A 57,671-nucleotide genomic window follows, 5' to 3' on the forward strand; every position below is an offset into this window, starting at 1 on the left:
GCTGAAAATGTGCATGCCACAAGCACCGATGCTATCCAGGCTCAAGAAGATTCTAAGCCGACCCGAACCCACACAACCTGGCAACCCAAGCAATCTAGAGTGCAGCAAGGTGAAATGGTAAAAAAGCTACGCAAGCTAATTCAGGAACACCCGAACCTGCCCCAAAAAGTGTATGCCGAGATGCTAGATATTTCCCAAGGCCGGGTGTCCCAGTTGAAAAAGCTACTCTAAACCTTCTAAAAAACTATATCCCAAAATCATACACAATGTCCGACGACCCTGTTCATTTTTTTGTCACAACTTCGATTGCCAGGTATAGAGTAAGGCGCATATCTGCGGATGTGTCCCTTACTCTATACCTGGCTTTTTCGTGTCGGCCACCCCTGCCAATGTGACAATAGTCACATACTCTCAATGTATACGTATATACAATATATAGATCTAAACAATTGGTTAACACAAGATATCATCAATATGTTGTTTTTGTGAAAAATATATATATTTTACTATATGGAGGGTTTTTACGATGAAGGTGCTGGAGGAACATCAATTATACGACATCGGCGAGCGGGTCATTGGGGCACAAGATCTGGACATGTTGCGGGAGAATGCAAATTTGAATGGAGAATCGTTCAGCGGCAAAATGAGTAAGCTTGGCTCCGAGTATGCCAAATGGTATGCGCGCCTGCGGGTACTTCCGCCTGAACTGACGAACGCGATTGACCACGGATATGTATATGTTCACGATTTGGACCAATATGCGCTCGGAACTACGAATTGTATCTTTATCCCTTTTGGTCGTTTACTGCAAGACGGCTTTAATACAGGCAACGGCTCTGTGCGCACACCGCAAACGATTATGTCCGCTATGGCACTAGTCGCCATTATTTTTCAGTCTCAGCAAAATAGCCAATTCGGAGGTGTCTCTGCCAATAAAATAGATTGGGATCTTGCCCCATACGTTGCCCGGTCCTTCCGCAAACATTTGCGCAAGGGACTCCGGTTGTTCGAGGAAGAAATAGAATCCAATCTGTCTGACCACGAACTACATATGGCCAATCCCCATTTGCAAGAAGTCTGCCCTCGTTCCTACGCATTCGCACGCGAAGAAACGGAGACGGAAACCCGGCAGGCTGCTGAATCGCTCATTCATAACCTGAACACCATGAGCAGTCGGGCGGGTGGACAGATTCCATTCACTTCACTGAATTACGGAATGTGCACGTCTGCTGAGGGACGGCTTGTTACTCAATCGCTACTGGAGGCCACTATCCGCGGCTTGGGCAGCGGGGAAACTCCTATTTTCCCGCAGCATATTTTCCAATGCAAAGAGGGAATCAACCAAGCAGAAGGCGACATCAATTATGATTTGTTCTTACGGGCGGTAGAATGCTCTAGCAGACGGATGTATCCCAATTTTGTGAATGTGGATGCCACCTTCAACCTGCCTTTTTACCGTGCTGATGACCCGGATACCATTATAGCGACAATGGGTTGCCGTACCCGCACCATTTCTGACCGTTTCGGTAGAAACCGTCAGAGCGGCAAGGGGAATCTCTCCTTCAATACTATTAATCTGGTGCGGCTCGGGATTGAATATGGTATTTGCACAGGCAAACGCCTGACACCTGACCGTGATCGCTTTGATGCGAGACTGGAAGAAGTTATGCGCATTGCGGTAGATGGCCTAATTCATCGCTATCAAATCCAGACCAGCCAACCGGCCAAAGCCTCGGACTTTATGATGCGCGAAGGGGTATGGGAAGGTGGAGAACAACTGGCACCAGATGATAAGGTGGGAAGCGTACTAAAACACGGTACGCTTTCGATCGGGTTCATCGGGCTGGCTGAGTGCATGAAGGCACTATACGGGAAACACCACGGGGAGGATGATTTCGTATACCGCGAGGCACAGCGAATCATCACTTCCATGCGCGTGTATTGTGATCGAATGAGTGAATATCACAATTTAAATATTACATTGTTCGCTACGCCTGCCGAAGGTCTATCGGGTAAGTTCACCTTGCTGGATCAACGTGATTTCGGGATTATTCCTGAGGTAAATGATCGAGAATATTACACGAATTCTTTTCATATTCCCGTGTATTATACGCTCCCGGCTGCTCGTAAAATCAGCTTAGAAGCTCCGTTCCATAACCTATGCAACGCTGGTGCGATTTCATACATCGAGCTGGATGGTAATGCGCGGAATAACCCGGATGCGTTTCTTAAAATTGTTCAGTACGCGCTGCATCAGAACATCGGCTACTTCTCCATCAACCATCCGGTGGATCGTTGTACGGAATGTGGTTATGAAGGGATTATCGGAACAAGCTGCCCCCAATGTGGCACAGATGAGGAGCACACACACTTTCAGCGCTTACGTCGGGTAACCGGATATCTGACAGGAGATTATACCGTTCGCTTTAATGCTGCAAAACAGGCAGAAGTTCGAGACCGGGTGAAACATAAGTGAATTTGTGTGGCTACATTCCGGAATCTCTGAACGAAGGATACGGCCTGCGCACCGTCGTGTTCATTAGCGGTTGCCGTCATGCCTGTCCCGGATGCTTTAATCCAGCGTCGTGGAGCTTCCGTGCAGGTGAGCCATTCACCCCCCAACGACAACAGGAGGTCATTCGTGACATCATGGAAAATCCGTTGTTGGACGGACTGACTCTCTGCGGAGGAGACCCGTTTTTCTCAGCAGCAGAATGCTCGCAATTTGTGCGTGATTTCCGCGAGGCCTGTCCCGACCGAACCGTGTGGGCTTATACTGGCTTTGTCTATGAAGATTTACTCACAGATCAGGAGCGACAGGAGCTAGCGCTTTTGTGCGATGTGATTGTGGATGGTCGTTTTGTAGAACAGCAAAAGGACCTGACCCTTCCCTTCCGGGGCAGTCGCAACCAGCGTCTGGTAGATGTAAAAGCCAGCATTCAGGCAGGCTATACCGTTTCATTGACATAAGGCGATGCTTACCCAGCAAGCAAGAGGCTATATCTAATCTAAGACAAGTCCCCATCATGGGTAAGGCTTGTCTTTTTTTCATATAGCTAACAGATTCCATTGGGGTTTCTATTGCGCATCCTGTAAGTTTCACTTATGATGGTGAACAAGTATACGAGTGCATAATTATTCGTCATACCTTAACCGCATAGCTTGGAGATAGGTGTCTGTTCTATTCAGATCAGACTTAAAAGGGAAGCCGGTGCAAATCCGGCACGGTCCCGCCACTGTAAACGGGGAACTTTCAGCTGTTCATATATCCACTGGTCCACAGACCGGGAAGGAATGCTGAGCGTCATGATCCGTAAGTCAGGAGACCTGCCTATTTTAACAACATCGCAAGTACCTACGGAAGATAGGGAGGTGTTAAGAGCAGTCGCCGTATTTTTGATTTTTTAATCACGGAGGCATTCTTTCCCTTACTTATTTTTAACTATGGGGGGAAGAATGCCTTTTTTGGTACGTAAAAATAAAACAGCTACCCGCTAGGAGGAAAGTACATGTCCGTTATTGAATGGCCTGAATTGTCCGGCTTAATTAGCAGTAATCTGGGATATCCGCGTATCGGCGAAAATCGGGAATGGAAGAAAGCACTGGAACGCTTCTGGAACGGCAGCATTAACGAAGGCGAACTGCAGACGGAAATGAAAAAATTACGGTTGGAGCATCTGAGCAAGCAGCGTGACAAGGGGATTGATCGCATTCCTGTCGGAGACTTCTCCTATTACGATCACATGCTGGATACATCTGTGATGTTCGGTCTGGTACCCGAACGGTTCAACTATCGTCCTGCGGGTCCGGTTCCTCTGTCCGTGTATTTCGGGATCGCTCGTGGACAGAAGGGAGCAACCGCCAGTGAAATGACCAAATGGATGAATACCAATTATCACTACATCGTTCCTGAATTGGCAAACGCAGTCCCGGTGTTCACTGAGAATAAACCTTTACAGGCTTATCGTGAAGCAAAACAAGAACTAGGCATTGATGGGAAACCAGTCCTCATCGGCCCCTATTCATTCGTTACCCTATCCAAAGGCTATGATCGTAAGGAGCTTGCCTCTATTATAAGAACCTTCCTGCCTTTATACACCCGTGTCCTGTCTGAACTAGCAGCAGAAGGTGTCCAGTGGGTCCAAATCGATGAACCTGTCCTGACCACCTCATTCCCAGCAGAGGATCTGGACATGATTCAGGAAGTCTATGAAGTTTTGAACCAAGCTGCGCCCTCCTTAAATATAATGCTGCAAACCTACTTTGGCAGCCTGGACCATTATGAGCGTCTGTCCGCACTTCCTGTACAAGGGCTGGGTCTTGATTTTGTGTATGATGATGGCGAAAATCTTCAGCATATATTGCAGCATGGCTTCCCTAAAGAGAAAACGCTGGGCGCTGGGGTCATTGACGGACGCAATATATGGCGCAGCGACCTGAACGCTGTGGCTGCCCTGTTGGGTCAGTTAGCAGAACAAACCACTGCCGCACAGCTTATCGTACAGCCATCATGCAGTCTGCTGCATGTGCCAGTCAGTCTGGAGGCAGAGCAAAAGCTGGACAAGGAGCTGGTGCAAGCGCTGGCCTTTGCCGATGAAAAGCTGGAGGAAATCGCCGTCCTGACGGCTGCACTTGGCAAACACGATCCTTCCGCACTCGCCAAGCTTGAGCAAAGTGCGGACGCGGTAGCCCGTTTCAACAGTTCAGCGGCACGCGTACAGACAGCTGCCGATCTGGCCGACCTGTTGGCCAAAGAGCCTCTGTCACGCAGCGTTCCTTTCGCCGAGCGTCGTGAGATTCAGCAAAATAAGCTGAAGTTGCCTCCACTGCCTACGACGACCATTGGTAGCTTCCCGCAAACCGCCGAGATCCGCAAGGCCCGCCTGCACTATCGCAAAGGAGAATGGTCTGCCGAGCAATACCGGGCGTTCATCCAACAGCAAATCAAGGAATGGATTGATATTCAAGAGGACATTGGCATTGACGTGCTTGTACATGGGGAATTTGAGCGGACCGATATGGTTGAATTTTTTGGCGAGAAGCTGAACGGCTTTGCTTTTACGCAAAACGGATGGGTGCAGTCCTACGGCTCCCGCTGTGTCAAACCGCCGATTATATACGGAGACGTTTCCTTCGATCAGCCCATGACCGTGGAAGAAACGGCATTCGCCCAATCGTTAACCTCCAAGCCTGTTAAGGGAATGCTTACAGGCCCTGTGACCATTTTGAACTGGTCTTTTGAACGTAATGATATTCCACGCAGTCAAGTTGCTTTACAGTTGGCTCTGGCATTAAGGGCAGAGGTAGAGGCACTGGAACAAGCCGGCATAGGCATGATTCAAGTCGATGAGCCTGCAATTCGTGAAGGGCTTCCGCTGAAAAAAGAACAACAGCAAGCCTATCTGGATTGGGCGGTTCAAGCCTTCCTTGTGACCACGGCCACCGTAGAGCCAGCGACTCAAATCCATACGCACATGTGCTATTCCGAATTTCAGCATATGATCCAGTCCATCTCCGATATGGATGCTGACGTTATATCTATTGAAACTTCGCGAAGCCACGGAGAACTGATTGTCAGCTTTGAAGATCAGGTATACGACAAAGGCATCGGTCTAGGTGTGTACGATATCCACAGTCCTCGCATCCCCGATGTATCTGAAATGCTAAGCATGATCCAGCGTGCCCTGCGCGTACTGCCATCAGATCTGTTCTGGGTTAATCCGGACTGTGGTCTGAAAACCCGCACCAAGGAGGAATCTGTCGCCGCCTTGCGGCAAATGGTACAAGCGGCTCAAGCAGCCCGGGCTGCATTGGCTGTATCCAATTAATTTTTTATCGTATCAAATCGCGCCATCATTTTCACCTTATCCTATCCCCTTTCCGGCCCTTTTTACTAAAAGCCAGGAAGGGGGATTTATTCTAGATCATATAATGTATATACGCCTTGAATATGCTCCGTTTTCATCTGCTTCATATGTACGCCCAAGCCATGTTCTCGATCCCAGGAACAACTAAAATTCAAATATAGCTCATCCTTTGCCGATGAGTCGGAAATCAGTATGGACATAAGCTGTATTCGATCCAACAATTGTTCCGGCCGTTCCACATAAGGCGCATATTCATCTGGGTCCTCTCCCCATGTACTGTAAGCATTCCGGTACTTTTCCACGATGCCAGCATAATGATGGTGTATGGACTCCAACACTTGAGGATGAATAGCTGACGAATATTCCATATACTGCTCCCATGTCTTTTTTTGTAACTGTGTAGGTTCTTCTATCGTCTGTGCCTGTTCTTCGGAGTCGGCTCCCACGATAAATTCGACTTCTACTTCCGAGGGCTGCCCGCAAAAATTAAGATGTACTACACCACGCAGAACAATCTCCTCAGATACATCCCAAGACTCATCATCCTGTTCCAGTTCCATATACCAGTGTTTCCAATCCATCCTTTACCCACCTCTTCATAAAAAGTAATCTTTAACCGTATTGAATACTTTACAATCTATCATTTTAATGAATGAAATTAAAGCGGCATCCTATTTGAGCTTCCAGCCAGATTTCGAGGAATTTCTAAATAAAACTACCTTTTTCTACAACATTCGCTATTCAATAAAGCCTTCAAGAAAGAAAATCTGCCCATTTCGGCACAAATATTTTATTATTAAAAATTTAGTACCTTGCATTAATCAGTACATGATGTTAAATTATACCTGACTACTGTTCTATAATTAGTACCCGTGACAAATTATGCACAAACACACGTTTCTTCCCCTTATTCCGAACGACACCTATGAATCATTGATAACATCCAGGAAGGGAGCACCGCTCGTGAATGTGAACATCCAATTCAAAAAAGGGGTACTGGAACTGTGCGTTCTCGTTCTAATTGGACGCAAAGACCGTTATGGCTACGAGTTGGCTCAAGCCGTCTCCCGTCATATTGAAGTAGCTGAGGGAGCCCTATATCCACTGCTTCGCCGTCTGGTATCAGAAGGATACTGCACAACGTATTTACAGGAATCGACCGAGGGCCCTCCCCGCAAATATTATCGGCTGACTGATACTGGAAGCCATTATACAAAAATACTTACGCGGGAATGGAATGATTTTGTCCATCATGTCGCAAACCTACTGGAGGAAGGAAATTCCGATGAATAGAAAACAGTTTCTTACAGAGGTGGAGCAGCGTCTTTCTCCTCTCCCTGCAGAGGTGCGCAATGAACTGCTTAGTGATTTGAGCCAGCATTTTGACTACGGGTTGGTCAATGGCAAAAGCGAAAGTGAGATTGCCAATGAGCTGGGTAACCCAGAGGATATTGCCCGAGAAGCGTTGGATGATGCCAATGCAGCCTGGAATGCTTCTCCTCCGCTTCGCCAGGGAAGCTTCGCACGCAATCTTTTTACTTTCTTAGGACTGCTGTTTCTTAACTTGCTGATCTCCATCCCGATTATGGCTACCCTATGGGTAGTATGGGTTTCATTGACCGTGGTAGCGGCCAGCTTCATTGCAGCCCCCCTTCTCGCCGTTACTGATTATGCGCTAAACAGCACCTTTTACCCAGCCAAATTCTTTTTCTCTATCACGTTGACGGGTATAGGTCTATTGCTGCTGCCTGGTGTACGTTATCTCTTACTCCTTATGGTCAAAGGCACAGTACGATACTGGAAATGGAATCAGACTACCCTGAGGGGAGCTTACTAACAACATGAATAAAAAATGGTTTATTGGAGCAGGTCTGTGCATTGTGATCGGAGTAGCCGGAATGGTGGCTTACGGTGCCCCGTGGAGTCAACAAGTCATGAAGGAAACAACTGCGATTAACAAAAAATGGACATTCACACGTGGTCAGCTACAGAAGCTGAAAGTGGACAGCTCTGATGATGTCTCTATTTTGTTTACTCCTGGCTCTGGCGACCAAGGTACGATACGCATTAGTGGAGAAGTTCAGACAAAGGTAGCCGACCAAATTCATAATGCCCGAATTGAGAACGGTAAGCTTACGATTCAATCGGAGCCGGCCGCTTCCTTGTCATTCCTTTCGATCACCCCTGATTTGGATCAAACGATTACCGTAGAGATGCCCTCCGGCGAAACACTAACTGACCTACAGGTAGATGCACATTCAGGGAATGTAAAACTTCAAGATGCCTCCGTGCAGAATACTTCCATCACCGCTACTTCAGGCACTGCCGAGATTACAAACCTCCAAAGTACCCACCTGATCGCAAATTTAACATCCGGCAATTTTACAGCCAGTCAGCTTGCAGCAGATCTGGAGTTGAAGCTTACTTCAGGCGATGTTACTATCCGCGATTATAGCGGTAATGGCCTTATTTCCCTAACCTCAGGGGAGACAAATATTACGCAACGTGCCGTAGGCAACTTGGAAGTGAATGCTGATTCTGGTGACGTGAAGATTAAGCAAGCTCCCGATTTTAAAGGTGTTTATAATGTCCACTCTGACTCTGGGAATATAGATACTCCCGAATCTGTTCCCGGTAGTGTGAACGTGATAAAGGTAGAAACCACCTCAGGGGATATTAATATTTCCAAATAGGAGACCTCTAGTTGAATACCTTATCAGAGGCGAAGTTTGGTTCAATGAGTTTAACCTTGTATAATGTAACCATGTGCTCACATGCACAACCACGTTATGGAGTGAAAAGGAGGAGACTGGATGGAACTTAAGAATAAAACAGCCATTATTACAGGAGCCAGCAAAGGAATCGGTAAAGCAATTGCCGAAACTTTAGCCAAGGAAGGCGTTAACCTGGGATTAATCTCACGAACATTGACTGACCTGCAAAAGCTGCAGGATTCGCTGGGGAGTACATACGGTGTGAAAGTGGTGAGTGCTGTTGCAGATATATCGGATCGCGCACAGGCCGCTGCCGCTGTAGCTTCACTGGAACACGAGTTGGGCGCTGTCGATATTTTGATCAACAATGCAGGCATTGCTACCTTTGGTACAGTCGCAGATATGGACCCCGAAGAGTGGGAACGTATTATTCGCGTAAACCTGATGGGAACCTATTATGTTACACATGCTGTGCTTCCAAGCATGCTGGCACAAAAGAGCGGAAACATTATTAATATCTCCTCGACGGCAGGAGAACGAGGTTTTGCAACAGGCTCGGCATATTGCGCATCCAAATTTGCTTTGATGGGCTTTACGGAAGCACTGATGCAGGAAGTTCGCAAATCTAACATTCGCGTCACCGCGCTGACTCCAAGCACTGTCAATACAGAGCTGGCAGCAAACGCAGGATTGCCTATTGGTGATGAGGATCGCATGCTTCAACCGCAGGATTTGGCCGATCTGACATTAGCCGCATTGAAACTGCCTTCACGGGTTCAATTAAAAGTAGCCGGTATTTGGACAACCAACCCACAGTAATTCGACATGACATCTTAGATTCATTGGCTGTACAATGCTCCGGCAGACGTAATTGTTCGTCATGCCGGAGCTTTTTTTCAGCATAGCTATACCAAAACAAACTGTAATATAAGCGCTTTGTACTTCCAGCATATATACATACAATTCCTACAACTATAAGCGCATTTCAGGAAAGGGGAAAAATGATGAAGAACACAGGAATGACACGGCCATTAGACCATTTGGGCCGCATTGTGCTGCCCAAGGAGCTGCGCAATTCTATGAATATTAATATTGGAGATGCCCTCGATTTTTTTATTACCCCAGAGGGACTGATGATTCGCAAGTATACAGGGGTTTCTTGCTATTTTTGTGGTGCCGTAGATCATTTGAGCTATTTTAGGGATCATCTGATATGTAAAAGTTGTATTGAAAATCTGAAGAGCGATAATCCTTCCAGTCATTTGAATGAAACACGATCTGTCCAGCCCAAGAAAAGAAGGAGTTACAGAAATCAGAATGATCTCCTGAATAAACTAAAACAGCTCATGCAGGAGCATCCTAATGTATCTCAAAAAGAATTAGCCGAAATGCTCGAACTATCCCAGGGACGCGTGTCGCAGCTTAAAAAGCTACTTCTTTAAATCATCCGACTCGATCTCGTCTGTTCTAATCAACAAAAAAAGAGCCTGACGGCTCTTGGATCATCATCGTTACGCAATGTCAGACTGCTCTATAATTGGGACTCGATAGGCCAGCAAGGACTCGTCTATTACTGCAGAAATAAACGTTGCTTCTATTTCAGGCACCAGTCTAAGCGCATAATTCCATGCGTTTTCTTCAATTTGCAGCGCAAGTCGTTGCCGGGTCCCTATCCCGTTTTCTTGCTCCAACGCATCAGAGAGGTCCACTAATTCCGTATCGGCGGCGTGCCCGATCTCATGTGCAAGCACAACCGTAAAATACTCCTCAACTCGATCAACGCTGCCGAACATCTGTAAACACTGTGTTTCAATAACGTCCGTATACATGGTAATGGCGTGAGCATTCATGGCATATTTGCCCCCAATCAACCTTCCACCAGGAAAACGCTTCTCCAGCTTAACCGTCACACCTATAGCAGCCCGTTCCAAAAGCTCAGCGACAATGCGCTCTGCCTGATATCTTTCCAACTTAGCTTCGCTCCTCAAACCAGGATATATAAAGTTATATTTACTCTAAACTCATGAAATCATGGATGTGTTCATACCATACACAGTACGATATTATACCTTTTTACAAAGGAGAATACCATGTCAGAAGATTATTATATAGGCTGGGGAACGCTTGCCCTGATTAATGCCGGCTTGGCACAATCCAAACATCGGAGCGGGCTAAATTGGTTTCTGCTCTCCCTATTAATAGGGCCACTAGCTACCCTTTTTATCGTTGCATGGGATAAGCTGGAGTCCTAATCCAGCCATTAGGTCATTCCCATCGTTACCCGGAATGAAACGGGCAGCCTTGGCGCTTCTGCTGAAGCACTGTATCTGATGCTGTATTAGCCTGTCTCGACATATACGGCTTCTCTTGAACTCCGAAATTCGGCTTCACAAGCCGATTATCATAGGAGCTATGAAAAATATGCGTTGTCGCCGGGGATAGCGGGGGAATCAGCCATGTCCAATTGCCTGTCAGCGCGCGCCCAGCCTTGGCTTCTCGTTCCTCAAACAGCTTGAATTGTGCCGCTGCGGTATGGTGGTCGACAATGCTGACTCCCTCCTTTTTAAAAGAATGCAGCACAGCAATATTCAATTCCACCAACGCCCGATCACGCCAAAGCGTTGTTTCACTCGTCGTATCGAGTCCCATCAGCTTAGCCACCTGTGGCAACATATTATAGCGAAAGGTATCCGCAAAATTGCGGGCGCCGATTTCTGTTCCCATATACCACCCGTTAAAGGGAGCCGCTGTATAGATGATACCGCCAATCTCCAGCGTCATGTCGGCAATCATAGGCACGGCATACCAACGTAATCCCAAGGAAGCGAAACCCGAAAGTTCTGGATGCTCAATGGCTACCTCCATCACTAAATGTTCAGGAATATCAAATAGCTCGGGAGGCCGCCCGCCTGCTTCCACAACCAGTGGCAATATATCAAAAGGAGTCATCGCCCCTTGCCAGCCCATATCTTTACAAGCATTGGTAAAATCCATCGAGATCGGGTCTCCGATAATCCCTTGATCGGTTTCATATCCAGCGTAACGAATGAGTTGATGGTTCCAGATGCGGATATTCGGCTGTCCCGGCTTGGAGGCGCGAAATACAGTAAGCGTTGGCTTAATTTTACCGCCATTCGTTCCTATGCGTATATGCTCCAAGAGCTCGCTGACCACCTCCGTCGCATCTGATGCGCCCCGCGCATCCCTGACTAAAAGCTTGTCCCAAAATAAGCGCCCGATGCAACGATTGCTATTGCGCCAAGCCATGAGCGCTCCGTGCTCCAGCTCTTCGTAAGTATGATCATACGTTCCCGTAGCCTCTATGTCGTAACGAATATGAAGAAGCCGGGCTTCCGCTTCATCGCGGCTTCGGCCCAGCTCCTCATAACATGTATATATAAACTGCTCCGCTTCATGCAAAAGCTGTTGTTTTACTTCCATAACATACACCCCATCCCGGCAGCTCCATGACTCAAGAGCCCGTGGTTTTCCACGCCTTCTCGTCATTATACTCCAGTGGCAGACTGGAACCAACGGGATGTGTATCTTGTTCACCTGATCTCCATATACATGGAAATATACACCAATTAATTATCCCAAATACGCACTCAGCATCCAGATATGTTTATCCATTGCTTCTCTCAAGCCGTTAAGAAGATCCTCTGTCGCTTTATCCTGTGCTGCTTCCGCTGCTTCCATCCCATTAGCCAGTTCAACAGTGATGGTTTTAAAATCAGCAACAACGGACTTCACCATATCTTCAGCTGTCTGTTCACCTGCGGACTCCTGAATAGCTGAAAGTTGCAAATGCTCCTTCAAGGTCGCAGCCGGACGGCCACCAATAGCCAACAAACGTTCAGCAATCGTATCTAGATTAGCTGTTGCTTCATTGTAAAGCTCTTCAAATTTAGCATGCAGTGTGAAGAATTTAGGGCCTTTCACATACCAGTGGAAATAATGCAGTTTCGTATACAATACCGACCAGGTAGCTACCTGACGATTCAATGCCTTGTGCAATTCTTGAATAGCCTCTTGTGTAGGTGCGTTCGTATGATTTAATGTACTCATGTTAAAATCCCCTCTCGTTTTCATTCAAAATATAGTTGGTGTAAAGCTTGGATACTCGTTAACAGTAGTGTCTGATTTTCTTCAAAATCCCATGCGTGAATCCAATAAATATTCAACAATTAATTTAGACTTAATCTAAATCCTGTTTTAATTATAACACTGTGTCGATGTTTTTCAAGTCTTTATTCGGTTTTAATCATGAAGATTACGTGAATTAATTGTAAATCAAACTCTATATGCAATAGGATATCCAGAACCAAGACTTATTTATCTTCTATACATAGGTTACATCAATAGGAGTAAAGAAGATGTTAATTTTGTCTGCTAAAGTATCTGTATTGTAGGCAAAGTCCATAACTTACTACCTCATACCTAGCCACGACAAAAAAAGAGCCGACCCGTAAGAGGGTCGGCTCTTTTATTATTCTTGCATCTCTGAAGGTTCCACGATTAAGGATACAACCTTGCCAGCATTTACATCAATCAGGCCGTGATCGGTAATTTTCAAGGCCGGGCTGACCGGCAAAGAATGCGTACTCAGCGACATGATTGGATTGTAATGGCGGTAGCCCAGCGACAGCAAGGCTGAACGAAGCTCCTTCACATGGGCCGCAACCATTTCCAGCGGTCCTTCTGTTAAAATCCCGCCTACGGTTAACGGCAAATGGGACAGCACCTTGCCATTTTCAACTACACAAAAGCCGCCTTGGCTGGATAGAACCGTATTCGCAGCCAGTATCATATCTTGCTTGTTATGCCCTACGACCAGCAAGTTATGGTTATCGTGCGAATAGGTGGTTGCCACTGCTCCACGTTCAATCGTATCTCCCCCGATCAAACCGTAAGCACGGTTGCCATTCTTTCCATACCGTTCAAACGTAGCAATAAGTCCATGTTCACCATGTTCCCATACCAGTTCCCCCTGCTCTACTTGAGCAGGGGCAATCCGTTCGCTTGTAAAAGTTGAGCCGTCCTTGACCATCATAATACGACATTGATGTGTGCCATCAGCTACATCCATCTTTACCGTAAAATCCTGCTCCGTGAGCGGATTGAGCTTCACACTTTGATAAAAATGGGCGGGGAAGCGGCTTTTTATCGGTGCTTGATGGTATTCCTCGAACTTATCGAATACCTTGAGTCCGTCCTTATAGACTTGCTCCACATCAAATTGACCAAGATCGGACAGCAGTACAAAGTCAGCTATTTTTCCCGGCGCAATTGTTCCGCGGTCATGCATTCGCATCCGTGCAGCAGGAGTAAACGTAGCTGCATAAATGGCATCCTCAGGCTTCATGCCCATTCCGATTGCTTTACTTACAATATGGTTTAGATGTCCTCGCTCTACGAAGGAGTCTGGCATCACATCATCCGTTACGAAGCAAAAATGTTGTGCCACATCTTCCTGAATAAGATAGTCCATCACTTCAGGAGTCATGGATTTTTCCTGGATTTCAATAAACATCCCGGCGGACATCCGCGCCTTCATACCTTCAATACTTTGGTGAGTATGGTCTGAGCCTATCCCCGCATAGATCAACTGATGCAGGTCCAAATCAAGCAATTGCGGCGTATGGCCTTCAATGATCAGCTCCGGGTAATGCTCACGAACATGGCGTAAGATGCGATTCGTCTTGCTCTCCGGATCACGAATGACATCCACATAGTTCATAATTTCACCTAGGCAGATCATTTCACCGGTTTGCAGCAGCGCATCAATCTCGGGAATACCGATCTCGCCTCCTGAGGTTTCGAGCGGTGTTGCCGGGACGGAGCTTGGGATGCCGTAGAACATATCAGCCACGCAATCCTTGCTGGCTTCCATCATTTCCTGGATGCCTTCCAATCCGAAAACATTCGCCATTTCGTGCGGTTCTGGTACAATCGTCGTTACCCCATTGCGAATCAGCCCATAGGAAAAGGTTGCCGGTGTCACCATTGTGCTTTCGATATGCAAATGGATGTCGATCAGGCCGGGAATCATATATTTCCCGTGCCCTTCGACAATTTCAGCAGCCTCGAAAGACTCCAGACCACGCTGACCGATATACATAAACTTACCGTCAAGTATAGCTACATTACCTTCTTCGAACGTTTTGTAGTAACTGTTATACACCTTAACTTGTAAAATCATTTTGTCTGCACGCATGATGTATCTCCTTCATCGAACCCGCTGATTATTGGACCAGCACCATTTTATCTGCCGGAAAATGCAGGGTAACCCGCTGACCACTCAGGTAAGGCGTATCCATTTCCTGATTAGCCGTAAAGTTGCCTTTCGCCGTTTCTACCACATACTGATAGCTACGCCCCAGGTAAGTACTTACCTTAATAATACCGGGAAGCTCATTTTCCCCTGTCTCGTTGCCTTCTGTTCGAATGACCAAATCATCCGGGCGAATAGCGCCCTGACGAGCACCCGGCTGGGCAGTACCCTGATTACGCGCTACGCCGAACGAAAGATCGCCTGTATTCAGTCGAATACGATCCCCTTCTTCAGTACGCTCGTCAAAGCTTAGAAAATTATTAAACCCAATAAAACGGGCGACAAATTCGGTCGTCGGATATTTAAAAATGGTCGATGGAGCATCTAATTGTTCGATGTTCCCCTTATTCATAATCGCAACCTGGTCAGAAATCGAAAAACATTCCTCCTGATCATGCGATACATACACAGTAGTGATGCCCAGTTCCTGTTGAATACGGCGGATTTCCACACGCATATTTACACGCAGGTTAGCATCCAAGTTACTCAGAGGTTCATCAAACAACAGCAGATCGGGTTCAATCACAAGCGCTCGCGCAATCGCAACACGTTGACGCTGTCCGCCTGACAATTCACCGGGGAAACGTTTTTCAAATCCCCCCAGGCTAACCGTATCCAGCATGGTCATAACGCGGCGCTTTACATCATCTTCCTTTACCTTGCGTAACCGCAGACCAAAGGCAACATTATCAAAAACGGACAAATGCGGGAAGAGTGCATAACTTTGGAATACAAAGCCGAAGTTCCGTTTATTCACCGGAACCCGAGTATAATCCTTATCGCCAAACAAAAATGTTCCTTGTTTAGCTTCGAGAAATCCTGCAATGAGACGAAGTGTGGTCGTTTTGCCACAACCACTCGGTCCGAGCAACGAGAGCAATTGCCCCCGTTCGAGCTGCAAATCGAAATCCTGCAAGATCAGTTGGTTGTCATAAGCGACCGATACGCGATCCAGAGTAAGCAGTGCCATAAGGTTGAAGCCTCCATTACCTTTTAGTGAAGTAAGACAATCCCATCAGTCGTTCAATCAAGAACATCAGGATACCGGTCAAAATCATCAGCATAACCGAAATCGCTGCAATCGTCGGGTCAAAATAATTTTCGACGTAAGTCAGCATTTGAATGGGCAGGGTGCTGAAGCCCGGTCCTGTCATGAAGACGGAGATGTCGACATTGTTGAATGATTCCAGAAAGGCAATCAGGATAGCCGCAATAATACCTGAGCGGATGTTGGGCAGAACCACCTTGAAAAAGGTTTCCAGCCGTCCAGCCCCCAAACTAAGCGCTGCTTCCTCAATCGCAAAATCAAAGTTAGACAAACTGGATGCAATGACTCTAATAATGAACGGCAACATAATCACCGTATGTCCGATCAATAGCCCAGCATATACTGGTAAATGGTAAACAATGATCAAATAGCGCAGCAGTGTAAAACCAAGAACGATACCCGGTATAAGCAACGGGGAAAGGAACAAAGCATTCAGCGCATCCTTCCCGCGAAACGAAAAGCGACTAAGTGCATAGGCGGCAGGCATACCGATCAGCAGTGCCAAGATGTTGCCTAGCAGAGAGACGACAATGGACGTTTTGAACGTGGACATAAACAAATCCACTTCAAAAATATTTTCATACCAGCGCAAAGAAAAGCCCTGCGGAGGAAATTTTAATACCGTGCCCGGCTCGAAAGAAGTGACCGATATGATCAACAGCGGACCGAGCAGAAAGATGAAGACCAGCAGGCTAAAGAAGCCTAGTCCGTAATGTTTCTCCCGCATATCCACCTACCCCTTCGGATTGAGTTTATGGGCCGCCTTATTTAAGAGACCGACCACGATAAATGTAATAACAATCATAATTGTTGCAATAACAGAAGCTAAAAACCAGTCGTTTAGCGTCATCGCGTTCTGATACAAAAATGTAGCGATAACCCGCTGTTTTCCTCCAAGTAGTGCTGGTGTCGTATATGCAGTCAGGCTGCCTACGAAAACGAGAATGCTTCCAATGATCAGGCCCGGCACAGACAGCGGAAATACGATTTTACGAAATGCGCTGAATCTGGAGGCCCCGAGGCTCTGAGCAGCATGAACAAGATCACCGTCAATATTTTCGAGCACACCAATCAGTGAAATAATCATCAGTGGTAAAAACAAATGAACCAGACCAATAATCATCGCTGCCGGGGTGTACAAAATATTCAGCGGTTCATCTACAAGTCCTAAACCGATGAGCACGTTATTTAACAGCCCCTTGCGACCCAGAATGACCATCCAGCTGAATGACCGCACCACCGGACTCGTCAATAAGGGAAAGATAGCCAGCGCAAGCAAAATACCTTTACGACGCGGGGCCTTTTGCGAAATATAATAAGCCGTCGGGAAGCCGAGTAATACGCACACGAGTGTCGTTACGACACTGACTTCCAGCGTAGTCAGCAATATTTTCAGAAAGTAAGGGTCCTTGAAGAAATGGAGATAGCCTTCTAGGGTGAATGAGCTGTTCTGTACGAAGGTCGAACCGATCGTCAACACAATCGGAATGACCATGAACACCGCCAGAAAGAGCAGACCTGGCAGCAGCAGCCAATACAAGTATGTTTTCTTCATGGGTAGCTCCTTGCGGTTATCAAAATGTTATTCCTTATTCAGCACCTGGATAAACAGCTCCAGAAAAGCTTCGCTGTCCACCTGTTCGCACACATTCATATTGGGGCTATGATTGAGTCGATTCTGCACATCGCCCACCGTTTGTCCGTCACATATACGACTGGAGGTTTCCACGTCGACATACAACGACGAGGTACCTACTAACCTCGAATTCAATGCGACACCCACGGCAAGCGGGTCATGAAGCGCACACGCTTTTACCCCGTTGCGTTCTTCATAACGCTTGGTATAAACAGCCGTACTTTCAGCTACATAATTACGAATTGCAGGATGGGACAGACGAGCAATATGATCGGCAGTCAGCAGAGCCTTCCGTGTTACATCCAGTCCCACCTGTATCAACCGACCAAATCCTGCATGAAATACGATCCGTGCGGCTTCAGGGTCAGCATACATGTTGTACTCCGCTACAGGAGTAATATTGCCGCACCCGTGAATAACACCGCCCATAAAAATGACCTCATCGACGTGATCCGTCAGTTCGGGACACTTCAGCAGCGCCAGGGCCAAATTGGTGAGCGGCCCGGTGCAAATGAGCGTCACTTCCCCCCGGTGAGCCATCACGGTATCAATGATAATATCCGGCGCAAAACCTTCGGACGCAGACATCGCTGGGACTACTCCACTCAATGCACCTCCAATGCCGTCTTCTCCATGGACACGGTGCTCGTGCAGTCCTTTACGTATTAAGGGAGCCTCCGCCCCCCGATAAACCGGAATATCCGGTCTATCCAGAAGGTCGAGGATTTTGCATGTGTTCAATGTTGCTTGTTTAAGTGAAACATTACCGCATACCGTAGTAATCGCTTGAATATCCAGCTGACCACTCTTGGCGGCCAGTAAAATACCCAACGCATCATCAATACCTGTATCTACATCTAATATGACCTTTTTCATTATTGTGCAACTTCCCGGTTCCAGCGATCGGTCCATGCCTTGATATGATCGTTAACGAACTTCATATCCAGCTTAGTCAGCTTGTTCACTACATCTGTACCGTACGTAATTCCTTCTGTATCCGCACCGGACAGTACCACCTGCGTGTTCACCGGAGAATCAACCTTCGCCTTGGCGGATTTTTCTTGAACTTCCTTGCTCAGCTGCCAGTTGATAAATTCCTCAGCCAGCTCTTTCTGGTCGGAGCCCTTCACTACATTAATCGTGTTCATTACTGCGTAAGCACCTTCACTAGGAGCTACAAATTTCGCTCCTGGCACAGCCGCCTGCAAATCTTTGAAGTACATTTCCATGATCGGACCGCCCGCAATTTCCTGTTGACTAAACATGTTCACGAACTCGGACGTTTTGCTATAAAACTTAACGATATTCGGACTCAGCTCTTTCAGTTTTCCGAAGGCTTGGTCTTCATTAAACTCCTTACTACCCGCTACCTTGGAGGCTGCATCTACCATCATCGGTCCGGCAGTCGCCGTAATATTCGGCAAAGTCACGTTTCCTTTGAACTCAGTTCCCCACAGGTCAGCCCAAGAGGTCACATTCTTTTTCACCAGCTCCGGATTATAGGCAATACCGAGACGCCCGACCGTATAAGCAGGACCATACTCCTCACCCAGCGGCGCTTTGGCAATATCATAAATTTGGTTCAGGTTCGGCACCTTGCTGCGATCCAGCTTCTCAAACAATCCCTGTTGGATTCCCTGTTGAGCATAATAATCAGACAGATAAATCAGATCGACATCTGTGCTGCCTTGACTGATTTTGTTCAACCGTTCCGCGTTATTTCCAATTTCGACCACGATGTCAACGTTATGTTCTTTTTCAAAAGGCTCGTACACTTCTTTGTTAAAAAAGTCCTCGGAAAAGCCCCATGTGGAAATAACGAGTTTCTTTTTCCCATCAGCTGAGCCATCTTTTCCATCTGTCTGACCGCCAGTAGCATTGCTGCCGCAACCTGCCAGTACCACGGATGCCAAGGTCACAGCCATAAACCCTTTAAACCATTTTTTCATATGAAACTCCCCCTGTTTTTTTATTATGCACAGCTTATGACACAAAAAAGAAAAGTACTCTTGTAAAACAAGAATACTTTTCTTCGTAAACAAAGAATAAGTTGATCCCGCTGCGCGTTATAACAGGTTCTCCCCTCAGATAGATCCGAAGCGAAAAGCCGAATATCCAATTTTATTAGGATTCTTTCAGTATGATGTTCGTAATTGCCCACTGCGTTGCTGCATCATAATCGCGCAGTAAGGCTTCTATATCGAGCTCCATATCCTCAATCAGCTTCTCGCGAAGTCTCTTCTTGTACAGCATGGACATTCGGAAATCCACTTCCAGCTTCAAGCCGGGGGCTTCCACTTCCAATGCTGCCGAGCGTGGAGAACGCCGGTGCTTCGCCACAAAGGTAACAATGTTGTTCTCAACGGTGGCCCGCAGCAGCGTGGTCCCGAAGCCGAACAGTTCCTTTGAAACTTCATTGTAAATCTGGCACATCCGCTTCTTGCTTTCGTTACTGTCGAGCAGCGTCATGAACCCACCCTCATCAGCATATTACGTACAATCAATCTTTCAACACGATAGATTATACATAAATATACGATAAATAGCAAACAAAAATCCCTAATCTAATAACATATGATGCGAAAAAGCGAACAATATGTCGAACTTTGTAGCTTTTCAACATTTTTACACTTTTTTCGTCTAACCCTTAAGTTTTCGAACACTGCTATATTCCCCGCAGGAAAATTAAAGTAGACTACAAAGTCGTTATCGTCACCACTCTGGGAGAATATTTTTTTCTTCTACTATATATGTAGTTTTTATTTAAACGCATTTAACCGTACCCCGCGGGAGACCCCAAGCGATTGTACGGTTTTTTTGTTATGTAGCTGACTGGCCAGATGAGAACCCCTTCAAGAAAAAGCCGATTGAATCCACGAGGACACTACGAGAGTAGCTGGCCACAACAGCATAAAGTTAGCTATGATATACGCCTTCTTAAAAGCATAACGATGATAAAAATACCAACAGCTCCATGAAATAAATATTCCTATCGGGTAGCTCATTATGACATAGGCAAAAATATAATTGATGAGATAATCTCCAGCTGTTGGTGCATCGAAAGAAAATGCGACCACCATCAGCATGGCCGGATAGGCAAATAACGTTAAGCCATAAACGATATTCAATATAAGTAAAATGACAAATGCAATTTGATCTTTCATGATGTTCTCCTAACTATTGCAGTCTGCCTGTATCACCATTGTGCAGCCCGTTTACGTCTCTCCTCACGCCGATCAGCTTCTTCCATTTTGCGAATATAACGTTTCAACTGCTCTTTATGATCGTCCAATTCCTGTATTCGTACAGTTGTGCCTTGGAGAAACGTCTCCATTTTACGTGTTAATTCAGCAGCCGATTCGCCCCGCCAGTCTTGCAGACGACCATATATATTTCTCATCTGCTGCTCCTGATGCTGAAGTCTTTGCTTTAGCTGTTCGCATTGCTGTACAGCCCTCCGCAGATCCCCCAGGCTCAAAGATATTCTGCCCATCTCTTTTGCCCCCTGTTGTGTTCTTACAGCTGATCTATTATTGATCCACCATCGTGAATTCCTGACCCTTGCGATCTATATATTCTGCTATCTCTGTAATCGATTCCTGATACCAGCGATTAATCCGATCTAACGTTGCCGTTGCACTATGCGCAATTGGGGTCAAAGACTGACTTTCACTTGTCCCGATATGAGCCTGAAATAACTGAATGGACGCACGGGTATCACTGGAAAATCCATGCAAGCTAGAACGCATCTGATTAGCAGCATGCTTTAGCTCCTCAGGTGTTAATTGAATTGTGCCTCCATTTTTGTTGCCCACAAAATATGCCCCACCATTAGCGCGACCATCTTGTTGTCCTGCTCCCATCAGATTCACTCCCAGTGCAGTAGCAGCAAACTGCCCGAAGGCACCCATTTGTCCCCCGTAGCGTTCGACCAAATCGCCCATGACTTCCTTGAGCTCTGCTCGCGCGGCCAGCATCTGCCCGTATGCCTGCACCCGTGGGTTACCTTCCACCAATTGACCGTCCATGGTGTACAGTGGATTGCTGATATTGCCGTTTTCATCAAATGTGAAATGATCCATGCTATGCGTCGCTTCTCCAAATACCGAATTATAGAACTTTGTAATCGGATCTTGCTGCATCATAGGCAACGTAATCGGGACATACACAATGGGAGACCATTTGGGCCCCAAAAAAAAGTTAGCCCACTTATTTTCTCTTTCGACTGGTAATGAAACAGGAATAGTGATTTTGGCTTTATTAGCCGTCTTATAATCATTGTCTATAAAATAGGTTGTACCCACATGTGGCTGTGCATCATTAGCTCCCGAACCGATAGTATCTTTCGGATTGACATAAGCGACATTCGTCTTTCGAAAATCGCCATTTTCCACCTTCTTTTGAAGATCATCCGGTAATAGATGTACAATGCTTGGTGGATTATAAGCGACTGATGACAGTCCGTTTCGCACCGCCACATATTCTGCCTCCGCTCCTCCCAGAGAATGGCCTGTGGTCGTTATTTCAGCAGAGGGATACTCTTTTTTTACAACATCATATAGATTCTGAGCTTGTGTAAATTGATTATTCTGGTACTTATCCTCATATTGAAGAAATGCACTTTGCACTTGTGGTGGGAGTTTAGCCACCTCTGCCTTATTATTTTCATAATATTGATGGACTTCTTCCAACGTTTTCGCGCGTCCTCCGACGACATCGCTGAAATCCGTTCCCCAGTCCATCGCCACGCTCCACTTGGGTCGATTCGGAGGTTCTGTCCCCCTATAACCGATGATCACCTGATTGGTCTTCTCGTTAAGGAATACAGTCGCATCGAATCCAGAACCGTTCGTATCATGCAGCATAGCTCCTTCAGGTTCAACAATCTTCCAGTCAGGAAGAATTCTGCTTTTAGAATCTTTAGCAGTCAACTCCCGGTCATAAACTCTATCCGCAATGGTCCAGTATGTTTTATCGTTAGTGTAGGTCAAGTTATTCCCACCTTGTCTATTGTGTAAATATATTATAGAGTTATGAAAAAAGGTGATTACCAGAAAAGGAGAATTGTAACTTGAACAGAAAAATCCAACTGATTCTGGCACTTATTTTAATTATTATGTATTTAGGAGGTTGTTCCAGCTTGTCCGACAAAGAGAAAAAAGAATTAGTAGACGTCGCCACTCCCATCGGTGTGGAGTTTATTAAAGAACACTATAATGCCGATTTCATATTAAAGGATTATGCTGTGGATGATCCCGCTGTCCACTCCAGGCTCTATCTATATGGGTACATTAAAGGCCACGAAGACAACAAAATTACCATCTACTATAATTATACAACCAAAGAAGTGATCGACGTCTCCGGGCCAGATTGGTTTATCGACAGTGAAGTCCCCAAATACAAGACCCCTTCTTCCTGAGAAGGGATACTCATCGAGCATCTCACTCTCAACATATTTGTAATCTATATTAAAGTCTAATTTTTCCAAAATTAAGAAGTAGTATAATTATAGTGCATCCTTTTTGCGAGCGATATAGCCGAGAGGAAAAATAAGTATAAAGTCATTGGATACAGTATATCTGGTCACAGTACATAGTTTATGTAGAATAGGTCTTTGTAACTGTATGTTAGGGGAAAATTGCATAGATGAACACCATTTTTAATTTGTACTATTATGAAGAGTATGCAATGACAAATGTAGTTAATAAAATTCACCTTTACGGCTACATAACAGTGCTAAAAGGGTATAGATCATCAAACTCAAATAAGGCTCCTTAGGAGCCTTATTTACTTGTTGCTAAACATATTTAACGCTCGTCACCTTTGGTACTATGCTGAGTTACATGAATAAAAGGATATTCGCCTTTGCTTATTTTACGTTTCCATTCTTGAATCATATCTTCTTGGGTCGGCGGTTGCTCATTCACGATTGCTCCTGTGGTTTCTTTAGCCATACTCTTTATCCTCTCATGATGGATTAGTTATTGCGTCTTAATCTTTTCTCCAGTCATTTTGATGTTACCATCCATTTCTACCAGACTCGTTTTACATTTTAAACCGATAGCATCCTTCGCGGTGACCTGTATTGTGTTACCCGCATTGAACACCAGGTTCCCGTCGGCTTTTACACGGATATCCTTTTTGCTTCGCAGTTCAATTCCATGGTCATCCAGCAGTCGAATCACCACTTCATCGTCGTTCCCCGTAATTAAAATTTCATTTTTCTCAAAAATAATAGCTTTGCGGTACTTGGTCATAAAGATCTTCGTCGACGGGTCCTTAATAAAGTCACCGCCTTTGGATCTCTTTCGGATCGAATGGGTCACAATAGCGTCTTTTTCTTTAGAGGTCGGAAAGTAGATATCTACAAAATCAAACAGCTCCGGCATGCAGTACCATCCCGTATTCCCTTCCGATGTATAAAATGTAGCCGTTGGAAAAGCGCAGGTTTCCTTGACGTTAGGCTTGACCTTATCCATTTCATAAAAGAAAACCTTCACATGATCCTGCTCGATTCCAATGACCTTGGATTTCAATGACATGCCCCGAATGTCCTCATTTACAATCAAATCCTGTTTCATTCCATCCGCTGTAGTCAGCACATATTCATGCCACAAAGCACTATGTCGTATAAACGCAACAGACTGCAGGACGTATAAAGCTTTCCCTTTAAATTTAACCTCCGCCCCAATTTGCAGCAGGACATCTCTAGCCCCTGTCGTTTGTATTTTGTAATACAAAAGATTGTCTTCCTTGCTGGCCCCTGGCTTGGTTTTTCTGGTCATCGAGTAGTTATACTGTTTGAGCTCACCTTGATTGACACCATCCGGTAATCCAAAATAAAACTGCGGTTTGTCTCCAATCGGATCAGGTATCATTCCCCAACCAATCCGAGACGCTATACGTTTTAAAAATGACCAGTCCGTTTCGTCGAATTGCATCGTAAATTCCTGTAGAAGCTGATCTTTTAAGCGGCTCGTACAATTCGCTTTGGGATATGATTTGAGTACATGTTCAAGCAATGCCTGCACCTTCATCTTCACATTTTGAAAAGATTGTCTATGAAGCACTTCATCCAACTGGCTTGTATAGGATAGGGCTTCGACGACCAAATAGGCTACATTGGACACCAACTTGATTCTGAACTGCGTGACTAATCCCCTAAATAATACAATCTGCTTCTGATCATCATTCACATAAGAAACGACTAACTTCGCCCCTGCCTCCATATGATCTGTGTACTCTTCCATTTGGGCACCCGTTAACACACCCGTCAAAAAGACTTTCACATGCTCATTCATTTTCTGTACAACTTTAACTTTCGGATTTTTAAGAGATAAAACCGTTCCATTATACTTGATGATTGGATATCCCATGTTACCGCTCCCTTTTGTCGGTTAGTTTACGTTTATCCGTTGTTTGCTTACGTATTGAATGACATCTTTAATGGTTTGATTATGTCCTTGATCGTTGAGAGCCTCATCTAATTCAGGGAGCGTGATAAAGGTTTTATTTTTCTTTTGAAAATATATGTCCGCTATAGGGAATGGCTTTGCACCATCTGGTCCAGAGCCCGTTTCATAATAAGCAATAATGATAACGTCTTTTAATCCATCCTTATTTACATCCTTGAAGGCCACTGCTTCTACGCCTTCATCAGCATACCACCATTCATTCCCATATAAATCTGGAAATGAATATATAACTCGCTCTCGATCATCTAATAGAAAAAAGTAGTTTTTGGGAATTTCATCTTTCTTTGCTTGAGTCGATACAAACCTTACTTTCCCAAAGCCTTCAAGAGTAGTTTGAAAAGACTGTGACTCTTCAACTTCATACTGGTTGGTATCCAATCTCTCTTCATTTACAACGGTAGCTGGCTGATCAACGACAGAACTTAGCTCAGTCCATAGTTCCTCATTCTGCCTGATATTCTCTGGAATTTGTGCAAGACGAATTTCATATTCCGCATGGTCCCCTACTGCATGAGCCACAGGGATACTAATACCTAATGAATCACTTGTGAGGTAACTAAACGATTCCATTTCTGCTTCCGCAGGCGAACCTTTGGTTACATCCGCGTTTGCTAACAATTGAATCAAATCATCTTTTGTGAAATCACTGATTATTCCTTGTTGCTCCGGCTGAACAGCTGTAATCTTCCCGCTTTTTATAAGCTCAATAAAAGGTTTCTCGACCTTTACCAGATCTCTCAATCTTATTCTTGAAGCCTGCTTCATATCCAGATTCGTCGTATAAAACATATGACTAGGATAGGCTGCGTCCTTCACATAATGAATACCCGTATATTGAACACTCAAGAATCGTTCACTTTGTCGTTTGATCTCATAATCAATTTCAACATGGACTCCAGAATTGGAATCCGCATAGTTTTGTAATCCTTCTAAAGCATTAGTCTTAAGAATTTGGTTTAAAGATTTCTGCTTTGCAATATCCTTGAGTTTTGTAATTTGAGGGTATTTAATCACGATCCCATGTTCTGAATATTTCTCTTGAATGAGTTCATAGCTTTGCTGTTCACTAGTATTCGAGGCGGTGCTATACTCAGAATCAATACGGACTTCTCCACTTTTGGAGAACTCAATGATAATGTTCTGTTCAGAATCATCACTGTTTATTAAGAAACCATCGCCGTGGTCTAATACTTCGATACTCATGCTATCATGTTGTCGATTTTCTAAAATAAGCTCATCCACATCCTTGTTTAATTCCCACGAATCCGGGAGCTTCATCTTACCTACATCTATGCTTTTCTCCGTCCATTTTTGTCCAGACAACTCCCACAAATCAACAAATACGGGGTATGGATGATATATGGAGACATGTCCCCCTAACCACAACTGTATTCCTTGGTCTGGATCTCGAACCACAAAGTCTGTAGTCAATTCTGGCCCGCCATCCTCAATCATCTGGGCGTGTACAAGCTGCTTCGTACTCCACCACTGAATAAATGTGTATTTATCTCCGATTGTACCTGTCAGTGTAGTAGGTGCTCTATAATTCACAACTCTAACGTTTAGCTGTCCACTTTTTAACTGGAACGATTTTGTTATCACAGTAAGTTTGTTATCAAACTTTTCTGCAAATTCTCCGTCCTTTATCTCTACACTTTCTGGTTCATTTAGCAACAAATTAAGATCCTGTGTGAAGTCCTGTAGCTTGCTTTCTCTAACATCAGAATTCATATTCTCATCGTTAATTATATGAAGTGTCTCTAGCAACGTATCCAACTTTTTCGAATAGGAAATCGTTTTGGCTTCATTTTGGAGAGAACGCGTATGATTTGTTGCTGCTTTTGAAGAATCATTTCCCTTCGTACATCCGTTCATTACTAAATAGGAAATTAGTAATAACAGCACGTAACAAATTCGCCCATGCCTTAAGAAACTCACGCTGGATATCACACTCTCTACAATTTATCGTTCATCTCTATGCTCGTAATCTTCCACTTGCCTGACTGTTTTTCTAATGTAAATACAAGTCCTTGGTTTGATTCCTCTTCTTCTGAGTTACTCTTTACCAAAAACGCCCGCTGATTAGCCTTATTAGCAATCTCTTTTATATTCAGATCTAATCCCGTATAGTCCATAGCGGAAAAATCTATGATATCTTCAAAATTATTTTTTGGACTTGCTGACAAAGCTGTGAATTCCGCCATCTCAGGCAAGTGTATCAAGAAGCGATTCATAAGATAATGATCTTCCAAATAATTTTGGATAATATCTTTAGGAACCGTAGGGTATACAAATTTTTTATTCTTATTTTCATATAGGACTTTTGTTTTTTCGGGTCCGCTGCTATCGAATTTCTGATATGTCATGATTGTATGTTGTTGAGTATCCTGAAAACGGTAATAACTCACATCCTCAAAAACACCATCTTTATTAATATCCTCCAGCTTCCTGATTCCTTGCCCTGTTGCTTCTGGATAATTGTAATTCAGGTTGCTAATTCGGTTATGGTCTAAAGTAAATATAGAGAAGCCTTCTGCCTCATCCACTTCGCTAGTGGAATATACTACGATGAAATCACGCTTAGTTTGGTCTAAATGCATAACCTTAACGTCCTTATTAATATGCTCTGTAACTATCGGATCATCCAATTCTCCAATTATTTTAAGGTGGTCATCCTTATTTCTTACTACATATATAGATTCTAAATGATCCGATTTTTTCCCAAAAGCAATCACAAATTCTAAAGTACCTTCCTTATCAATATCCTGTTTTATTAATTTTTGTAATTTCATATTAGCGGGTTGAATTTTCTTAATAAACAGATCTAATTTATTCGATTCTTGCACAATAGCTTTGCTTGAATCATACGTTAGCTCATGGCTACTAGCAGTCGATATAGCTGATTTAGAAACTGTGCCCTTTACCTCAACTTCTTTCTTCAGACCACAACCACTAAAAATTAGAACAACTAAAGCAAGCACAAATAGCTTCTTCAATTACACTCCCTCTTCTTTCGAAACATAAATTTTTTATAACCTGATTACCTTGACAAAGGTTGTTTAGGCTCAGGGAAAGCAGTGTCCGGCATATTTTTATAAATCGGGATCCTAAAACTAAGAGGTGCATCAACAGTTTTAAGACCTTTTGAAAAACGGTCAGCTTTCGTATAAGCATCCATAATATTCGTAGCATATTGTTTACTAATAGTTCCGTTCTTCTTGAATGAATTTACATTCCACTTTAAGCTATAGAGAGTATCTTGTCCCTTTTGAATATAATTCTCATTAATCCACTTACCTCCACCAATTATCGCACTATCTACAGAGTTCCAGTTCTCTGACTTGGCTTTTTTCGCACCCTTTATACGTGCATTTCCATCATTCGCACCAATGCCATACATATTGTACCATCCGATATATCCTGGAACCTGTCCTCTTCCTAAAGTTGAAGTCCCACCTCCTGATTCGACCATGGCTTTTGCCGCTAAAAATACTGCACTCGCCTCATTCCCTCCTGCCTTTAGAAATACATCTCCTTTATTAGCTAGACTTTTGCTTAACACTTTATTAACTGCCTCTTTATTTTGGGTGTTCTTATCATACTTTCCAGATAAAAATTGAAATACACGAGATTCAGTCAGAAAGTTACGTGGATCTAAAAAATATGAAACTGCTTTAGGGGAAGCGGCGTTATAATCATTATCATATTTAAGCTTCGAGTCCCTCCAAGGCGGTGAGTATCCATATTTGCTCACTTCGGTACATACCAGTCCATTTTTCATTTCTGCCTTGAGAAAACTATTAAAATCTACATTCGTTTCTTCCGCTATAAAACGCCAAGAAGGATGCTGCTTGTGTAATTTTAACAGCGCAGACCTGTATGATTCTGGGAATTTAGCAAGTTCAGCTTCAAAACTATCATTTCCTGAATTATCAGGAGGTACTTGTACAGGTTTAGAATCATCCTCCTTAGGTACCTCAGGATTTGGATTTGGATCGATCAAATCAAGTTTCTCTCGTATAGCTCGTCCCGCCTTCTCAGCAGCCAGCTTTTCACTGATATCTCCGCTCGCTTCAGCCGTCATCCAGCGGACGGTTTCTTTTTGCATCTGCTCTTGGGCCCACTTGGACATCGTCGCCATTTCACGTAACTTGCTTCGCAGCCCCTCTGCCAGCTTTTGCGCTTTACGCATGCCGACTTCGTCGCCATTTGCTTGAGCAATATACCAATCTTCTTTATATTTACGCAGCCAAGATTGAGCCCAGTCGGGATAATTCAGTTTTTGCTTCTTCTGTTCTGCTGCAAGGTCAAAAGCCTTAGCTTTTCTGTGCGCATTAGCAGTTGTTAAAGCTTTCAACATAGGTGTTGCACCAAACGTTGGTTCTTTCCACTTCATATGCCTTCTCCTTTGTTAGGGATGCTTAGAAGAATCGTATCTCCGACATACAGGTATCGTGATATTTGCTTCCTTTCTCTACTGCCTCAATCGTTATTTTCACAAATGAAGTGTGAACGGCGCCATCAGGAAATTCATTATTTAAAAAATCATTATCTACCATCATGGTCTGTCCATTCGAGAATTCCAGTTTCATTCGTTTAACTCTATTATTTGCTTGGAAAGTATCAGATGACTTTGCCAAGCCATTGATGAGCTCAAACCCCTTCAGTTCTTGCATAGAACCAAAATCAACCTTGACCCACTCTCCAATCCCGTCTCCCTTGACTCCTTCACACCAAGCTGTACTCGCATCTCCATCCATAATGTTTCTAGCAGCATAGGAATTCCCAGCTTGATCTGGAAGTGCAGAAGAAGCAATGATTTTCTGTGCCGGGATGCTTTTTCTATATTTCATTAAATCCGCTGTAGTCTGTACCCATTGTGTAGGGGACACATTATAGCCTATCCTGTGTAATACATTGGAATATTTTATAGGCAGACCTATTTGGATGTTTCGTTGTTGCGTTTCACCCTTGGAGTTCAGAAAAGCAACCCTGTGGTTATCTAAAGTTAAAACAGGAGATTCTGTGGCTTTCATCAGTTGCTTCTTCTCCCCTGTCTGTATATTGAACATATACGACTTATCAATATGGTAAGAAGAGAGCAGCAATTGATCGTTATAAAGCCACTGTTCAATCTGTATTCCCTCTATTCCTAGCTTGATTTGTTGAATTTGCTTTTTCTTAGACAAGTCATAGATCAATACATTATGTTTACGATCTACAAGGGCAAATTGGTTACCGTCAGGTGAAAACACTGGAAGATCGAGATAGTGACCATCATTTAAACGCCCCAATGCTTCAGTTTTCTGTCCTCGGCTCATATAATAAAAACCGGCAGCATCATCTGTGTAAACACATTTGCGTAAGTCAGGAGACATAACAGCGTAGTCCCTACTCGGCACCTTAAATTCATATAATTTCTTTGTGGTAGATAGATCAAAGATTTTGATCACTAAATAATTCAATTCGGTTGACTCTCTACATAAGGCAATACGCCTGCCATCATCCGAGAAACCAGCCAGATACAACTCATATTCAGGATACGTTTCACCTTCACTTGCATGTAATTTACCTATAATGTCATCTAAATCAATATAGGTATTACCTGTAGGATCATCCATGTCAGCTAAAAAATCCATAGGCATATTTCCATTTTCCGCTTCAAACAACAACCAATTTATGGGCCTTTTTGCTGGAGGAGGTTTCTTGGGCTGAGAGATAGCAGCATGAGTTTCATTCTGCTCCCGCGCTTTTTGGTCCCCATTCGATTGTATACACCCGCCTAGTATAGAAAAAATCAAGACGAGCAACGCAATTTTATTTATCTGCATCATAGATTTTCCTCATTTTCTACAATTCATCACAATAACTTCAGCTCACCTATACATGTATTTGGGAAGTCCGCGCCTTTTTTCACTTCTAGAATGGTAATTTTAACGAAAGATGTCCGTATGGGTTCATCGAACTTGAAGCGGGTGTCATTATTCTCAAGCATCACAGATTGTCCATCCAAAAAATCAAGTTTCATTTCTTGGATTGCATTTACGTCTAAATACTTATTGTTAACTCGTATAATACCGTCAACCATCTCCATACCTCTGACCTCTTGAATTGAACCCAAATCTATAGTTACGGTTTCTCCTACTCCGCCTCCCTTCGTTCCTTCACACCAAGGGGTTAAATTATTATCGTCCGTTAAATTGTTCACACTAAAAGAATAGTTACTCCGATTAGGAAGTGTAGAAGAGGCCGTAACCTTTTTCACTTTGACCTTGTTGCTATATTTCATATAATTAGTTTTTGTTTCGATCCACTGTATTGGGACAGTGAGTACTCCCTGATTTTCGGTAAAAGAGGATATATCCTGTTTTCTTCCATCGCTCACATGAACCAGATACATTTTTGGAGCTTCGTATTCTGCTGACAGCACTAACTTTTGATCAGGGGATAGTATAAATGGTTCCGAGCTTTTAGTTATCCACCTTTTTTCTCCGTTCTCTATATCCAGTGAATAAACATCTTGTGTGTAATTTTCGTCCTCTTCAGAAACTTCATAAATCAATTTATCCTCTTGATCCCATTGCAAAAGCGAAGCCTTAGAACCTACAAGTAAACGTTTTGCTCCACTAATATCGGACAGATTCAGCATAATGATACCTGGTTGGTCATTTTCCTCAAAACAGAATCTAGTGCCATCTGGAGAAAATAATCCTGAGCTAATAATACTTAAATCCAGTTTATTTCTCCCAAGGTTTAATTTTGTTGTTTGCATTTCTTGTACATCATATAAATATACTTGCCCATTCAACTCATAAAGATATTTACTTAAATCAGGGGAAGCTATAGGGTAAGCCATTGAGGGCACTACAGACTCAGACTCTTTTTTTCCTGAGTTCAGATCATATACTTCGAAAAAGAGTTGCTGTAGCCCTCCTTCCACATCAGAAATATCCCTTATAATCGCCATTCGACTTCCATCGTTCGACACTCTACTGACAGTTACTTGGGAGCCGCGATATTTTATTCGTTCTTCCTTAGTTTGCATCGCATCTACCAAATCATCGATTCGTATATAGGTCTTTCCTGTAGGATCATCTAAATTGGTCAAAAATTGAGTAGGTTCTGGATCTTCTTCACCATTTAAAAGCCACCGTGCTTTTTTTTTAGTTTTCACTGCATTTTGTGTCATCGTAATACTTTCGACTGATGATATTTTTTGAGGCTGAGATGATGTAGCAACAGTTCCCTTTTCTTTAAACTGATTGCATGATGATATAATAACTGTCAGAACAATAGTCATTATTAATCTTGTAAGTTTCACTTCTCCACCACTTTCTATAAAAACTAAGGTTTAAACTCAGAATACTAATCTTGAATAATTCGTCTAATTGAAATAACAAAAGAATACATAGGTTTAGAATTTATCCAATTCGATGAAAGAGTATTGATTCTCACATTTTGTTTCTTATTTTTCTTATCTGCTTTTTGGGGATATGGGTTTCTGCCTGATTCATGAATAACTTGTCCATTACCTATATAAATCCCTACATGTACTGGTTGTACTTTGGGATAGTCATCTTTTCCCCAGTTATACAAAATCAAATCTCCTGGTTTAAGATTCTTAAGATCGCCACTGGATCTCAAGCTCTGGTGGCTAACTCCTTTGCCACTGTGTATTTGAACCTTAGTGTTACCTCCTATTTGCTCTTTAAGTACAGTTAAATAGACAGATGAGGTAAAGTCTGAACAATCCATATACGGTGGTGGATTGTCCACATCAAGTATCATCGTTCTAATTACTGTATTAATACAATATGGAATTCTACCTTCAAACTTCTTAGCGAATTCCACAATTGCTTTTCTTTTCTCATCAGCAGAACTGTTGGATGGTGTAGGCTTCGGTTCCTCCTTCTGCGGCTTTTCAGGAGTAGTCGGCGGTTTCTTGCCCGGTTCCGTTTTCGTTGTTGTCGTCGTTGTTGGAACTGCTGGCGCTGCAGCCTTATTAACCTTAGGCCATGGAAGAATCCCATTGGCTACTTGATGTAGGTACACTGCGAGCACATCACGACCATAGCCCTTATTCTCCAGACCGTATTTTTTCGCAAAGTCATGCAGTGCGGCGTTAAGCTCCTTATCCCAATCGCCTGTAGTTGGAAGCTTGTACGAGAAGCTATCTGGATACTTCTTGGCAAGCTTGTTCAAATTCTCCCTGGCAAGCTGGCTGTTCACGCCATACTTACTCCGCAGAGCAGCTGCTTCCTTGGCTAGAGCCTTTTGATCGGCGATGGTCAGCTTATGGGCCGCATCTGCGTATTGTCCGGACAGCTCCTCCAGCCGATTCGCATCCAGATAGGACTTGGCTGAATGCCCACGAATCAGCTCGTTGATCAGCACATTGTCACGCAGCTGGTTGGCGAGAAGATGCATCTGCTTTTGCTTGGCTTTGTCGTTGGCTCTATGCGCTTCCCACCACTGGGACGTGTATTCATGCATTTGCGCTCTGGCCCAGGCAGGCATACGATCTATTTCTGCCACCTGCTGACGCAATTGTTTGGCCTTGGCTGCTGCTTCCTTGGCCCCCTTTTTGTCCCCTGCTGCCACGGCTTTGTAGTAGTCCGTTTTATATTGGAGCAGCAAGTCCTGTACCCATTGCGGATATCCCTTCCCTTTCAATTCTTGAACTAGGGATTTATAGGCTTTCAACTCTGCATCAGGCACCTGATTTTTCATGAGCTTACTAGCCTTGATATGAAGCGTTCCATCAGTTCGGATATAGCTGGTTTTGCACGTTAGAGATATTTCGCGAGTAGCGTTCATTTGTACTTTTTTGCCGTGCAGCACCAGGTCTGTATCGGCGTGAAAGGTAAGATCATGATGACTATACACGTGAATACCGGATGCAGGGTTTAAGCGTACAAGTATTTTTTCTTTCTGGGTGGAGAGGGCTAATTCCTTATCATCGAATCTCGCCACTTTTTGTGTTTTGGTATGAAACAGCTTTCTTGACGGCTGGCTAATTTCATCTCCTTTGTAGTCTCTTTTACGCAGGGATTGAACCACACGAGCTTCCTTTTCTTTGTTAGATGGAAAATACAAATGGACATGATCCCCTAGCTCAGGCATGCAATGCCAACCGATCCCATCCCCGGTATACATGGTGGGGTATGAAAACCAGCAACCCTCAACTTTGGACTGCATAGAATCCACGGACAAGTGAAGTTTAACGGATTCGTTTTCACCATCTAAATCAATGACTTTCCCTTCAATAGAGGTGCCTTTAATAAACTGATTATGTATAACCTCCCTCGGAATACCTGCTTCCGGAACGAGAACGTAGCCATATGTCATAATACCTTGCTTCATCTCTGCGTGGATCTGATCAATAACCCAATGCTTTCGTTGAAACACAACGACATCTCCAAGTTCAAAACGCTTCGTATCCTCCACTTCAGCATATGTATACCGGGGACCTGACTTTGTTTTTTGGAGGGAAAAGTTAATGCTACGCAATTCACCTTTCACCTGTTCTTTCGAGGTACCTAACCATAATCTCGGAAATACGGATGTAATCTCGGCAATGAGTCCAGTTTGCAGATGAGAGGCCATTCTTTTTAGAAACTCCCAATCACTCTCCTCATACTGAATAGTAAAGCCGCCCAGCTTTTGATCGCTGTCCGCCAGGTCAATAAAATCCCCATGTGGATAGGCATCTATAAGTTCGCGGAACAGTTGATAATACGTCAAGTTGCTATTTTGAAACGAACGGTTTTTCCGTTGTTGATCCAATAAATATGTAAAAGACGCAGCCTCAAGGTACATGTGATATACGCCATTTTTGAATGCAATTCTAATATTGGTGACGATTCCTTTAAAAATGCTAACTGTCCCTCGGTCTTCATCCGTCTCATATACCTCTAGCACATCTTCATCGTAAGCTAATCCATCATACTTTGCATGATCCTCATCCGGTATGAGAGCAGTGATGCACACCTTGCCGTGTTCATTTATCTTCTGTGTCAATTCAAAATCAAGTAGCCGGATAATTTCATACGGTGCATTCACTCTAATATTTCCATAAGTCAGCATAGTTCCTGCCAGTCCCATCTTACTCCCCCCGTTTGCTTTTCATATGATGCAATTCCTACAATCTGTTAGCTATTCCTGCCCATCTGTCGTGAATGAAATTTTGCCGCACCACATGCATAAATTCGTGGAGCAGCTCATAAGAGCCGGAGATTGATCTACGTATACATCCTTTTTTCCATTCAACCAAGGCATAGAAACGCTCGGTTTGCAGGGCTGCGGAATGATTTTCCCGGAATTTCCTTTGTTAGCAGAAGAGACTGCAGGATTATACATACTACGGCACTTTCCGAAAGAAGGGATATGCGTCTGCGGGTGAAAATCCTGAATATTCCCTTGCAGTTTGTCGCCAATACTAATTCCCCTGTTAGCTGAAACACTAAATCTTCCCGTATGACTTCCATAGCTACAATGTATCTGTGCCCCATCCACTACATAGCTCTCACTCATTCTTGGACTCTCCTTTGTATAGATGGCCCCTCTGTATCGACCTTTTGTAATTTCAAGCCTGCCAGATTGAACTTCAAAATACATTCAGCCACATCAAGATCTACAATGATATGATAATTGGCATCCTGAACCCTGAATATTTTATGATTCTCTACTTTATATTCATCTAGAATGATTTTCTTCAGTGTACCGTCCCTATGATATTCACTACGTGGTGATAAACACATCAGGCTAGGCGGATTTGCCAGCCAATACCTTGTTTGCTGCATTCGCTGCATATCGGCAAAAACAACCAACTTCCAACTTAATCTGGATTGATATATATCAAAGATTTCCTTTAGTTGTTCAGAAACGATGGATACCGGATGCTCTATAAAATCAATATAGTCCGCATCACCTGATACATAAAATTGTAAAATAGATTCTTCATCAGTACATGATGAGCTTTCTGCCCATTCCAACAACTGCCTGCGATTCGTCTCTACTGGATATATATACTCTGTAATACGATTATCCTGTTGAATCATGTAGTACTCCATAAGCTGTTGAATACACCACCTCACTGATTCCTTTATACTCCCCTATTCTTACTTCCAAATCGTTCTCACATTTCAATGCCTTGAATTCAGGTAAATGTACAGCCTGCTGAATAGCATCTTTCGCTAATTTCAGAATATATTGATGAAATTCCCCTGCAGCCTGGAGTACAAATCGCTCCACATCAGGCTGAAAAATCTTATTCATATAGGGTTTTCGAAGCTGATTCAATTCATCCTCCAATTCTCCCAAAAAGCTGAATGCCCAGCCTGCATCATAGGTTCCATAACAAGGTTGAGGATCAAAGAACCAATATTTATCATAGGCTTCGACGACATAGTTATAGTTGCGATCCATCAGATACGTGCGCCTCATAGAATAAGTAATGTATCCGATCCTTGTCTTGGCCAATTCTGCGGAATTGGCTTGTAGGCAGATCGATTGAAAGGATTGAATAAAAGAAGAGATGAGCTCATCTTTTCTTTGTTCATACAAAGACGCTGCTTGATGTAATTTCTGGTTCAATACATCTTCCGCATAGGTCTTATGGAAGTGTTCTAGGGCTTCCAGTCTATTCATAATTCCACCTCTGAACCTATTATATAGAATATTTACATGATATTACTGGTTCTATCCTCCTGTTTTATTACACAATTTTCATATCATGAGATTACATATGAATTTATGAAAATAGAATGAAAATAATCATATATTTTCGTGAATATGTAATGATATAAACAAAAACTCTCCAAGAAAGGCTAGAATTAGACCTAAGAAATGAAGGTTTGCGCAAGCGAATAGGTAAATGGAAGTAGAAATATCGGTTTATAATGAAATAATCATGTATAATTAATGATACGCTCCAAAAACACATTCAGAGGATCGGGAATGGGATACACAAACTGCTAGAGTTTTTGGATAACCACCACTTTGCATCAGGATTGGAGATACATGATTAGTTCACCTACAGGTTTTTATAATAGTATTCAAGAGGCTACCGCGCATGTCATTGATGTGCTAAGTGATATTTTACATGTAAACACCATTTTTATTGCAACTAATGACGGCATTACGAATGTGATTGTAGATTCATTTAACAGGGAAGAGGTGCTCGTTAAGGAAGGGGATGTGCTCCCTTTTGAGCTTAGTTATTGCAGTCTGGTATTGGACCATCCTGCCGATCACCTCACGATTTCAGAAACGACGATTCACCCGCACACATGCGATTTAGATGTGACTAAAACCATTGGAAACCACTCATTTACAGGAATCCCTATTCGCATGAAAAATGGTCAGGCTTACGGAACCATTTGTATCTTGGACGCGCCATCTGTACATTTGACAGAATCAGAACTGAAGGCACTACAGGCTATGGCCGTATTTCTGGGGTATGTAGTTGAACTGGAGAAAGGCAAGATCGATGCTGAAATATCTTCCATGAGCAAGCTGGATTTGATATCTTCCCTGAGTAATAAAATTCGGTTTTCGCTGACCGAAATATGGGGAGCCACCGATCTCATGCTGACGACGGAGTTAACCGAGGAACAACAGCAATATATGAGCATCATGGAGTCGAGCAGTCGCTCGCTCATGACGTTATTGAGTAATATTTTGGATTACAGCCATATGGAATCCAAGCAGATTGATGATATTGAAGATCCATTTGATCTGAGAACGATGATGGAAAATGTGTTGAGCCTGTATACAGAAGTAGCCGCGCAGCGGAATCTAGAGTTGAAGCTCGACTGGAATCTCACCAGCTCGCCTATTTTTATCGGGGATGAAGCTAAAATTCGCCGTATGCTGATTAATTTGGTAGATAATGCAGTAAAGTTTACAAGCACAGGAGCTGTCATCTTATCTGCAACCGCTCAATCCGTGACCGATGCACCTGAGGTTGAACTGGAGTTAAAGGTGAAGGATACTGGGATCGGTATATCTCCTAACAAACTGAAATTGTGGCTTGAGCATGACCGTGGGAACTCCCCCTCATATGGCAATCCAGGATTGGGTTGGCAGATTACCAAACATCTATTAAAACGAATGAATGGTAAAATGACTGGGATCAGTGAACCTGGTAGCGGGACAGAAATAACGCTCCAGTTCACTCTGAAAACATACCAGGAGTCAGCATGAAATAGAAACTAGCTTGTGATAATTATAGGACACATCATGTAATAGAAGCCCGTGACGCATAACGTCACGGGCTTTATGTTATGAGTACGTGTCACTAGGCAGTATTATCACCCTATGCCGCACGTTTGTGCATAGTCAGACTTAGTAACGTTTGGGAGCAGCCAGCTTGGCCAAATCCGCCATATACGTAAAAAAGGCTTCTGGATCTGTATCGTATACCAGGTTCACAGGACGTCCCTCTGCCTGTTCCACCGTTCTGCCCTGACTTGGACCTTCTGCGATAACGCTGCAATGCACCGTCTTTTTCTTGACAATGTCCGGGCGTCCTACGGATGCAGTGGTCAGTACATCCCACAAGTAGTAGGTTGAGTTCGTTTCGCTATAAACGAGCGGCGGACATCCAGCATAGCAATTACCCAAGAAATCCACGCCTTCATATCGGCGCTCAGCCGCCCAACGATTGCGTACTGCTGGAGTTAATGGCACTTTGCTTGTGCTTTCCAGCGCTACCAGATCAATCGTGATGCCGCTTTGCCACACCCGATATGCCGCTTCTGGGTCCCAGAACACATTCCACTCTGCTGTGCCGTCATGCTCAGGCTCCTCCACATTCCCTTTTTCAAAGGTGCCGCCCATCCATACCAGCTTTTCAATCTTTGCTTCAATATCCGGTGCTTCATCCAGCGCTCGCGCCAGATCGGTTAGCGGTCCAGTGAATAGCAACAGCGTCTTACCTTCAGCTCCGCGTACCTTTTCGATCAGATGCTGATGAGCTGGTAGGGATGAAAGCGGTGCTTCCATACGCCCTGATTCATTCAGTACGGGTAATGCATCCACATAGAAGGAATGTAAACGCCAAGCGGCAGGAAACGGATTTTTACCGCGTGAATTAGACTTTGCGACTTCCACAGGCCCTTTATTTTGTCCAAAACGATCAATAATTTTACGGCTGGCATCCGTCGCAGGCTCCAGGTAACCATCTGCTGGAATCACCGATACTCCGGTCAAATGAACCTGCTCCATCTGAAGCAGCATAAAAAGGGATACTAGATCATCCACTCCACCATCATGATTAAAATAAACGTTTGTCTGACTCATCTGTCTCTTCCTTCCTTTATCCCCGTAAAACAGGCTTGTTCTTATCGGCAACCACCCTTCATTATGCCTGATCGCTTCACAGGAGTAAATGTGGGATAGTGCGTGAATCAGGGATTTTTTGCTTACTCCATGCTTAAGATAGGTAGAAATGTGTGTAATAACAGGGTAGAATCATGGGTCCTAATCGGAAGCGTAAGAAGGAGAGATGCATATGACAGCCCGAACAATAGAAGAGTTGGAGCAGATCCGTAAAGAATGTAAATCCATGGTGACGAAAAGGGCTGCAGCTTCGGGTGGAGCGGTATTGGTTCCAGTTCCAGGGGCTGACGTTCTTGCTGATGTTGGCATTTTGATGCAGCTGCTGCCTGCCATTAACGGAAAATTCGGATTATCTGAAAAGCAACTGGAAGGCCTGGACGCAGAAACAAAATCCATGGTGTATGGTTTTATCACCTCAATTGGCAGCAAGCTGATCGGGCGGCTCATCACCCGTGAAGCCATCGTGCAGATTCTACAAAAAATGGGTATTCGGATCGCTACCAAGCAGGTCAGCAAGTTTGTCCCCCTTCTGGGGCAAGGGCTAGCCGCGGCAATTGGCTTTACTGCCATGCGAACCATTGGCAATCGGCATGTCGATCAATGTTATGAAGTAGCCAAACGCTTGCTGGAGCAGCGAACTGCCGCAGATACCGCGCGCAACTGGACGGTTCCACAGCAGCCTCTAGAGCCTGTGGGAGTTGATCATTTGCCAAACCGGGACTCGGAAGCAGCAACCCCACTACTGCCGGCACCCCCTAAAGATTAAGTTCTTCGCATTCGAGTCAACCATCCATTTCACCCGCACGGGGTACTGCAGATCGAGACAGCTCTTGTATCCCGTGCTTTTTAGCCTTCCACCTTGGCTCCATAGGAGCGAGCTACCGCTACTGCCTGCTCGATATCCAACTTGGCTCCGGTGATGTCCAGATCTTTAAAATTCACGCCATCCATCTTCGCACCGCGCAGGTCTGTTCCTTGAAGATGGGCTTTGTGCAGTCTTACCCGGGTAAGATCCGCCTCCCGCAAATCTGCTTTTTCCAAATTGCATTCGGATAAGTCAGCTTCCTTGAATCGTATTTTTCGCAAATCTTGTTTTCTTAAATCTGCATGACGCAAATTCGTATAAGACCAGTCTCCACCCGTAATTGTGATACCATCCATATTCGCCCCTGCAAAATCTGAACCTACCAGCTTGCAGTTATCAAACCGGACTACAAACAGATTAGCGCTGGTGAACAAACAATTGGTAAAAGCCGACTCCTTGTAGTGAGATGCATTCAGAATGGCTCCGGTAAAATCACAGTCCACAAAAGTACAGCCTTCCACGAGGGACTCATTCATCTCCACACCCCGAAAGCGACATCGGGTAAACTCGCAATTTCTCCACTCGCTTTCTCTGGCATCCATTGAACCAAAATCACGGGCTTCATAGACCTCATCTGTATAAAAGAACATGTTCTCTCTCCTATTCCTTATTCCCTATATTAGGAATTCAGCATTTCGGCAAGGACCGCTCAAAACCGCCTTTCATTTTTCCCAGTAAACCCTTCATCATCTTATGATCCTGCGGCGTAAACTCAGACATACACGACCGAATTAACTTCGTATAATAAGGAACTATCTTACTTAACAGCTCTCGTCCTGCCTCTTTTAATCCGACAGTCACCATCCGCCCGTCACTCTCATGAGCCACACGTTCAATCATGCCGTCTCGCTCTAATCCGTCGATCAGCCCCGTCATGGTTCCACGCGTCACATCAGCTTTTTCCGCTAACTCTGATGGTGTCATGCGATGCGGCGAGTGGCAATGCAACAGGCTAAGAACAATAATCCGACCCTGAGAAGCCCCCAACTTGCTAAAATCCGTATCCATTTCTCTGAAAATACCGTTAGCCAAGCGTGCAAATGTCACAAAAGTTTCTATATTATCCACTTCGGCATCTTCATGTCCAAAGCTACGCAGCACCCCGCGTATGGAGTCATTATGAAAATTAAAGTTCATAGTCTATCCATTCCTTCCTTAATCCCACTTGTTCCGTCAAACGGTAGCTTTTCCATTCATCTGGCAGCAAAGAAGCATACGGCTCCTTGGCAAAACGATCATCTACCAGAACCAACAACCCTTCGTCGTGCTCTGTGCGGATAAGCCTGCCACCTGCCTGAAGGACCTTGTTCATCCCTGGATATACATACGCATAGTTGAAACCATTCCGTCCCTGTTCCGAAAAGTAATCCCGCAGCACATCCCGCTCTGCTCCAATTTGCGGCAAGCCGACGCCGACGACCACTACCCCATTTAAGCGATCCCCAGGTAAATCGACACCTTCAGCAAACACACCACCCAATACGGCAAAGCCAAGCAAGGTGTGCTCTTGCCCAGGCTGGAAGGCCTCTAGGAACTGATCCCGCTCTGGTTCGGTCATCCCCGGACTTTGTACCAACGTATTTGCGGACACGTCCCGAAGCATGAACTCCTCATATACCTCACGCAGGTATGGATAGGACGGGAAAAATACAAGGATATTTCCTTTCCGTTCCACAACCAATGCAGCCAGCATATCCGCAATCGCCCCTTTGGAACGCTCACGATCCCGATAACGGATGGAGAGCGGCAGCAGACGTACATCCCACTGCTCCTGATGGAAAGGGGAAGGAACCTGTAACGTATAATCTTCCTCACTTGCTCCGAGCATGTCCCGGTAATAAGCAAGCGGTGTCAACGTCGCGGAAAAATAAATGGCTGAGCGGTAGCCCTTAATAGCTTGTCCCAACAAGTGAGAAGGATCGAGGCAGAACAGCTTGACCCTCACTTCACTGCGCCCTGCTTCCACATAAGTAACGTACCGTTCATCATATAAAGCAGCAATCCGCAGCATATTCTGAGCGGTAAAATACGTATCTAGAAGCAATGCATAAGCCGTACTCTCACCGCTTGCGTAGCTTGTACTACCGCCCATCACCAGTTCACGTTCAGCTGCTTCTACAAAAGGCACCAACAGCTCCAGTACCTCTTGCGGTGCTGCTGTCTCTACTGCTTTTCCTGTATCTGCATATTGCTTGCGCAGCGTAATCATATGTGCGTTCACTGCACTCGCAGCCGCAGCAATCTCCGGGCTTAGCAACTTAAATTCCCGTTTCAGTTCCAAAAAAGAAGATTTCAAAATTTCCGCCGAAAACATGTCCCGGCCGCGTTCGACCAGATTATGCGCCTCATCCACCAGTACAACACCTTTTCGCTTGTGCTCCTCCAGCAATCTTTTCAAAGAAATTCGTGGATCGAAAACATAATTATAATCACTGATTATACCATCCGAGGCATACGCCACATCCAGCGAAAATTCAAAGGGACATACCTTATGCTTGCGCGCATAATGCTCAATCACCGCCCGGGTCATTAACGTCTCATTCGCCAAAATATCGGAAACCGCACCGTTGATCCGGTCGTAATAGCCCTCGCACATGCTGCATGATCCAGCATCACAATCATTTTCATCCTTGAAGCAAATTTTATCCTTCGCAGTCAAAGTCACCACATGCATGTGCAGCCCTTGAACCTGCATTCTGGCATAAGCCTCTTCGGCTGCTGCCCGAGTGGTGGTACGAGCCGTCACATAATATACTCGTCTCACCACCCCTTCGCCGATCGCCTTAATCGCAGGAAACAAGGTGGATACCGTTTTACCAATACCTGTAGGTGCTTTGGCAAACAGGTTAACCCCTTCGGCAATCGTCTTGTACACCGAACCCGCGAGCGTTCGCTGACCCGAACGATACGTGTCAAAGGGAAAATTCAACATAGCAATGCTGGCATCCCGCTTTTCCGCATGTGCTCTCAGCAGGAATGCATACGGAGCATAACCAGCAATCATCTCCTGTGCGAAAGCTTCTAGCTCAGTAAAGGATAGTTCCCGTCTGAATCGGCGAATGTCTTCACTGTGTGCCTGTACATAAGTAAGCTGGACCTGCATCGAATGATGTTGTTCCTCACGAGCAATCATATAGGCATACAGAAATGCTTGTGCCCAGTGTACAGGTTGGCCGTCACCCTGAATATCTTCGAGTGGCAAAGAGATCGATTTAATTTCATCGACCGTCCATACGCCATCCAGCTCAATCAGTCCGTCACAGCGGCCTTCAATGATAAACAATTCGTCCTTATACGGAACTTCTGTACGTAAATGTACTTCTTTGCGGTCATGCTCCTTGTAACCTTTCTGGATAACCTGATGCACGCGAGTTCCTTCGAGCATACTGCTATTCGATCGAAAGCCGCTATGAATGCTGCCGCTCCGATGCACATATTCCACAAGTGGACGCACCGATATGTGAATTGGTTCCTTCATACGATCACCCGTTCCGGTCATAGTCCTTTCACTGTACCACGTAGATAAACGAAACGTAAGGGACATAAGAATCGTTTGTATTCAATTGGTATTCACTCATGCCTACTTTTTACCGAAATATAGAAACGAGGCCTTTTGCTTTATTCCCCACGATACTACAACTCTCAATACAGCATAAAGGATAGGGATATGTTAAAAGAATTAATTAACAATTTTGCGTTATTAACAAGCTTCTTATTCTTTGGAAATTTATTTTTCCGGAAATATGAACGTTACCTAAAAAAACATATATTCATTTATCGGGTAATGAACGGTTTAATGCTGGGTCTGTTTGGCATTCTGTTAATGATGACTGGTTTATGGATCCGTGGGCACTTTGTGGTCGATCTGCGCCAATTGGCGATTATCATATCTGTTTATATGGGAGGATCGGTATCCGGTCTGCTGACCACCTTGATCATAAGCCTGTACCGTATTTATATCACAGGTGGTTGGACAGATGTTTCTCTGACTGCTACCGTCAATTGCTTCATGACACTGGGCATTTCACTTATCTTTATTCGAGAAAAAAGCCTAACACTCCGCAAGTGGATGTCGGCTGTGCTTGGAGGTGCTGTAGTGTCACTGTTATCTACTTTCTATGTGGCTAATCCTCCTGGTAATGAATCTATGATAATAATCACAACTTTTAAGTTGCTTGGCGGCCTATTCACTTATTTTATGATGTCCCATATCAAAAAAACAGAACGGGCTGTTCATCTGCTGGAAGAAGCTGCAAATCGGGATCATTTAACCGGACTCTACAGTCCGCGTGCTTTCGATACGCTATTTGAAGAGGTCTTTCATACTTCCAAGACTACAAAACAACCCTTTGGACTCGTGATGCTGGATATTGACCACTTTAAAAATATTAATGATACGTATGGTCATTTGAACGGAGATACCGTCTTGAGCCAATTGGGAATGCTGTTAACCCGGGAATCTACAACGAGGGCGTACCCCTCCCGTAAGGGCGGAGAGGAATTTGCCATTCTGATTGGAAATTGTGATAGTCAGAAAGCAGCAAGCTTTGCCGAAAAGATTCGGAAAGCTGTGGAAAATGAACGTTTTCTTTTGAATGACGGAACCTCGATCTCGCTAACCGTATCCATCGGAGCAGGCAGTTCACCTGTCATAGCATCGAGGCACTTACTGGAAAAGACAGATGAGGCATTATATGAAGCTAAACGTTCAGGACGCAATCAGGTGAAACTGGCAAAACCATAGATATTAGTCGCTAAATGTCAGGAAAGCTGGATTATTGTTAATAAAAAGTGGTAAAATGGAAATAACATCGTTATCAAAAAAAAAAACTTCTGCCGCTAGTGGAGACATGCCTTACAATCGACATGGGGGGTGGGCTTTGTGAACCTCGAACAATTGGAAAAACTCATGGAGAAAGAACGCCGTGAACTGAATCGCATGGCTGACTTACACGGATTAAAAGATGAACGTGTATTGGACAAATCCTCCAGACTTGACCGTATTATGGACAAGTACCTTCACACCAAGCGTGCAATCAACCAAACACACTCATAGAAGCAAGCTACATCGCTGCCCCTCAGGGCAGCTTTTTTATTCTGCATCCTACTCACCTTCTCGCGGACTGACTACTTCCCGCCCTATTCCGTCCGCAACAATTGCTGTGTGAACGATATCCATTCTCTAGCGGCAAAGGACAGATAACGATCGTTCCGCCAAATCATCCCCAAATGCCAAGGAATGACGGGGTCCACCAATGGAAGAACACGCAAGCGCTCGGAATCCAGATCTCGGCAAATGGCCTCCGGCAACAGCGCTACCCCCAGATTTGCAGCAACCATTTCGCTAATCAGATCCCATTGTGAGCTTTCGTAGACTACACGCGGCTGAAAGCCAGCACGGACACATTCGGCAATGATACGGTCATGTAGCGTAAAATCCTCACGGAACAGTACAAACGCCTCCTCCGCCAGCGCGGATAACGGTACCTCCTTGCACTCTGCCAATGCATGCGTAGGATGAACAAGCAAATTCAGCTTTTCCTCCACAAACAGAAATGTCTCAAACATATCTCCAACCGCAGGCAGCACAATCACCCCGATATCCAATGCCCCAGCTTCTACGTCCCGTTCCACTTTCTTCGCCCCGTCCTCAAATAATTGAATAGTCACATCAGGATATGCCTTATGGAATTCTCCAATGACACGCGGGAAAAAGCTCGATCCGACCATAGGGGGCAGGCCAATACGGATATGTCCCTTTTTCAGGTTCATCAAATCACTCAGCTCCGAGGACAGGCTCTGAAAGGACTTTACAATTGCTTGTGCCTGAAGCTCAATGACCTTTCCCGCGTCCGTCAATTCGATTCTTTTGCCGATTCGGTCGAACAAAGCGACCCCCAGTTCATCTTCCAGACTTTTAATCGTCTTACTGATCGTCGGTTGGGTAATAAACATGCTCTGGGCTGCCTTTGTAAAGCTACGCAACCGCGCGACTTCCAAAAAATATTGTAAATGTCGGATATCCAAAGCTACACCTTCTCCCATAGACAAACGGAATAGATTACATTCTTTATATGCATTTTACTCATGAAAGCTTGTGATGTAAAATTTCATTACAGTTTGAAAATAACCGATCTCAAAGATAGGAGCCATTATATATGAAAAGCTTCATACGCGGTGTCCTCCAGATCGCCGTCCTGATGGCCTTTTCGCTCATCCTGAACGCGGTAGTCTCCTGGCTCCACCTGCCTGTACCCGGTAGCATCATTGGTATGCTGATCCTTTTTATTCTGCTGCAAGCCGGTTGGGTCCGACTAAGCTGGATTGAAGTTGGCGCAAACTGGTTGCTGGCCGAGCTGCTATTATTCTTTATTCCCTCCGCTGTCGGCGTTATGAATTATTGGCCGATGCTGGAACACGATGGTATGAGCATCATGCTGGTCGTGTTGCTCGGCACCTTTCTGGTGATGGCCTGCACAGGTATGGTCGCCAGTCTGCTTGGTAAACGAAAGGAGCATAAATCATCATGACCGGTCTTCTATGTATTATATTGACACTCGCTATTTACTGGATGGCCAAACGCATGTACCGCACACTGCCCAAGGTGTATTTGTCTCCATTGCTCATTACACCTGTTGTCATCATTTTGATTTTGACGCTGACGGGTGTGAACTACCGTTCTTATAATTCGGGCGCCCACTTGCTGTCCATGCTGCTACAGCCAGCTACGATTGCATTTGCTGTCCCTTTGTACCGATATTTCCCTGTGTTAAAAAAACATGCGACCCAAATCGTGCTTAGCGTGCTGTCCGGGTCCGTTGTAGCCGTGTTGTCCTCCATGGCGCTTGCCAAGTGGATGCACCTGAATTCTTCGCTGCTGAGCAGCCTGATTCCGCGCTCCATTACGACACCCATTGCGATGAATGTATCGCAAACGATTGGCGGCAATCCGACGGTCACAGCTGTATTCGTTATTCTGACCGGATTGAGCGGTCTTATTATCGGTCCGATGATTGTAAAATTGTTCCGTATTGAAAATGAAGTCTCACGTGGAGTGTTGCTCGGTACCGGTGCTCATGGTACTGGCACTTCCAAAGCATTCGAGTTCAGTTCACTGACGGGGACGATTTCCAGCATCTCGATGGTGCTCGCCGCTCTCTTTACCTTGGCAGCCGCCCCGTTCCTGTTCCACTTGATGCTGTAAGCCATCTGTATACAAAGAAGCAGCGATTCTCTTGTTATTGAAGAATCGCTGCTTCTTTGCTTTCAGTCCATGTCTTAAAGCAATGGACGGCTCAAGGATATACCTCCCTCGCTGCCTCAAATAGCTTTAACGTCACCAGATTCCACCTCTACCTCTACAGGCGTTACAGCTTCATACAGGTAAGCATCCAGCTCAGCCGTATATTGTCGTTCTTGCGCGGCGCTCCAGCCTGCATGTTCGGACATCAACGCGATGGCGGGCTGTTTCCAGCGCTTCACCTCGTCAATCCGAAAGAACAGCGCCCCAGTTCGGCGTATGAAAAAATCAGACGGTGTCACCGTCATTTCCTGTTCCAGCGCATACAGGAGCGGGACACGCACTTCCACAGGCAGCGCCGCTTCCTTCTCGGTAGCCTCCTTCATGCTGCGCGCCGCTATGGCAAACAGCCGCTCTGTGTTGGAGCCATAGCGAGTAGCCCATGCTCTAGCTATATCCGACGACAGGCCGAGCGCAACACCTGCTGCGGTTTGCTTACCTGCGTACGCGTCCCAGCCCGCTGAGCCGCCTACGCTGCCGCCCGAAATCGGGATATGTCTGGTGCGGCATGCCCGGAAGCTTTGCCCGTGCATGCGTCCCAGCTCCCGTACCGCACGATCCACGACGAGTTCGGACATTTTCCGGTAGCCCGTCAGCTTGCCGCCTGCAATCGTGATCAGACCTGAACGGGATTCCCAAATTTCGTCCTTGCGTGAAATTTCCGAAGGGCTTTTACCGTCTTCATAAATGAGCGGCCGTACCCCTGCCCAACTGGATTCTACATCCGTAACAGTCAGCTTTACATTCGGGAACATTCCGTTGATCGCTTGAAGCACATAGGCCCGATCTTCGGCGGTCATCCGAGGATGCGCCGTATCCCCCTCATACACCGTGTCGGTCGTACCTGCATAGGTTTTTCCATCACGTGGGATGGCAAATACCATGCGTCCATCCGGTGTATCGAAGTACACTGCCTGTTTGAGCGGAAAGCGCTCAGCATCGAACACCAGGTGAATACCTTTCGTCAGGCGAAGCACCTTGCCCTCTTTGGAGCGATCCATTTCCCGCAACGTGTCTACCCATGGTCCGGCTGCATTAATAACCAGCGAAGCTCGAATTTCGTATGGCTTTCCCGTTACCCGATCCGTTACGCTTGCACCGCTTATTCGTCCTTCGTCATACAGCAGCTTGTCAGCCTTGGCATAGTTCACCGCCAGCGCCCCTCGTGTAACAGCTTCCTTCATGACCTCAATCGTCAGGCGAGCGTCATCTGTGCGGTACTCCACATAGCTGCCGCTTCCCTTCAGTCCATCACGCTTCAGCAAAGGCTCGCGCTCTAGCGTAGCCTGGATGTCCAGCATACGACGGCGCTCACTACGCTTAACACCGGCAAGGAAATCATATACTAGCAGCCCGACAGAGGTGGTGAATGCGTTAAACGTGCCGCCCTTGTGAAAAGGAAGCAGCATACGCTCCGGTATGGTCACATGTGGGCCATTTTCGAATACGATTGCCCGCTCCTTCCCAACCTCGGCTACCATCTTAACTTCAAACTGCTTCAAATAGCGAAGACCACCATGCACTAGCTTGGTCGAGCGGCTGGACGTACCTGCTGCGAAATCCTGCATCTCCACCAGTGCTGTCTTCAAACCACGATCCGCCGCATCCAGCGCAATACCCGCCCCTGTAATGCCGCCGCCAATGATTAATATATCAAAATGCTCATCTCCCATACGTTCCAAAACAGCCGTTCTCTCCTGCGCAGCAAATCCCTGTTCTCCCATCATGTATCCCTCCAGCTTTGTATATATTCACGATACAAACTGCCAACCGAATCATCATAAGGTACAAAAAAAGACCACGAACATCGCTGCGGCGGATGCCGAGCGGTTCATGGTCTCTCCAAGTCTCCTGACGAGTATTAACTTATCTATATCGTAGCACACACGATACACTATGAAAAGGGAAATCTGCCTGTTACCAGATGGCTGCCTTCTGCCGCAAAACCGTCTCTACTTGAACGCCATTGCGGCATGAACTGCCTTTTTCCAGCCACCATAAAGATCAGTCCGCACGTTCTCACTCATGGACGGAGTAAAGGTATGATCACTTTGCGCATATCCCCGGACCTCATCCAGACTGCTCCAGAACCCAACTGCCAGTCCCGCTAAATACGCCGCACCGAGTGCAGTTGTCTCGTTCACAGCAGGTCGTTCTACAGGCAGATCGAGAATATCGCTCTGGAACTGCATCAGGAACTCGTTCATCACTGCACCTCCATCTACACGTAATGAACGCACAGGTACACCCGAATCGCTCGCCATGGCAGTTAGGACATCTTTAGTCTGGTAAGCCAGCGATTCCAGTACCGCTCGTATAAAGTGCTCCTTGGTCGTTCCCCGTGTCAAACCAAATGTCGCGCCGCGCACGTCACTGTCCCAATACGGGCTGCCCAGACCCACAAAAGCCGGGACAAAATATACCCCTTCCGTCGAAGTCACACGCGCCGCATACGCTTCACTATCTTTGGACTCGCGAAACATGCGCAACCCGTCACGCAGCCACTGAATAGCAGACCCGGCTACAAAAATGCTGCCCTCCAGCGCATACTTCACCTGACCATTCAGCCCCCATGCAATGGTCGTAATCAGTCCATGTTCCGAGTCACAGGGTTCATCTCCGGTATTCATCAGCATAAAGCATCCCGTACCGTAAGTATTTTTAATCATGCCCTTGTCAAAGCATCCCTGACCGAACAGAGCTGCTTGCTGATCGCCCGCCGCTCCGGCAATAGGGATTTCCTGCCCAAAAAAGTGATAATCCACCGTATGCGCATATATCTCAGAAGATGATTTCACCTCTGGTAGCATAGACGCAGGAACGCCGAGAATATCCAGCAGCTCCTCATCCCATTTTAGCTCATAAATGTTGTACATGAGTGTGCGGGCCGCATTGGAGTAGTCCGTTACATGTGCTTTACCACCGGACAATCTCCAGATTAGCCAGGTATCAATCGTACCAAACAGCAAATCCCCGCGCTCCGCTTGGTCTCGTGCCCCTTGGACGTTGTCGAGTATCCATTTGACCTTGGTGCCCGAAAAGTAGGGATCAATGAGTAGTCCCGTTTTGCTATGAAAAATATGGTCAAATCCACGGCTTTTCAACTCCTCGCAGATCCCGGCTGTTTGCCGTGACTGCCATACCAGGGCATGATATACAGGAAGACCCGTATGTTTATCCCACACCACTACGGTTTCCCGTTGATTCGTAATACCAATCCCGGCAATTTGGCTGGCTTTCACACCTGATTCCGACAGGCAGGAGGCGATGACGGCCAAAATAGAGCTCCATATTTCATTTGCGTTTTGCTCTACCCACCCCGGCTGGGGAAAATACTGTGGGAACTCCCGTTGTGCCTTGTACACCACTTTTCCCTGCCGATCAAACAAGATGGCCCGCGAACTGGTTGTGCCCTGATCCAAGGCAAGAATGTATTGCTCCATCGTTTCCCAGCCTCCTTGCATATTTATGTATTGTCGCCCACTTGATTCAAATAAAAGCTATTGCTTATAATGCTCGAACAGTTGTTTATTGGAGGTCGTAACTGCTGTAGCACCCGCAGCCAACGCCGCTTCCACATCCTCTGGGGTGCGAATAAGTCCGCCCGCCAAAATAGGAATGCCCGTGCGTTCGCTGACCTCCTTAATCATCGGTGGAACAACACCGGGCAGCACCTCAATATAATCGGGTCGTGTTTTTTCCACCAGCGCGTAGCTTTTTTCCAGCGCAATCGTATCGAGCAGGAACACCCGCTGTACAGCAAGAATCCCCTTCTTTTTAGCGGTTGCAATCACCCCGGATCGGGTCGAAATAATCCCAAATGGCTTAATTTCCTGACACAAATATTCAGCCGCATACTCGTCATTCTTCAAGCCTTGCACCAGGTCGGCATGCAGAAGCATTTGCTTGCTGCGACTCCTAGCCATCTGGTACAGGTTGCGCAGCTGCGCTACATGCGTATCCAGAAAAACCGCATACTCATAAGAGCTGCCCAAAATACTCTCCAGCTGCTTCATATGCTTAGCTGCAGGTAAAATGCGTTGTCCCTGAAATGGCATGGATATCCCCCTTAGGCTGAATGTCGGTCAAACTCGTTCAAATTTTATATTATCACTCTGTTCGACGAACGTGAAGCGGTTTCATTGCAGATATGTATAAAGGCTGCCTTCCCTGCAATAGATGTCAGCAGGAAGAAGACAGCCTAATCGTTCAAAGGAACTGGATCGAATCACACGACGGCACCCTTAAAACGCTCTATAGTGTACTAGCCCTCAAACCCTTGGCGCAGCCATGAGGTAGCAAGCGTGATTGCACCGCGCTTGGCCGCGGTTTCCGACAATGGGTTCAGCATCACAAAGTCGTGAATGATGCCCTGAAAGCGTACAGCGGTCACATCTACCCCCGCTTCACGCAGCTTGTTCGCATAGGCCTCACCTTCATCGCGCAGCACATCGGCCTCGCCTGTAATGACCAGCGCACGCGGTAGCCCTTTGAGCTGTTCTGTGGTGGCACGTAATGGGGACGCCGTGATCTGCGCTCGTTCGTTGGGATCCGTCGTATATTGATCCCAAAACCATTGCATTCCTTCGCGGCTCAGGAAATATCCTGTGGCGAACTCCTGGTATGACTCTGTATCAAAGGAAGCATCCGTCACCGGATAAAATAACAACTGCTGCCGGATGGCAGGACCACTGCGTTCTTTGGCCAGCAGCGTTACGGCCGCGGTCATGTTACCGCCGACACTGTCTCCGGCTATCGTCAGCGTATCGGGCTTCAGTCCATGCTCGCGCCCATGCTGTGCCACCCATTGAACGACCGCGTAAATTTCCTCAATCGCCGTCGGATATTTAGCTTCAGGTGACAAGCTGTATTCCGGGAATACAACGGCTGCCTGTGAGCCGACTGCCAATTCACGAATCAGACGATCATGCGTATGGGCATTACCGAATACCCAGCCTGCTCCATGAATATATACAATGACCGGGAGATCGCTTGTCACTTGTTGTGGGCGAACAATTCTGACCTTCACCTCACCGCCAGGCCCACCTGGAATAGTTAGATCTTCTACATCTGCGGCAGGTTTGTCTGCCGGGCCGGATTGAACCTCATTGACCGTTTCACGTCCTTTTTCAGGACCCAAATCATATAGAAACGGAGGCTTGGCATTATCGTCTGCAAATTTCTGTGCTGCGGGTTCAAGCTGTACTTTTTTACTCATATCGGTTCACTCTTCCTTTCTTATCTGTGGTCTACATATATCCAATATGGCTAAGTTTGCTCATTCAGCTTCACCTTATATACTTAAACGAGTTCCTCTCTTTCCAATCGGAGGACTTTAGTTTGTCCAACAGAAGAGCTTGACTTTTATTTTATATTGTAACTATAATAGTTACATATTAAAGTTCGTAAATGCACTGGGTACACTTACGATCAAACGAATGAATCATCCACATCATATTTATAGGAGGCTATCTATTATGAAAATTGCAGTTATTGGTGCAACCGGTAAAGCAGGAAGTAATATCGTAAAAGAATCATTAGACAGAGGACATGAAGTAACCGCCATCGTCCGTGACTCGGCTAAAGTAACAGAAAATCGTGCTACTGTAGTACAAAAAGACGTTTTTGATCTGAAAACAGAAGATCTGAAAGGTTTTGACGTAGTCGTTAATGCATTTGCCGCTCCACTCGGACAAGAGCATCTGCATGTCGATGCAGGTAACGTACTGATTGAAGCCCTGCGTAATGTATCCGGTACTCGCCTGATTGTCGTAGGTGGTGCAGGCAGCTTGTTCTCTGATGAATCCCAAACACTTTTGGTAAAAGACGCTCCTGGCTTCCCTGATTTCGTATATCCAACAGCCAACAACCAAGGAAAAAACCTGGAAATTTTGCGTGGTACCAGCGACCTGAACTGGACTTTTATTAGCCCTTCTGCGGAATTTGCACTGGGTAAACGTACAGGCTCTTACCAAGTAGGAAAAGACACACTGTTGGTTAATTCCAAAGGTGCAAGCTATGTCAGCTACGAAGATTATGCCGTTGCTGTAGTGGACGAAATCGAAAAACCGCAACATCTGAACCAACGTTTCACTGTGGTGTCCGAGTCCTAATATCTCTATTCTTGCAGCACATTTAGCATAAAAAAGACCCTTCGCCCATTCTCTCACGCTGCACGCTATGAGAAATTGAACCTGAAGGGTCTTTTTGTTATGACCTGTTGATACTCTCGTTATGACTTGTCCGTGCTGACCTTCTGTTCTGTATCGTGAGCGGAAGTCTTCTTCTTATCGCTAAAACACAGCTTGAGAATCGGAGGCGAAGCCAAGGTCGTCAGAATGATGGCAATGATCACCGAGGTAAAATATTGCTGTGCCAACAGGCCCGACTGTAGACCGGTAGCTGCGATAATAAGTGCGACCTCGCCGCGAGATATCATCCCGGAGCCGATCGCAAGGGCAGAACGGTTATCGAAGCCCGTCAGCCGCGCCCCGAGACCTCCCCCAATTAGCTTTGTCACCAGCGCAATCAGTGTCAAAACAACAACAAATCCGAGCTGCTGCCCTACTCCCTCAAAGGAAACATTTAATCCGTAGCTACGACGAAGAAAACTAGCTTTTTGCCAACAAGAAGTCCCAGCGAAGTTTCTCCACCCATACCGAATATATTCATTACTACCGCTAGCAGCACCACGACAAGCACATCATCTAGCACTGCGCACCCAAATTCCTAGAAACCAGCCTTCATGCACCGAGAATCCAAAGGCTTCCAGTTACGTCGAAGTTGATCCAGGCCCGTCTCCAGTCCAGCAATGAACATCAGCAGCAGGTTCCCCTAAAAAAGACATAAAGGAGCCTTGGTGACAGGCTCCTCCGGTAGTTCATATATTCATTTGATGTTGTCGGTCATACTTGCGCAAACAAGCAATTTTATCTCTTCTGCAAACCCGTGTAAACGTGTTGAATCAATTTTCTGCTTTTTTCACATAGCGGTTGCGGTATTCGTGGTCCAGCATACTCATCAGAATCGAATCATGGTATTCATAATTGTAGAATAAAGCATCCCGCTGCACACCTTCGCGCTGAAAGCCTACCTTTTCATAGCAACGAATGGCGCGTTCATTAAAATCAAATACATTCAGCTCAATCCGATGCAGATTACAGATACCGAATCCGTAACCCAGCATGAGTACAAGCGCTTCGGTGCCGTAGCCTTTCCCCTGATTTCCCTGCTCATTGATCGCAATACGGATGTTGGCACTGCGGTTCAGGCTATCCATATCCTGCAGGGCTATATCCCCAATGACACGATCATCTTCGCGAAGCGCAATCAACAGCAGCAGGCTTGAGGCATCCTGTCCTTTAGCTTCAATATAACGGGCTATTTGATCCTTGGTAAAGCTGCGTTGTGTGCCTGTCAGCCTCCGCACATCCTGATGGAACAATGTATTATAGTATAGCTCAGTGTCCTCTACGTTAACGGGACGCAAGTACACCCGTGATCCTTCAAGTAACCGTGCCACAGGCTCTGAGGCTGAAGTTTGTTGAGTCATCATGATCTCTCCCATGCTAAAAATATAAATGACGAAAATCAAAGCAAATTATTACGCAAGTTCGACTACGCAAGGTCTGCATTTTGCTCCGTAGTCAGGCTAGAATCAGCGAGGGACTCGCGCCAAATTACGGATTGAAGCAGCAGGCCTGCCAAACCCAAGATTCCAACAGTCATCCCGATCCAGACAAAAGCCGTTCCCGCCCCTGCTATTCGGATCAATACTCCCCCCGCAAGCGGGGAAATGACCATGATTGCTCCAATCACGGTACTTTGGATACCAAAGACGCGTCCCACCATATCAGTAGGGGTTTTGGCTTGTAATATATAATTCTGGGTGATAATGTACAGGCCGTTGCCCACGCCTAGCACGGCCCCGATCATAAGCAGTCCAGGCAATCCTGTTCCGGGTTGCGCCCAGCCTAAAGCAGCAATAGCTCCGCCAACCAGCACATATCCACCACCGAGCCCCCAGCCTGCGCTTATGCGATTCAAGCGATTAAGCACTAGCATGCAGCCGACGGCGCCAGCACCAATGGCTGAAACCAGCCAGCCAAGCAGCGATTCATTACCCGGAGCGAGCACTCGCAGCAATGTAGGGAACTGGTAGTCGATCATGAGAATGGCGATTAAGCCGAAAAGTCCGAATATGAGCGTATGCAAAAGCATTCGACTGCGCCATAAGAACGCCCAGCCCTCACGCCATTGGTTGAAAAAACGAGATGCGCGGACATGCTCCTCCCGCATTTTGGCTTCATCAACCTCAGGCACTGTATGCGCAGTCGACTTTCCTTGCTGCCCGGCTGCAACAGCTTGTTGGTCTGCGCGGACCAGCGCCGGACCGATTCCCCGCAGCGGCCACAGCAGCAGGCCGGAACAGAGACGCAGCAATGCATTGAGAATAATGCATGCCTGGGGGGACAACACAGTCAAGGTCATAGCGCCCAGTAATGGCCCCGCCACTTTAGAGGCCTGATTGACCAGCCCATTCAGCGACGTCGCCCGAAACAGGTCGTCGCTGGCGACTACCGTGCGGGTTAAGCCTTGCTGTGAAGGCATTTGGAATACGCCAGCCGCCGCGCGCAGACCAAGCAAAGGCAGCAGCCACACCGGACCCGGGACGGCGAGAATGGCCAGCGTCAATAAGGCAATAGCTGCATCGCAGACGATCATCAGCCGGGCCTTGTGAACCCGGTCGGCTAACGTGCCCGCGATGGAACCCAGCAGCAGACCCGGTAGGGCCATCACTACCGGAATCAGTGCAATCATCATAGGGTCGGCTTCCCAGCGATAGGCAACAAGCACCTGAATGGCGATAGCATCAAACCAATCGCCAAAGGAGGCAGCCGTGTGCGCCGCAAACATCCGCCGAAAACGGCCATTGCGCCAAATGCTAGGCGTTGATTGCAGTTCTTTCTTTTCCTTCATTATCTACTCACCCTGCTCTCATTTTCAGCTTCTTTTAGCAATAAGAACATTCTAGCGGGTCTATATCAGAGGAAAATCAGACAGCTAAAAACATTAGACGACAGAAAGTGTTTGCTCCAACCAGCGCCTTAGCGCCTGACGATGCCGTGTTAAACTGTTGTCCCGGTCAATCCGATCATATTGAGCTGCATATTTCTCTTCCAACGTGGGGTAGGAGCCGCAGAGCTTCAAAAAACCGCGGATTTGGCAGACCGCTTTGATTTTTAGCAATTCCTGTTTAGCCATATCAAGGGTATCCAGCCCTTCATCCATGAGCCGCTCGGCATTGTTCACATCTCCAGTGCGCAAAAGCATAAGTCCGCGCATCATGCGATAACGGCCCAGTTCGCGTAAATACGGAGCCTCCGATAGCATGCCTTCCAGACGATCAGACAGTTCCGCAGCCTTTTCCATATGATCGGAAACCAGATGCATGTACATCTCCATCAGTGCAACAGGCATCACAAAATTATCGAGATTATCCCGTTCCATTACCCTCAAGGTAAGTGGTAGACCTTCCTGTGCACGTTCAGGTTCTCCATTTTCCACATAAGCCTCCAGGATGTTGAGAATACGTAATTCCCGTTCCTGTTCACTGGACAGCAGCCTGCTGGAAAGCGCACACTCACATAGAGCAAGCCCCTCATCCGTTACCCCTGCTGTGCCCGTATATAGCAGCAACATCCAATACAATCGGTCTACAGGGGCAAAATCCTCCCGCTTCAAGAACCAAGACACATCCGCCTGTACAAAACGGGTATACATTTGATAAAAGGCGGACATTTGAAAACCCATCTGCTCCTGCTGGGCAGCCAGCGCTACGATGGAATTCCCCTGCCCCAACAGCTGGTATTTCCGGAATAGTCCATGTACGGCGTCCTGCACCTCCTGATCGTGCAAGGACGGATGATTCTGTGGCTGCACGTCAGTCAAGGTCAAGCTGTAGCCATACCCTCTAACCGTATGAATACGGAGCCCATCCCATGACTTAAGTTTTTTGCGCAATCTATAGATATGATCATCCACCGTACGTTCCACCGGATACTCCAGCGGCCACACACGATCCAGCAG

55 protein-coding genes, 1 pseudogene and 1 riboswitch (2 of these 57 only partly in view) are annotated in these 57,671 nt (G+C 45.6%); of the genes and pseudogenes, 18 read left to right on the forward strand and 38 right to left on the reverse strand.

Features of this window, described 5'->3' with window-relative positions; genetic code table 11:
- The 4 genes from T3H97_RS24470 to metE all read left to right on the forward strand — a co-directional run.
- Positions 1–231 carry the 3' end of an AbrB/MazE/SpoVT family DNA-binding domain-containing protein gene (locus tag T3H97_RS24470; protein WP_328801137.1) on the forward strand. 240 nt of this gene lie to the left of the window's left edge, so only the last 231 of its 471 coding nucleotides appear in the window; its start codon lies off the left edge, out of view; it ends in the stop codon at positions 229–231.
- Between the two features lie 295 nt (positions 232–526).
- Entirely contained in the window at positions 527–2,476 is a 1,950-nt protein-coding gene (locus T3H97_RS24475; protein ID WP_328801138.1) for an anaerobic ribonucleoside triphosphate reductase, read from the forward strand.
- The gene (gene nrdG, locus T3H97_RS24480) at positions 2,473–2,970 is read left to right on the forward strand and encodes an anaerobic ribonucleoside-triphosphate reductase activating protein (protein ID WP_322155045.1); all 498 of its coding nucleotides are present in this window, start codon (positions 2,473–2,475) and stop codon (positions 2,968–2,970) included. The genes T3H97_RS24475 and nrdG overlap by 4 nt, the downstream gene beginning before the upstream one ends.
- Before the next feature lie 183 nt (positions 2,971–3,153).
- Positions 3,154–3,349, forward strand: a riboswitch (cobalamin riboswitch).
- Between the two features lie 160 nt (positions 3,350–3,509).
- Positions 3,510–5,828, forward strand: coding sequence for a 5-methyltetrahydropteroyltriglutamate--homocysteine S-methyltransferase (metE, locus tag T3H97_RS24485; protein WP_328801139.1), 2,319 nt, complete (start codon positions 3,510–3,512; stop codon positions 5,826–5,828).
- A gap of 86 nt (positions 5,829–5,914) precedes the next feature.
- Here the strand turns inward: metE and T3H97_RS24490 are convergent, their stop codons facing one another.
- Positions 5,915–6,448: a DUF6985 domain-containing protein gene (locus T3H97_RS24490; protein WP_328801140.1), complete on the reverse strand. Its 534-nt coding sequence runs from the start codon at positions 6,446–6,448 to the stop codon at positions 5,915–5,917.
- Between the two features lie 382 nt (positions 6,449–6,830).
- Here T3H97_RS24490 and T3H97_RS24495 point away from each other — a divergent pair, with 382 nt between their 5' ends.
- The 5 genes from T3H97_RS24495 to T3H97_RS24515 all read left to right on the forward strand — a co-directional run bounded on the left by T3H97_RS24495 (position 6,831) and on the right by T3H97_RS24515 (position 10,023).
- The gene (locus tag T3H97_RS24495; RefSeq protein ID WP_190298182.1) at positions 6,831–7,160 is read left to right on the forward strand and encodes a PadR family transcriptional regulator; all 330 of its coding nucleotides are present in this window, start codon (positions 6,831–6,833) and stop codon (positions 7,158–7,160) included.
- On the forward strand, positions 7,153–7,704 hold the full coding sequence (locus T3H97_RS24500; RefSeq protein ID WP_328801141.1) for a DUF1700 domain-containing protein: 552 nt from the start codon (positions 7,153–7,155) through the stop codon (positions 7,702–7,704). The genes T3H97_RS24495 and T3H97_RS24500 overlap by 8 nt, the downstream gene beginning before the upstream one ends.
- A gap of 4 nt (positions 7,705–7,708) precedes the next feature.
- Positions 7,709–8,560 (forward strand): DUF4097 family beta strand repeat-containing protein, encoded by an 852-nt coding sequence (locus T3H97_RS24505; RefSeq protein ID WP_328801142.1) that lies wholly within the window; start codon positions 7,709–7,711, stop codon positions 8,558–8,560.
- Positions 8,561–8,680: 120 nt separating this feature from the next.
- A complete protein-coding gene (locus T3H97_RS24510; protein WP_025721842.1) occupies positions 8,681–9,400 on the forward strand; it encodes a 3-ketoacyl-ACP reductase in 720 nt (239 codons plus the stop codon).
- A gap of 185 nt (positions 9,401–9,585) precedes the next feature.
- Entirely contained in the window at positions 9,586–10,023 is a 438-nt protein-coding gene (locus T3H97_RS24515) for an AbrB/MazE/SpoVT family DNA-binding domain-containing protein (protein ID WP_025721841.1), read from the forward strand.
- 69 nt (positions 10,024–10,092) lie between these two features.
- On the opposite strand, the gene T3H97_RS24520 is transcribed toward T3H97_RS24515, so the two are convergent.
- Complete coding sequence (locus tag T3H97_RS24520) at positions 10,093–10,551, reverse strand: hypothetical protein (RefSeq protein WP_025721840.1); 459 nt, start codon at positions 10,549–10,551, stop codon at positions 10,093–10,095.
- Between the two features lie 120 nt (positions 10,552–10,671).
- On the opposite strand from T3H97_RS24520, the gene T3H97_RS24525 reads away from it, so the two are divergent.
- Positions 10,672–10,833 (forward strand): hypothetical protein, encoded by a 162-nt coding sequence (locus tag T3H97_RS24525; protein ID WP_196233309.1) that lies wholly within the window; start codon positions 10,672–10,674, stop codon positions 10,831–10,833.
- Positions 10,834–10,858: 25 nt separating this feature from the next.
- Here T3H97_RS24525 and T3H97_RS24530 read toward each other — a convergent pair whose 3' ends face one another.
- The 12 genes from T3H97_RS24530 to T3H97_RS24585 all read right to left on the reverse strand — a co-directional run bounded on the left by T3H97_RS24530 (position 10,859) and on the right by T3H97_RS24585 (position 22,590).
- Positions 10,859–12,022, reverse strand: coding sequence for a nitric oxide synthase oxygenase (locus tag T3H97_RS24530; RefSeq protein WP_328801143.1), 1,164 nt, complete (start codon positions 12,020–12,022; stop codon positions 10,859–10,861).
- A gap of 150 nt (positions 12,023–12,172) precedes the next feature.
- Positions 12,173–12,649 (reverse strand): Dps family protein, encoded by a 477-nt coding sequence (locus tag T3H97_RS24535; RefSeq protein ID WP_039271713.1) that lies wholly within the window; start codon positions 12,647–12,649, stop codon positions 12,173–12,175.
- 421 nt (positions 12,650–13,070) lie between these two features.
- Positions 13,071–14,798 carry an adenine deaminase C-terminal domain-containing protein gene (locus T3H97_RS24540; RefSeq protein WP_328801144.1) on the reverse strand — a complete coding sequence of 576 codons (1,728 nt, stop codon included), beginning with the start codon at positions 14,796–14,798 and terminating at the stop codon, positions 13,071–13,073.
- 28 nt (positions 14,799–14,826) lie between these two features.
- Positions 14,827–15,885 carry an ABC transporter ATP-binding protein gene (locus T3H97_RS24545; protein ID WP_103047311.1) on the reverse strand — a complete coding sequence of 353 codons (1,059 nt, stop codon included), beginning with the start codon at positions 15,883–15,885 and terminating at the stop codon, positions 14,827–14,829.
- A 16-nt stretch (positions 15,886–15,901) separates the two neighbouring features.
- Positions 15,902–16,690 (reverse strand): ABC transporter permease, encoded by a 789-nt coding sequence (locus T3H97_RS24550; RefSeq protein ID WP_013312456.1) that lies wholly within the window; start codon positions 16,688–16,690, stop codon positions 15,902–15,904.
- 6 nt (positions 16,691–16,696) lie between these two features.
- Complete coding sequence (locus T3H97_RS24555) at positions 16,697–17,518, reverse strand: ABC transporter permease (protein WP_013312457.1); 822 nt, start codon at positions 17,516–17,518, stop codon at positions 16,697–16,699.
- A 27-nt stretch (positions 17,519–17,545) separates the two neighbouring features.
- Positions 17,546–18,475, reverse strand: coding sequence for a nucleoside hydrolase (locus T3H97_RS24560; protein ID WP_103047309.1), 930 nt, complete (start codon positions 18,473–18,475; stop codon positions 17,546–17,548).
- A complete protein-coding gene (locus tag T3H97_RS24565; RefSeq protein ID WP_061830502.1) occupies positions 18,475–19,548 on the reverse strand; it encodes an ABC transporter substrate-binding protein in 1,074 nt (357 codons plus the stop codon). Before T3H97_RS24565 ends, T3H97_RS24560 begins: the two co-directional genes overlap by 1 nt.
- Before the next feature lie 175 nt (positions 19,549–19,723).
- Positions 19,724–20,068: a hypothetical protein gene (locus tag T3H97_RS24570; protein ID WP_023990832.1), complete on the reverse strand. Its 345-nt coding sequence runs from the start codon at positions 20,066–20,068 to the stop codon at positions 19,724–19,726.
- 383 nt (positions 20,069–20,451) lie between these two features.
- A complete protein-coding gene (locus tag T3H97_RS24575) occupies positions 20,452–20,763 on the reverse strand; it encodes a hypothetical protein (protein WP_103047308.1) in 312 nt (103 codons plus the stop codon).
- A gap of 32 nt (positions 20,764–20,795) precedes the next feature.
- Positions 20,796–21,092, reverse strand: coding sequence for a WXG100 family type VII secretion target (locus tag T3H97_RS24580; protein WP_028540769.1), 297 nt, complete (start codon positions 21,090–21,092; stop codon positions 20,796–20,798).
- Between the two features lie 37 nt (positions 21,093–21,129).
- The gene (locus T3H97_RS24585; RefSeq protein ID WP_328801145.1) at positions 21,130–22,590 is read right to left on the reverse strand and encodes a lipase family protein; all 1,461 of its coding nucleotides are present in this window, start codon (positions 22,588–22,590) and stop codon (positions 21,130–21,132) included.
- 80 nt (positions 22,591–22,670) lie between these two features.
- Here T3H97_RS24585 and T3H97_RS24590 point away from each other — a divergent pair, with 80 nt between their 5' ends.
- The gene (locus T3H97_RS24590; RefSeq protein ID WP_328801146.1) at positions 22,671–23,018 is read left to right on the forward strand and encodes a hypothetical protein; all 348 of its coding nucleotides are present in this window, start codon (positions 22,671–22,673) and stop codon (positions 23,016–23,018) included.
- 388 nt (positions 23,019–23,406) lie between these two features.
- Here T3H97_RS24590 and T3H97_RS24595 read toward each other — a convergent pair whose 3' ends face one another.
- From T3H97_RS24595 to T3H97_RS24645, 11 genes are all read right to left on the reverse strand, one after another.
- Positions 23,407–23,553 carry a hypothetical protein gene (locus T3H97_RS24595; RefSeq protein WP_328801147.1) on the reverse strand — a complete coding sequence of 49 codons (147 nt, stop codon included), beginning with the start codon at positions 23,551–23,553 and terminating at the stop codon, positions 23,407–23,409.
- A 27-nt stretch (positions 23,554–23,580) separates the two neighbouring features.
- Positions 23,581–24,975, reverse strand: coding sequence for a hypothetical protein (locus tag T3H97_RS24600; protein WP_328801148.1), 1,395 nt, complete (start codon positions 24,973–24,975; stop codon positions 23,581–23,583).
- Between the two features lie 21 nt (positions 24,976–24,996).
- Positions 24,997–26,949, reverse strand: a complete 1,953-nt coding sequence (locus T3H97_RS24605) for a polysaccharide deacetylase family protein (RefSeq protein WP_442955653.1) — start codon at positions 26,947–26,949, stop codon at positions 24,997–24,999.
- Between the two features lie 80 nt (positions 26,950–27,029).
- The gene (locus T3H97_RS24610) at positions 27,030–28,070 is read right to left on the reverse strand and encodes a hypothetical protein (RefSeq protein WP_328801151.1); all 1,041 of its coding nucleotides are present in this window, start codon (positions 28,068–28,070) and stop codon (positions 27,030–27,032) included.
- A 44-nt stretch (positions 28,071–28,114) separates the two neighbouring features.
- Positions 28,115–29,470 carry an N-acetylglucosaminidase gene (locus T3H97_RS24615; RefSeq protein ID WP_328801152.1) on the reverse strand — a complete coding sequence of 452 codons (1,356 nt, stop codon included), beginning with the start codon at positions 29,468–29,470 and terminating at the stop codon, positions 28,115–28,117.
- Positions 29,471–29,495: 25 nt separating this feature from the next.
- Complete coding sequence (locus T3H97_RS24620) at positions 29,496–30,908, reverse strand: discoidin domain-containing protein (RefSeq protein ID WP_328801153.1); 1,413 nt, start codon at positions 30,906–30,908, stop codon at positions 29,496–29,498.
- A 26-nt stretch (positions 30,909–30,934) separates the two neighbouring features.
- Positions 30,935–32,395, reverse strand: a complete 1,461-nt coding sequence (locus T3H97_RS24625) for an NADase-type glycan-binding domain-containing protein (protein WP_328801155.1) — start codon at positions 32,393–32,395, stop codon at positions 30,935–30,937.
- 44 nt (positions 32,396–32,439) lie between these two features.
- The gene (locus T3H97_RS24630) at positions 32,440–35,178 is read right to left on the reverse strand and encodes an NlpC/P60 family protein (RefSeq protein ID WP_328801156.1); all 2,739 of its coding nucleotides are present in this window, start codon (positions 35,176–35,178) and stop codon (positions 32,440–32,442) included.
- Between the two features lie 51 nt (positions 35,179–35,229).
- Complete coding sequence (locus tag T3H97_RS24635) at positions 35,230–35,607, reverse strand: DUF4280 domain-containing protein (protein ID WP_328801157.1); 378 nt, start codon at positions 35,605–35,607, stop codon at positions 35,230–35,232.
- Complete coding sequence (locus tag T3H97_RS24640; RefSeq protein WP_328801158.1) at positions 35,604–36,134, reverse strand: hypothetical protein; 531 nt, start codon at positions 36,132–36,134, stop codon at positions 35,604–35,606. The genes T3H97_RS24635 and T3H97_RS24640 overlap by 4 nt, the downstream gene beginning before the upstream one ends.
- Complete coding sequence (locus tag T3H97_RS24645) at positions 36,118–36,723, reverse strand: hypothetical protein (protein ID WP_328801159.1); 606 nt, start codon at positions 36,721–36,723, stop codon at positions 36,118–36,120. The genes T3H97_RS24640 and T3H97_RS24645 overlap by 17 nt, the downstream gene beginning before the upstream one ends.
- A 372-nt stretch (positions 36,724–37,095) precedes the next feature.
- Here T3H97_RS24645 and T3H97_RS24650 point away from each other — a divergent pair, with 372 nt between their 5' ends.
- Entirely contained in the window at positions 37,096–38,280 is a 1,185-nt protein-coding gene (locus tag T3H97_RS24650) for a sensor histidine kinase (protein WP_328801160.1), read from the forward strand.
- Positions 38,281–38,421: 141 nt separating this feature from the next.
- On the opposite strand, the gene T3H97_RS24655 is transcribed toward T3H97_RS24650, so the two are convergent.
- On the reverse strand, positions 38,422–39,378 hold the full coding sequence (locus tag T3H97_RS24655) for a nucleoside hydrolase (RefSeq protein ID WP_061830535.1): 957 nt from the start codon (positions 39,376–39,378) through the stop codon (positions 38,422–38,424).
- A gap of 211 nt (positions 39,379–39,589) precedes the next feature.
- Between T3H97_RS24655 and T3H97_RS24660 the strand changes: the two genes are divergently transcribed.
- Positions 39,590–40,183, forward strand: a complete 594-nt coding sequence (locus T3H97_RS24660; RefSeq protein WP_328801161.1) for a hypothetical protein — start codon at positions 39,590–39,592, stop codon at positions 40,181–40,183.
- An 80-nt stretch (positions 40,184–40,263) separates the two neighbouring features.
- On the opposite strand, the gene T3H97_RS24665 is transcribed toward T3H97_RS24660, so the two are convergent.
- Genes T3H97_RS24665 through T3H97_RS24675 form a run of 3 tightly spaced genes read right to left on the reverse strand, consistent with a single transcriptional unit; the run spans position 40,264 to position 43,781 of the window.
- Positions 40,264–40,872, reverse strand: a complete 609-nt coding sequence (locus T3H97_RS24665; protein ID WP_328801162.1) for a pentapeptide repeat-containing protein — start codon at positions 40,870–40,872, stop codon at positions 40,264–40,266.
- A gap of 37 nt (positions 40,873–40,909) precedes the next feature.
- Positions 40,910–41,419 (reverse strand): MarR family winged helix-turn-helix transcriptional regulator, encoded by a 510-nt coding sequence (locus tag T3H97_RS24670; RefSeq protein ID WP_013312480.1) that lies wholly within the window; start codon positions 41,417–41,419, stop codon positions 40,910–40,912.
- Entirely contained in the window at positions 41,409–43,781 is a 2,373-nt protein-coding gene (locus tag T3H97_RS24675) for a helicase C-terminal domain-containing protein (RefSeq protein ID WP_328801163.1), read from the reverse strand. Before T3H97_RS24675 ends, T3H97_RS24670 begins: the two co-directional genes overlap by 11 nt.
- A gap of 168 nt (positions 43,782–43,949) precedes the next feature.
- On the opposite strand from T3H97_RS24675, the gene T3H97_RS24680 reads away from it, so the two are divergent.
- On the forward strand, positions 43,950–45,026 hold the full coding sequence (locus T3H97_RS24680; RefSeq protein WP_328801164.1) for a diguanylate cyclase: 1,077 nt from the start codon (positions 43,950–43,952) through the stop codon (positions 45,024–45,026).
- A 138-nt stretch (positions 45,027–45,164) separates the two neighbouring features.
- Complete coding sequence (locus tag T3H97_RS24685) at positions 45,165–45,338, forward strand: aspartyl-phosphate phosphatase Spo0E family protein (protein ID WP_013312483.1); 174 nt, start codon at positions 45,165–45,167, stop codon at positions 45,336–45,338.
- A gap of 83 nt (positions 45,339–45,421) precedes the next feature.
- Here T3H97_RS24685 and cidR read toward each other — a convergent pair whose 3' ends face one another.
- Positions 45,422–46,309 carry a cidABC operon transcriptional activator CidR gene (gene cidR / locus T3H97_RS24690; RefSeq protein WP_328801165.1) on the reverse strand — a complete coding sequence of 296 codons (888 nt, stop codon included), beginning with the start codon at positions 46,307–46,309 and terminating at the stop codon, positions 45,422–45,424.
- A gap of 131 nt (positions 46,310–46,440) precedes the next feature.
- On the opposite strand from cidR, the gene T3H97_RS24695 reads away from it, so the two are divergent.
- Together T3H97_RS24695 and T3H97_RS24700 are read left to right on the forward strand one after the other, a co-directional pair.
- Positions 46,441–46,812 (forward strand): CidA/LrgA family protein, encoded by a 372-nt coding sequence (locus T3H97_RS24695; protein WP_104497664.1) that lies wholly within the window; start codon positions 46,441–46,443, stop codon positions 46,810–46,812.
- On the forward strand, positions 46,809–47,486 hold the full coding sequence (locus tag T3H97_RS24700) for a CidB/LrgB family autolysis modulator (protein WP_061830543.1): 678 nt from the start codon (positions 46,809–46,811) through the stop codon (positions 47,484–47,486). The genes T3H97_RS24695 and T3H97_RS24700 overlap by 4 nt, the downstream gene beginning before the upstream one ends.
- A 116-nt stretch (positions 47,487–47,602) precedes the next feature.
- On the opposite strand, the gene T3H97_RS24705 is transcribed toward T3H97_RS24700, so the two are convergent.
- The 4 genes from T3H97_RS24705 to T3H97_RS24720 form a co-directional block, all read right to left on the reverse strand.
- Positions 47,603–49,306 (reverse strand): glycerol-3-phosphate dehydrogenase/oxidase, encoded by a 1,704-nt coding sequence (locus tag T3H97_RS24705; RefSeq protein ID WP_328802874.1) that lies wholly within the window; start codon positions 49,304–49,306, stop codon positions 47,603–47,605.
- Positions 49,307–49,534: 228 nt separating this feature from the next.
- A complete protein-coding gene (gene glpK, locus T3H97_RS24710) occupies positions 49,535–51,025 on the reverse strand; it encodes a glycerol kinase GlpK (RefSeq protein ID WP_328801166.1) in 1,491 nt (496 codons plus the stop codon).
- A 57-nt stretch (positions 51,026–51,082) separates the two neighbouring features.
- On the reverse strand, positions 51,083–51,640 hold the full coding sequence (locus T3H97_RS24715) for a glycerol-3-phosphate responsive antiterminator (protein WP_328801167.1): 558 nt from the start codon (positions 51,638–51,640) through the stop codon (positions 51,083–51,085).
- A 206-nt stretch (positions 51,641–51,846) separates the two neighbouring features.
- The gene (locus T3H97_RS24720; protein ID WP_328801168.1) at positions 51,847–52,800 is read right to left on the reverse strand and encodes an alpha/beta hydrolase; all 954 of its coding nucleotides are present in this window, start codon (positions 52,798–52,800) and stop codon (positions 51,847–51,849) included.
- Positions 52,801–53,059: 259 nt separating this feature from the next.
- On the opposite strand from T3H97_RS24720, the gene T3H97_RS24725 reads away from it, so the two are divergent.
- The gene (locus T3H97_RS24725; protein ID WP_328801169.1) at positions 53,060–53,695 is read left to right on the forward strand and encodes an NAD(P)-dependent oxidoreductase; all 636 of its coding nucleotides are present in this window, start codon (positions 53,060–53,062) and stop codon (positions 53,693–53,695) included.
- Positions 53,696–53,814: 119 nt separating this feature from the next.
- Here the strand turns inward: T3H97_RS24725 and T3H97_RS24730 are convergent.
- The 4 genes and pseudogenes from T3H97_RS24730 to T3H97_RS24745 form a co-directional block, all read right to left on the reverse strand.
- Positions 53,815–54,416: pseudogene (locus tag T3H97_RS24730) on the reverse strand (cation:proton antiporter); the annotation flags it as partial.
- A 130-nt stretch (positions 54,417–54,546) separates the two neighbouring features.
- Positions 54,547–55,137, reverse strand: coding sequence for a GNAT family N-acetyltransferase (locus tag T3H97_RS24735; RefSeq protein ID WP_434784547.1), 591 nt, complete (start codon positions 55,135–55,137; stop codon positions 54,547–54,549).
- Positions 55,138–55,199: 62 nt separating this feature from the next.
- A complete protein-coding gene (locus T3H97_RS24740) occupies positions 55,200–56,561 on the reverse strand; it encodes an MFS transporter (protein ID WP_328801170.1) in 1,362 nt (453 codons plus the stop codon).
- A gap of 93 nt (positions 56,562–56,654) precedes the next feature.
- Positions 56,655–57,671 carry the 3' portion of a winged helix-turn-helix domain-containing protein gene (locus T3H97_RS24745; protein WP_328801171.1) on the reverse strand. 135 nt of this gene lie beyond the right edge of the window, so the window shows 1,017 of its 1,152 coding nt (coding positions 136–1,152); its start codon lies beyond the right edge, outside the window; it ends in the stop codon at positions 56,655–56,657.

This window comes from Paenibacillus sp. LX16 (genome assembly GCF_036252815.1).
GTDB classification, from domain to species: Bacteria; Bacillota; Bacilli; order Paenibacillales; family Paenibacillaceae; genus Paenibacillus; species Paenibacillus polymyxa_B.

Excerpts from the sequence above, each read along its gene's own strand:
- T3H97_RS24700 (WP_061830543.1), top strand. The coding sequence starts at position 46,809 with ATGACCGGTCTTCTATGTATTATATTGACACTCGCTATTTACTGGATG.
- metE (WP_328801139.1), top strand. The coding sequence starts at position 3,510 with ATGTCCGTTATTGAATGGCCTGAATTGTCCGGCTTAATTAGCAGTAAT.
- T3H97_RS24475 (WP_328801138.1), top strand. The coding sequence starts at position 527 with ATGAAGGTGCTGGAGGAACATCAATTATACGACATCGGCGAGCGGGTC.
- T3H97_RS24635 (WP_328801157.1), bottom strand. The coding sequence starts at position 35,607 with ATGAGTGAGAGCTATGTAGTGGATGGGGCACAGATACATTGTAGCTAT.
- T3H97_RS24510 (WP_025721842.1), top strand. The coding sequence starts at position 8,681 with ATGGAACTTAAGAATAAAACAGCCATTATTACAGGAGCCAGCAAAGGA.
- T3H97_RS24670 (WP_013312480.1), bottom strand. The coding sequence starts at position 41,419 with ATGAACTTTAATTTTCATAATGACTCCATACGCGGGGTGCTGCGTAGC.
- T3H97_RS24705 (WP_328802874.1), bottom strand. The coding sequence starts at position 49,306 with ATGGGAGAACAGGGATTTGCTGCGCAGGAGAGAACGGCTGTTTTGGAA.
- T3H97_RS24565 (WP_061830502.1), bottom strand. The coding sequence starts at position 19,548 with ATGAAAAAATGGTTTAAAGGGTTTATGGCTGTGACCTTGGCATCCGTG.
- T3H97_RS24665 (WP_328801162.1), bottom strand. The coding sequence starts at position 40,872 with ATGTTCTTTTATACAGATGAGGTCTATGAAGCCCGTGATTTTGGTTCA.
- T3H97_RS24505 (WP_328801142.1), top strand. The coding sequence starts at position 7,709 with ATGAATAAAAAATGGTTTATTGGAGCAGGTCTGTGCATTGTGATCGGA.
- T3H97_RS24735 (WP_434784547.1), bottom strand. The coding sequence starts at position 55,137 with ATGATGACTCAACAAACTTCAGCCTCAGAGCCTGTGGCACGGTTACTT.
- T3H97_RS24720 (WP_328801168.1), bottom strand. The coding sequence starts at position 52,800 with ATGAGTAAAAAAGTACAGCTTGAACCCGCAGCACAGAAATTTGCAGAC.
- T3H97_RS24595 (WP_328801147.1), bottom strand. The coding sequence starts at position 23,553 with ATGGCTAAAGAAACCACAGGAGCAATCGTGAATGAGCAACCGCCGACC.
- T3H97_RS24630 (WP_328801156.1), bottom strand. The coding sequence starts at position 35,178 with ATGGGACTGGCAGGAACTATGCTGACTTATGGAAATATTAGAGTGAAT.
- T3H97_RS24515 (WP_025721841.1), top strand. The coding sequence starts at position 9,586 with ATGAAGAACACAGGAATGACACGGCCATTAGACCATTTGGGCCGCATT.
- T3H97_RS24535 (WP_039271713.1), bottom strand. The coding sequence starts at position 12,649 with ATGAGTACATTAAATCATACGAACGCACCTACACAAGAGGCTATTCAA.
- T3H97_RS24715 (WP_328801167.1), bottom strand. The coding sequence starts at position 51,640 with ATGCCATTTCAGGGACAACGCATTTTACCTGCAGCTAAGCATATGAAG.
- T3H97_RS24580 (WP_028540769.1), bottom strand. The coding sequence starts at position 21,092 with ATGGGCAGAATATCTTTGAGCCTGGGGGATCTGCGGAGGGCTGTACAG.
- T3H97_RS24570 (WP_023990832.1), bottom strand. The coding sequence starts at position 20,068 with ATGACGCTGCTCGACAGTAACGAAAGCAAGAAGCGGATGTGCCAGATT.
- T3H97_RS24725 (WP_328801169.1), top strand. The coding sequence starts at position 53,060 with ATGAAAATTGCAGTTATTGGTGCAACCGGTAAAGCAGGAAGTAATATC.
- T3H97_RS24550 (WP_013312456.1), bottom strand. The coding sequence starts at position 16,690 with ATGCGGGAGAAACATTACGGACTAGGCTTCTTTAGCCTGCTGGTCTTC.
- T3H97_RS24650 (WP_328801160.1), top strand. The coding sequence starts at position 37,096 with ATGATTAGTTCACCTACAGGTTTTTATAATAGTATTCAAGAGGCTACC.
- T3H97_RS24560 (WP_103047309.1), bottom strand. The coding sequence starts at position 18,475 with ATGAAAAAGGTCATATTAGATGTAGATACAGGTATTGATGATGCGTTG.
- T3H97_RS24620 (WP_328801153.1), bottom strand. The coding sequence starts at position 30,908 with ATGATGCAGATAAATAAAATTGCGTTGCTCGTCTTGATTTTTTCTATA.
- T3H97_RS24640 (WP_328801158.1), bottom strand. The coding sequence starts at position 36,134 with ATGATTCAACAGGATAATCGTATTACAGAGTATATATATCCAGTAGAG.
- T3H97_RS24530 (WP_328801143.1), bottom strand. The coding sequence starts at position 12,022 with ATGGAAGTAAAACAACAGCTTTTGCATGAAGCGGAGCAGTTTATATAT.
- T3H97_RS24740 (WP_328801170.1), bottom strand. The coding sequence starts at position 56,561 with ATGAAGGAAAAGAAAGAACTGCAATCAACGCCTAGCATTTGGCGCAAT.
- T3H97_RS24680 (WP_328801164.1), top strand. The coding sequence starts at position 43,950 with ATGTTAAAAGAATTAATTAACAATTTTGCGTTATTAACAAGCTTCTTA.
- T3H97_RS24600 (WP_328801148.1), bottom strand. The coding sequence starts at position 24,975 with ATGGGATATCCAATCATCAAGTATAATGGAACGGTTTTATCTCTTAAA.
- T3H97_RS24645 (WP_328801159.1), bottom strand. The coding sequence starts at position 36,723 with ATGAATAGACTGGAAGCCCTAGAACACTTCCATAAGACCTATGCGGAA.
- T3H97_RS24660 (WP_328801161.1), top strand. The coding sequence starts at position 39,590 with ATGACAGCCCGAACAATAGAAGAGTTGGAGCAGATCCGTAAAGAATGT.
- T3H97_RS24545 (WP_103047311.1), bottom strand. The coding sequence starts at position 15,885 with ATGGCACTGCTTACTCTGGATCGCGTATCGGTCGCTTATGACAACCAA.
- T3H97_RS24695 (WP_104497664.1), top strand. The coding sequence starts at position 46,441 with ATGAAAAGCTTCATACGCGGTGTCCTCCAGATCGCCGTCCTGATGGCC.
- T3H97_RS24605 (WP_442955653.1), bottom strand. The coding sequence starts at position 26,949 with ATGAACGGATGTACGAAGGGAAATGATTCTTCAAAAGCAGCAACAAAT.
- T3H97_RS24655 (WP_061830535.1), bottom strand. The coding sequence starts at position 39,378 with ATGAGTCAGACAAACGTTTATTTTAATCATGATGGTGGAGTGGATGAT.
- T3H97_RS24525 (WP_196233309.1), top strand. The coding sequence starts at position 10,672 with ATGTCAGAAGATTATTATATAGGCTGGGGAACGCTTGCCCTGATTAAT.
- T3H97_RS24490 (WP_328801140.1), bottom strand. The coding sequence starts at position 6,448 with ATGGATTGGAAACACTGGTATATGGAACTGGAACAGGATGATGAGTCT.
- T3H97_RS24555 (WP_013312457.1), bottom strand. The coding sequence starts at position 17,518 with ATGAAGAAAACATACTTGTATTGGCTGCTGCTGCCAGGTCTGCTCTTT.
- T3H97_RS24675 (WP_328801163.1), bottom strand. The coding sequence starts at position 43,781 with ATGACCGGAACGGGTGATCGTATGAAGGAACCAATTCACATATCGGTG.
- glpK (WP_328801166.1), bottom strand. The coding sequence starts at position 51,025 with ATGGAGCAATACATTCTTGCCTTGGATCAGGGCACAACCAGTTCGCGG.
- T3H97_RS24615 (WP_328801152.1), bottom strand. The coding sequence starts at position 29,470 with ATGAAGTGGAAAGAACCAACGTTTGGTGCAACACCTATGTTGAAAGCT.
- T3H97_RS24540 (WP_328801144.1), bottom strand. The coding sequence starts at position 14,798 with ATGCGTGCAGACAAAATGATTTTACAAGTTAAGGTGTATAACAGTTAC.
- T3H97_RS24500 (WP_328801141.1), top strand. The coding sequence starts at position 7,153 with ATGAATAGAAAACAGTTTCTTACAGAGGTGGAGCAGCGTCTTTCTCCT.
- T3H97_RS24575 (WP_103047308.1), bottom strand. The coding sequence starts at position 20,763 with ATGAAAGATCAAATTGCATTTGTCATTTTACTTATATTGAATATCGTT.